This is a genomic window from Corynebacterium sp. HMSC05D08 (genome assembly GCF_001807215.1).
GTDB classification, from domain to species: domain Bacteria; phylum Actinomycetota; class Actinomycetes; order Mycobacteriales; family Mycobacteriaceae; genus Corynebacterium; species Corynebacterium striatum.
In genome coordinates this window covers 1-55,640 of record NZ_KV788335.1, presented here as the reverse complement: position 1 = coordinate 55,640, position 55,640 = coordinate 1, and the positions used below count along the sequence as shown (strand labels likewise).

Genomic DNA, 55,640 nt, shown 5'->3' with positions numbered 1-55,640 from the left:
AGCGGCTACGGTGTCAGTCGCTGGGTGGTATCCCACGGCGTAGATGGGTTGGGAAGCAGTGAAGACGGTGCGTGGTTCGGACAATGAATCGGCGCTGACGTCGACTGCCTTTAAGTCGTTGCCCTCGCCGTAGTAAAGCACCGAATGCTGGGAATCGAAGGTCACGATGTTGCGGTTGGTCGTGGCTGCGCGGCGGGAAGCGAGCTCTTTAAGCTCCGAGTTGAGGAGCGCAAAACCGTGTCCGTTGGGCATGGAGACGATGATGTTCTGGCCGGCTTCAAAAAGCTGGTGAACGCCATCGTCGTACTTTGCCTTCGAGTCCCATTGCGCGGTAGACAGCGTTGGCCCAGACGTATTGAGCGGAGCGGCCTCACCGGCATAGCTCAAGGAGACTGGGTCGAGGCCTTCGCCGTCAGTGTAGAACTTGCTGAACATGGTGTTTCCCTCGGGGGTTAGCGTCGATGCAATATTCGACCAATCGACGCGGCCGTTGGCTTCTCGCAGCGTTGCCGATTGAGGTTGGAGCTTCGCAATTTTTACCGGCTTTTCAGGGGCGTAGGTAGTGCCGGAGAGGTATTGGCGTGAGCTGACCGTCGCTTCGAGATACGACTCTTCCGGAGCGAGCACGACCTTGGGATCCTCGAAGTGGAGATCGAGGTCGCAGTGGCCTTCGAGCGGGTTCGATGCGTTTTTGCAGTACTTTCGGTAGACCACCGTGCCGTTGAATTGCGCTTCGGTTCGCTTCGCTGCCTTATCGACAGTGAGGTCGGTGAGTTCGAATTCGAAAGCGTTGCCTTTGCGCGTGGCGCCATCTTTGACCAAGGTGGCACCGCCGGTGTAGTTGTTGAAGCTGGCGCGGATTCCCCAGGTCAGGTGGCCGTCCGTGGCGGGGATAGCCAGAGCAGGTGGCGCAAGCGGAATAAGAGAAGCTGTCACTAATGCGGCGAGAAATGTGCCACGGCGAGAAGTCATTGATCCTCCTTGGGAGAGAACGAAGATGAAAACTTAAAGTGTCAGTGGGAAGAGCCGAAAATGGATCTCACTGGCGTGAATAAATTAAGCACACCTAACGTAGGTAAAGCTAACCTTAGTGTGCGGTGGGGGTGGCGCAAAGGGGTACCTTTACGGAAAATGCATAAGTTCCATTTGGTGGAGGGGCTGTGGGTGCCGCTGTTTGTGCCGGTTGGAGCGACTAACCTAGGTCGAGCACTGCCCGCAGCTCTGCAAAGGCTGCGGGCACAACTGTATGGGTGACGGTGCGGCCGGTGCGTTCTTTCGTGAGCAGTCCGGCCTCGGTGAGTTTCTTTAGGTGATGGGATACGGTGGGCTGGCTGAGCCTGCTAGATTTGGTGAGGTCATTGACACTGACTGGTCCGCAGCCTTCCGTCGCCAGCTGGGAAAGCAGGCTTAGGCGGGCGGGGTCGCCCAATATTTTGAATAGCTGGGCGTACTTCTGCGCTTCTTCGGCAGTTAGCGGATTCGCGCCCAGTGCGCAGCATTCTTGGTTGGGGGAGGGCATGCACCCATTATATATTGACGGCTGTCGATAGAACGGCTTATGTTCATATCGATAGGAATCGATATGAAAGGTAAGCTGTGACCACTCAAGCCGCGGAGAAAATGTCCGTGAAACTGTCAATTCTTGACCGCTTCCTGCCGTTGTGGATCTTGCTCGCGATGGGGTTCGGTCTTCTGTTAGGCAATGCCGCGCCGGGGCTTTCCGACGCCCTCGATAGCGTCAAGGTAGGCAGCATCTCCATTCCCATCGCGCTTGGCCTCCTCGTCATGATGTACCCGCCGCTGGCCAAGGTTCGCTATGACAAGGCTGCTGAAATCGCGGCCGACAAGCGCTTGATGACGGTCTCGCTCATTCTCAACTGGCTGGTGGGCCCGCTGGTGATGTTCACCCTGGCGTGGCTGTTCCTGCCTAACGACGCCGAGCTGCGCACCGGCCTCGTCATCGTCGGCCTTGCCCGCTGTATCGCCATGGTCTTGGTGTGGACTGATCTGTCCTGTGCCGACCGCGAAGCCACCGCAGTGCTGGTGGCCATCAACTCCGTGTTCCAGGTTTTCATGTTTGGTGTCATGGGCTGGTTTTATCTCCACATTCTTCCTTCCTGGCTGGGCCTTGAAACCACCTCCGCCGAGTTCAGCTTTTGGGCAATTGTGACCTCAGTTCTGTTATTTCTCGGTATCCCCCTGCTGGCAGGCGTGCTAAGCCGCATCCTGGGGGAGAAGTTCAAGGGGCGTCAGTGGTACAACGACGTCTTCATCCCACGCATCTCGCCGCTGGCTCTCATCGGCTTGCTCTACACCATCGTCCTGCTCTTTGCCCTGCAAGGAAAGCAGATCTCCTCTGAACCATGGTCCGTGGTGAAGGTGGCAATTCCACTCTTCCTCTACTTCGTGGTGATGTTTAGCGTGGCGCTGGTGACGGCCAAGCTAAGCGGCATGAACTACGCGCAGGCGGCTGCCGTGTCCTTCACTGCCGCCGGCAACAACTTCGAGCTGGCCATCGCCGTCTGCATTGGCACTTTTGGCGCGGCTTCCGGCCAAGCCCTCGCTGGTACGGTGGGTCCCTTGGTAGAGGTCCCCGTCCTCGTGGCCTTGGTCTACGTGATGCTGTGGATTGGTCCCAAGTTCTTTGCTGGCGACGCCACGCTCCCGCAGCGCCGCGGCTAGTCTCGCCGTAAACTGAGCAACCATGCGCTATCTCTACTTCGCATTGGCGGCCTTGGGCTGCATCGCTGCCCTCATCTTGCGTGCCATGACCGGCCAGCCGTGGGCGCCCCTCGTGGCCCTCGTTGCTGCAGCCGTGTTCCTCGTTCTGGGGCTTATGCAATCGGCTAAGCCAGCCGCTGCGGTCTCTGTGGAAGACCTTGACGAATCCCAGTGTGAGGAGCTTCGCCGCCTGCTTGACAACGGTCAGTTTGGCACGGCGGTCAAGCAAGTTCAGCTGTGGTTTAAAGGGGTGGGATACGAGCACGCCGAGGAAATCGTGCGACAGCTCACTTAAACCCCCTAGCGCAAGACGATGCGCCATTGCTTTAGTACTATGTCACCCATGACTGAACGTACACTCATTCTCATCAAGCCGGACGGCGTTAAGAACGGCCACATCGGCGAGATCATTGCCCGCATCGAGCGCAAGGGCCTCAAGCTGGTTGCTATGGATCTGCGCGTTGCAGACGAGGCTACCGCTAAGAAGCACTACGCAGAGCACGAGGACAAGCCATTCTTCGGCGAGCTCGTTGACTTCATCACCTCCGCACCGCTCGTTGCCGGCGTTGTCGAGGGCGAGCGCGCCATCGAGGCGTGGCGTCAGCTGGCCGGCGGCACCGACCCAGTTTCCAAGGCCACCCCGGGGACCATCCGCGGTGACTTCGCTCTGACCGTTGGCGAGAACGTCGTCCACGGTTCCGACTCCCCAGAGTCCGCAGAGCGCGAGATCTCCATCTGGTTCCCGAACCTGTAAAGCATCTAGCTTTTTAGCCCGCACTCGCTTGGCGAGTGCGGGCTTTCCTCGTGCTTGGCGTCCCCTCTCTTTCGCTTTCTCTTTCGCTGATGCCGTATTTGCACCGCGTTGGCGCAATTTGCCAAATATGCCGCCAAAACCACCCCATTTCAGCGCACTATTTGGCAAAATGCGCGGCCCAAGCCTTAGCGGCCCCAGCCCCCAACTAACGCGTCCGCGCCTCATGCATGCTCCGCACACCCAACTCGGTCAGCGTGACATCCCACGTGCGAGTGTTATCGGAATGGCGCACACCGCGCAGCTTCACCACACCGACCTTTTCCAGCTCTCGTAGGCGCTCTTCCAACTCTGGCGTGGCACCCAACAGTTTGCTAAGGCGTGCCGCGGTCACCATGTTTCCCTCCACCGCACCTGCGGCCACAAGACACGAAATGATGTCTGCATGCTTTGTCACTGCATCGAGCGTGGTGACAGTGATTCCCTCAAGCGAAGTGGACTCCAAAGTCTTGCGGATCCTCCTGCGCCCCACGCGGTAGGGGCCATTCAGACTTGCCCACGCGCCTAGGGAGAAGGCCGGGACCAAGTAGATTGCCTTCACGACGCTCAAAAGGATAGGGGAGACGGTCACATCTGGGAGGAGTCCAAGGTCGTCCATGCCCCACAGGACGGGAGGCAGTGCAATGGGAAGAAACGGCCCGATGTACGCAAGCGAAGAGTAGTCGCCCGACTTGAATTCTTCGGGCGCGGCCTGAATGAGCTTCGGCTTTTTGCGAACAACGTTTATGCCCGCGGCAACCGTCAAGACGATGCAAATACCTACCAACACATACTGGCCGGGGTAATGCGGAAGATCGGAACTTGAGAGCGCAAAGGCCAGCGACAGGGGAACGCTCGTGATGAACAAATCTTTGATTGATGGTTCATTAAGCGCTCGTGCCTGCGCCACTGTGTGCGGTGTGTCCACAGGTTTGGCGACTTCCGCAGTGGCGTCTGCGCCTTCCTCAGGCCCCCCAGTGCGCTCATCGATTTCCGCCATGGTCAACAGGATAGATCACAAGAGCGTTCGGCAAAGCACAGACGAGAGCAAAGTTGTGCCAGAATGGACGGAAGAAAACTAAATAAAGCACCATACATTCCGGCTCCCTCGTGCGGCGGCGGTAACGAGTAGACGTTTGAAACAACAGTTACAGAAATCTTGTTGCCTGCGCCCGGGGATTGTGCCGCTGATTTTGTCAGGAGAACGTCACCGCATGGCGACTAAAAAGACTGAAACCAAGAAGAACGAAAACGCAAAAACTACAACTGAAAACCCGCTTTCCGCGGCGGCAGCATTTGCCCAAAAAGTAGACAGGGACAGCTTCGCCGCGAAGACCCGCCTCCACACCGTGGCCAAACAAATCGGTTTGAGCTCCAAAGAGCTCGCTGCCGAGTACGCAGAGCTCGGGCTCAAGAAGGTCGCTCAGTCCTCGCTGACCCCAGAAGAGATTGGTCAAGTCTTCGACGCCATCATCGCCAAGGCCGCTCCGGCCAAGGGCACTGACGCTGCTGCAGAAGCACCAGCTAAGAAGACCACGAAGCGCGCGGTCAAGAAATCCACCAAGAAGGCTGCTCAGGAGCAGACGGAAGACCCCACTGCTGACGAGAAGCTGCGCAACCGCGTTCGCAAGAATGTCGAGAACGAGATCTCCCAGATCGAGGAGAAAGTCGAGGCAGAGCTTGTCGACGCCGCCGAAGAGCAGCGTGAGGAGCACCAGGACCGTGAGACACGCCAGGACCGTGAGGTTCAGCAGGACACGGGCACTGTCGACGTCGAGAAGCTGCATGAAGCTCTCGTAGAGGCCGGCGATGACTTCGACGAGGACGACTACGCCCCAGTCATCACTCCGATGCCGGACGACGAGCCGGAAGTCTACGACTTCGCGCCGATTTTCATGGCGCCGAAGCTTGAGAAGCCAGCGCCGCGTGCGCAGCGCGAGGACCGCGAAGACGACGACTCTCACAAGGAAGAATCCCGCGGTGGCGGACGCCGTCGTGGCAGCCGTGGCACCTCCCGCGGTCGCGGCGGCAGTGATTCACGCCAAGACGCCCGAAACAACACCGATGAACCAGAGCTCATCGAAGAGCCAAAGGCAATCAAGGGCTCTACCCGGATTGAGGCGCAGCGTCGCCGTCGCGCAGAGCTGCGCGAGAAGGGGCGCGTGCGTCAGCACATCGTCTCCCAGGCAGAGTTCCTCGCACGTCGCGAGTCTGTTGAGCGCACTATGGTCGTCCGCGACAAGGAGCGCACCGACGGCGCCGGCATCATCACCCAGGTGGGCGTCCTCGAGGATGACCTCCTCGTCGAGCACTTCGTCACCACCGAGGCGCAAACTTCGCTCATTGGCAACATCTACCTGGGCCGCGTACAAAACGTCCTGCCTTCCATGGAGGCTGCCTTCATCGACATCGGACAGGGACGCAACGGCGTCCTCTACGCCGGTGAGGTGGACTGGCGTGCCGCGGGCCTTGGCGGACGCGGACGCAAGATCGAAAACGCACTCAAGTCCGGTGACCAAGTCCTGGTTCAGGTGGCTAAGGATCCAATCGGCCACAAGGGCGCACGTCTGACCACCCAGATTTCTCTGGCAGGTCGCTACCTGGTCTACGTTCCAGGTGGCCGCAGCGCAGGCATCTCCCGCAAGCTGCCTGTCCCTGAGCGCAAGCGCCTCAAGGGCATCCTCGAGCGCGTTATCCCGGGTGACGGCGGCGCCATCATCCGTACCGCTGCGGAGAACGTGTCAGAGGAAGCAATCGCAACTGACGTGAACCGTCTCCACGACCTGTGGGAGGACATCACCAAGCGCGCCGATCATGAGAAGTCCACCAAGGGCGCCAAGCCGGTCACCCTTTACGAAGAGCCGGACCTGCTGGTCAAGGTCGTCCGTGACCTCTTCAACGAGGACTTCACCAAGCTCATCGTTGATGGTCGCCGTTCCTACAACACCGTCAGCGCTTACGTTGATTCCATGGCCCACGACTTGGCCGACCGCGTGGAGAAGTACGACGCCCGCGAGCACGGTGGCGAGGACGCCTTCGTGACCTACCGTATTGACGAGCAGCTGCACAAGGCGCTCAGCCGTAAGGTGTGGCTGCCGTCTGGCGGCACGCTTGTCATCGACCGCACGGAGGCGATGACCGTCATCGACGTCAACACCGGCAAGTTCACCGGTTCGGGTGGCAACCTCGAAGAGACTGTCACCCGCAACAACCTGGAGGCAGCCGAGGAAATTGTGCGCCAGATGCGCCTGCGTGACTTGGGCGGCATGATCGTCGTCGACTTCATCGACATGGTCCTGCCTGAAAACCAGGAGCTGGTCCTGCGCCGCCTCAAGGAGGCTCTTGGCCGTGACCGCACGCGCCACCAGGTCTCGGAGGTCACTTCCTTGGGCCTGGTACAGATGACCCGTAAGCGCCTGGGCACTGGCCTCATCGAGACCTTTTCCACTGAGTGCGAGGCGTGCCACGGACGCGGAATCATCATCCACGAGTACCCAGTGGATGAAGAGCAGGAAAATGACGCCCACGAACACAAGGGTCGTCGTCCGCGTCGCGAGCGCCGCAAGCCAGAACACGATCCGCAGCAGCACCCAGCTGCCGTGGCCATGCACCGCCACGAGGAAGCCGAGGACGCCCGCGCGGCAGCTTCCAACGACGCTGAGTCTCATGTGGAACAGAAGACCTCCATCGAGGATCTCGTCGCCGGCATTATTGTCAACGATGACAAAGACGAAAAGCGCGAGCACAACGATTCTCAGGAGAACAACCGCAAGCAGCGCCGCGGCCGCCGCTCCCGCCGTTCTAACCGCCAAGAGGGCCACACATACAAGGAGCAACAGGGCTCCGCGGATGACATCGCCCGCATCGGCTATGCAGCTGCCGATAATGCAGCTGAGCTTGACGACGTCGCCGAGTTCAACTCCTACGTCGCCGACGAGGAACCTCAGGTAGAAGCACAGGTTGAAAATCAAGAAAAGGAGCAGCGCGAAAACGAGGGCGCAAAGCGCTCTCGCGGCCGTGGCCGCCGTCGCAGTGCCCGTACCAACGCGTCCCGGAAATCCGAGCCGCAGAAGTCCGAGCCGCGGAAGTCTGAGCAGACCTACGAGGAAGCCGTAGCTGAGTTCGAGGCCTCCCCGCGTCGTAAGCGTCGCACCCGTGGCAACTCGCGTTCGGATCACCGCCCGCAGCCGCAGGACTTTCTATCGCCGGCTAAGCACCACTCCGAGGAAGCGAAGCCGGAGCAGAGGGCAGAGGATAAACCAAAGGCGGCAGCTAGGCGTGCGCGTGGTCGCCGCAGGGCAGTTCGCCACACCACAGTTAAGGCTCCACAGGCTGCAGTCGAGCAGGTGAAAACAGAGGAAACGCCGGCAGAGGAAACTAAGGTAATCCGCCGTGGTCGCAAGCGCGCTGTGCGTAAGGTCGTCGCCCGGAAGGCACCCCAGAATGGGGCAGGGGAGACGTCGGAAAGCGCAGCTCAGCCCAAGGAAAAGGCAAAGGTCGCCAAGAAAGCAGACAAGAAGCCAGAGGCGGCCGAAACCCCGAAGGTGGGAACACGCGGGCGACGCCGCGTAGCACGGCGCAGCGCAAAGTAGGTCAACGCCACGCGGGGCAGAAAATACGCGGTTTGTATTTTCTGCCCGTGGCGGGGTAGTCTTTGACAGTCGCTGTTTAGACCACGAATGCGCCTCGGCGGGTCGGGTCGCGGATTTCACGCGGGCTCCTGCAGGTGAGCGGCAGGTATAAACGCAATAAGTAATTGTCCATTCAGAAGTGGCTCACCCTGCTGCTTCTGAGCCGAGTTTAGATAAGGGGTAACCCTCTATGTACGCGATCGTCAAGACCGGCGGAAAGCAGTACAAGGTTGCTGAAGGTGACCTCGTCAAGGTCGAGAAGATCGAGGGTGAGCCGGGTGCGTCCGTAGCTCTCACCCCGGTTCTGCTCGTCGATGGCGCCACCGTTAAGGCAAAGGCTGCTGACCTCGAGAAGGTCTCCGTCTCCGCTGAGATCGTCGAGCAGGGCAAGGGCCCGAAGATCGACATCTTGAAGTACAAGAACAAGACTGGTTACAAGAAGCGTCAGGGCCACCGTCAGCCGCTGACCGTTCTGAAGATCACCGGTATCAAGTAAGCCTTAACCGGCTATTACATCCCTGAAGGAGGGAAAATCACATGGCACACAAGAAGGGTGCTTCCAGCTCCAGCAACGGTCGCGATTCCGAGTCCAAGCGTCTCGGTGTCAAGCGCTTCGGTGGTCAGCAGGTTAAGGCCGGCGAGATCATCGTGCGTCAGCGCGGCACCAAGTTCCACCCAGGTGAGAACGTTGGTCGCGGTGGCGACGATACCCTGTTCGCACTCGAGGCAGGCGCTGTTGAGTTCGCTATCAAGCGCAACCGCCGCATCGTGAACATCGTTCCGGCTGAGCAGGCTGCAGTTGAGGCTTCTGCCTAAATAAATAACGCCAAGAAGGTCTGATTCCGATTGAGGTGTCAGGCCTTCTTTTCGTTTTTCTTGATCCCAGGTGATCGAAGACCGCATCGGCTGATCTAGGCTTTGGACGGTGTCTTTAAGCGAGTCTAGAACCGACTGGGCATCATGACGCCCAGGTAAATGACCTAGGACGCTAAACCGTGTTGTGCGTTCTACCAGTGTGATAACAGCTGACTTGTTGTCCTTTCCCAAAATGAGATCCCCTTCCCAGTGGCCAGGTACAGCCCGGTCATTAGCTTCTGCTGGGCGCTGGTCAATGGAGCAGAACTCATCAACAAAGCGTCTGCGGGGTGACTGCTCGCGCACGCTAGTGCGCGTACGGCGTTTAGTACGCCCACTGGGCAGTGAGAGTCCTAGGTCTTTAAGTCGGCCTTTTGGCTCAAGATAGAAAGCTTCATAGATTGTTTCGGCACTCACACGCATGTCCTCATCATCAGGAAAGTCAAGCCGGATTCGGCCTTAGTCCGCAAAAACGCCTTTCCAACACAGCATAACCCCAGGCCACAGCGTTAGGGGCCAGCAAACACGGGATTTGTTGTGAAAGTCGGGTGCTCACGCCGAGCCCAGCCGTCCTGACTGCGGCTCGGTCTTTTATGCCCCGGGTTGCTTGAAACCCCTGGCATAAATCCACCTACGGGTGAAAAGTCATGGTCTGTGAGCGAGATGTTTGCTCCTGGGGTATCAGGGATAAAAATCGCGTTATCTTTCGCCGTTTCGCGTTTTGACAGCGGCCGGCAATTATCAATAAAATACGGCTAGCACTGCTGTCTCGCGGCAGTCTCATCCTTTTACTCTTCCAAGGAGATTCCTATGTTCAAGCGTTCACTCGCGTCCTTCGCTGCCGTCGCCGTCGCCTCTGGTGCGGTTGTTGCGCCGGCGAATGCCATGACTCTCACGGTCAATGATGATAAGACCTGCACCATTAAGGTCACTGAAGAAGAAGCTGGCTTGATAGGCTTGACTCCGCCGGCAAAGATCGACAAGGACTACGCTGCTCATCTTAAAGCGACCCTCCTAGACAAACAGCTGCCTGCCCTTAGCGCGGAAATAGAGAAGGATAAACAGGAACTGGATAAGCCCGGACTTGACGAGGCGAAGAAGGCGGCCTTGAAGAGCGCGCTGGAGGAGAAACAGAAGAGGTTCACCGCCAACAATAACTTGAAGAAGGCGCTGGAGGCATGCATCGACGGGAAGAGCTACGACTCGAATCCGTCCGATGACTCGAATCAGCCTGGTGGCTCGGATAAGCCCGGTGACTCGAAGCACCCTGATGGCTCGAATAAGCCCGGTGGCGAACACGGTCTGTCTTCGATCGACGGAGCAGGAATCGCCGCCATCGTCGCGGTTCTCGGCATCCTGGCCGCCGCGCTGTCGTTCATTAAGCCGCTGCTCCCGGCTCAGCTGCGGGCTCTCCTGCCATAAGTAGGTACCCACTCCGGGCTCAGTAGCCACCCCCGCCGCGGTCTCAAAAGAGATTGTGCGCGGGGATTCGTGCTTTCCTGGTAAGCATAGGGCATGCTCGTGGCGATCTTAAGGCGTGTTTTCCCAGTACATGGGACATAAATGCATCTCGCAAGTCGGTAGAGGTCTAAGAAAGTGAGACAATCGGGCGACATTTCTTCTTATGAGGGCGTGCCGTACGGAGCTGCGCCGGCAAGTAACACCCGCCATAGAAAGACTGATGACTTTTACCTGACTTTCACAATTTGGTTTAGTCCGCGAGTTTCGGCGCGGTCAAGCCACTTGTGAGGTATATGTGCTTTGGCCTGGCTAAAGCCGCCATCACAACCGTCAAGTGGACACGGATAGCGTGTGGCGTACGGTGGAGGATTGGTCGCGCCTGCAAGTCGGTTTTCGCCATCCGGAGGGCGTTTTCGAGGTGGTAGAGCTTGTGGTAAAAGCTAATGACATCTCGACTAGACAGCTGTTCTTAGGGCAGCTGGTTACGTCGCCTTTCCGGCCTGCTAGCGACAAGGCCTTGCCGTAGGCTTTCTCGTTGATAGTAAGCTTCGCCCCGGTTTTGGACACGAATCGTGGAAGACGAGTTGGTTTGGTTCCGTTGACGGCGGCTTTGGCTTTTTCTTTTTGCTTACCGGGTTAATACGCGCCGTACTTGTAGCGCTTGGGGCTGAACCCCACACACAAACCATCAGACATCCTCCAAGCTCACCACCGACTCTGAGGCCGGAACCGTGATCTCGAGTGGCTGGAACAAGGTCCTGCCTGTTGCCGAGGTATCCGATCCCTCCGCCAGCGGCTCTATTGCGCGCCTGCGCATTCCAGCGATCAATGTGGACCTACCGGTGCGGCATACGACGTCGCCAAGCGTGCTTTACGACGGCGCGGGCCACATGTTTGGTTCCTCCCTCCCTGTCGGCGTCGCCGGGCTAGGAAGCAGGCGGCTGCCGATGGTAGTATGAGCAGCTCAGATTAAGAAAAACAGCTACTTATTTTTAAGGGCGAGGAAACCAACTTCATGGCACGTTTTATTGACCGCGTCGTACTTCACCTGCAGGCCGGCGACGGAGGCCACGGCTGCTCTTCGGTGCACCGTGAAAAGTTTAAGCCGCTGGGCGGTCCAGACGGCGGCAATGGCGGCCACGGAGGAGACATCCTGCTGGAGGTTTCCACGCAGGTTCACACCCTGATGGACTTCCACTACCGTCCGCACCTGAAGTCCGGCCGCGGTAACAACGGTGCTGGTGACTGGCGCAATGGCGCCCGCGGCGAGGATCTCATCCTCGAGGTCCCGGCCGGCACCGTGGTCTACTCCGAGGACGGCGAGATGCTGGCGGACCTTACGGTTCCTGGCACCCGCTTCGTCGCTGCGGAAGGCGGTTTCGGTGGCCTTGGCAACGCAGCCCTAGCCTCTGCTGCCCGCAAGGCACCAGGCTTTGCGTTGCAGGGCGAGCCCGGCGAGGCCCGCGATCTGGTGTTGGAGCTTAAATCCATGGCAGATGTCGGCCTCGTCGGTTTCCCATCGGCCGGCAAGTCTTCCCTAATTTCCGTGCTTTCTGCGGCCAAGCCAAAGATTGGTGATTATCCGTTTACCACTCTGCAGCCGAACCTCGGCGTGGTGGACATGGGCTTTGAGTCCTTCACCATGGCCGATGTTCCAGGTCTTATCCCCGGCGCTGCTGACGGCAAAGGCCTCGGATTGGACTTCCTGCGCCACATCGAGCGCACCGCGGTGCTCGCTCACGTCGTTGACGTTGCCACCTTGGAGCCGGGCCGCGACCCGCTTTCCGATATTGAGGCGCTCGAGGAGGAGCTCGCAAAGTACCAAGAACTGCTGGACCAGGACACCGGCTTGGGCGATCTGCGGCAGCGTCCACGCATCATTATCTTGAACAAGGCGGATATTCGGGAGGCGGAGGAACTAGCAGAGTTCGTCAAGCCAGAGCTGGAGGAGAAGTACGGCTGGCCCGTCTTCATCATTTCTGCGGTGGCACGCAAGGGCCTCGATCCGCTCAAGTACAAGCTGCTTGAAATGGTCAAGGAGCACCGCCGCACCCAGCCGAAGGTTAAGGCGGATAAGAACCACACCATCATTCGCCCACGTGGCGAGCGTAAGTCCGGCTCCCACGCTGACTTCACCGTGCGTCCTGATCCCGAGCTTGCTGGCGCCTTCGTGGTGGAGGGTGACAAGATCGAGCGCTGGATTGTGCAAACCGACTTCGAAAATGATGAAGCCATCGGCTACCTCGCTGACCGCTTGGCCAAGGCCGGCGTGGAAGATGAGCTGTTTAAGCAGGGCGCTGTTGAGGGCTGCCCGGTGACCATCGGCGGCATCACCTTCGAATGGGAGCCGATGACCGGCGGCCGTGCCACGGATGCCGGCCGCGGCTTCGACGGTCGCCTCGGCGGCACCGAGCGTGTTTCCGCTGCTGAGCGTAAGCGCGCTTCGCAGGCTCGCCGTGGTCTCATCGACGAGTATGACTTTGGCGATGACGAGAAGGTCACCCGCGAGCAGGCGAACCGCGATCGTTGGCAGGGCTAGGACCAAAGGTCTGTATGCTGGGATGGCATGACCTCTGACACATCAGATCGCTGTTCCATCCCCACTCTCAACGAGTCCTTCCCGGAGTATCCGCTGCCGCTAGAGCCCTCGCAGGGCAAGATTGCGCAGCCGGATTTCCCGGAATTAGGCGAACCCGCTGCATATCAATCCGAGCTGCGCAGCGAGCTAGCTCGGGCCAAGCGCATCGTGGTCAAGATTGGCTCCTCGTCTCTGACCAAGGACGATTTCACAACCTCTACCGAGAAGATCGACCGCATCGTCGACGCCATCTGTGCGCGCATGCAGGTCTCTGATGTCATCCTGGTTTCCTCGGGCGCGGTTGCCGCTGGCATTCGCCCGCTGGGGCTCAAGCGTCGCCCGCAGGATCTTGCTACCAAGCAGGCGGCTGCCGCGGTGGGGCAGGTGCACCTGGCTTATGAGTGGGGCGTTTCCTTCGCCCGCTATGGCCGCTCCATCGGGCAGGTACTTTTGACCGCCTCCGATACTGGGCAGCGTGATCGCGCGCGCAACGCGCAGCGCACCATCGACCGCCTACGCCAGCTCGGCATCGTGCCCATCGTTAATGAGAACGACACCGTCGCTACCTCGGAGATGCACTTCGGTGATAACGATCGCCTCTCTGCATTGGTGGCGAACTTGGTCGGTGCCGACGCACTGTTCCTCCTGTCTGACGTGGATGGCTTGTACGACAAGAACCCCTCTGAGCCCGGGGCCAAGTTCATCGAGGAGGTTCGCACGGGCAAGGACTTGAAGGGCGTCGTCGCTGGTGATGGCGGCCGCGTGGGCACCGGCGGCATGGCCACCAAGGTCGCCGCGGCGCGCATCGCCACGCGCGGAGGCATCCCTGTTCTGCTGACTGCGGCTGACAACATCGGGCGCGCGCTTGCCGACGCCTCCGTGGGCACCGTGTTCCACACCCGCCCCGAGCGCCATCTTTCGGCCTGGAAGTTCTGGGCTCTCTACTGTGCCGATACCGGCGGTGCTGTGCGCCTTGACGAGGGTGCGGTAGAAGCCGTGACCAGGGGAGGAAACTCCCTGCTGGCAGTTGGCGTCACCGAGGTCATCGGCGAGTTTAACGCCGGGGAAATCATCGACATCCTGGGACCCAAGGGCGAAAACATCGGCCGTGGCGAGGTGGGCTTTGACTCGAAGATTTTGCGCTCGGTCATCGGCCGCCACACCGAGGAGCTGCCCGAGGAGCTGCGCCGCCCCGTTGTGCACGCCGACTACCTTTCCAATTACGCGTCCCGAATCTAGACACTAGAAGCCAAAGAAACCCTAGGAGAAGACCATGAAATACGCTATGTTGCCGGAACAATGGGAAGAATCCATCGAGACCTTGCGGGGAGCTGGCCATGAGCTCGCGGAGCTTTCCGATGCCGACTTCCTCATCTACAACGGCGACGGCTCGGACTTCCCGTTGCGACTGCCGGAGAACATCAAGTTCGTGCAGATTCCTTCTGCAGGCGTAGACCATCTGCTCGATGTCATGAAGGAGACCGACGTTATCTGGTCCAACGCCGCTGGTGTATTCGATAACACCGTGGCGGAATCCACCATCGCGCTGCTGCTCGCGCAGCTGCATGCCCATCGCTATGTCAACGACACCTTCTCCAGCTACGAGGAGGTGCAGGATCACAAGACCTACCTGCACGAGGACAAGACTGTGGCGATCATCGGCGCCGGCGGTATCGGCAAGCGGCTCATCACGATGCTCTCTGGCTTTGGCCCGCGCATCATTGCCGTAAACCGGTCCGGCAACGCGGTTCCAGGCGCGGATGAGACCTATCCCATCTCCGAGGTGGACAAGGTTTGGCCTGAGGCCGACTACTTTGTGCTCATCGCGCCGCTTACCCCGCAGACCCACCACATGGTCAACAAAAACGTGTTTGCCCAGATGCCGAATCACGCGGTGGTGGTCAACGTGGGCCGTGGCCCGCTCATCAGTACCGAGGATCTTTTGGCAGCGCTGGACTCTGGCGAGATTGCCGGCGCAGCGCTCGATGTCACTGAGCCGGAGCCGCTCCCGGATGATCACCCGCTGTGGAAGGACCCGCGGGTGGTCATTGCACCGCACATTGCCAATACCCGTAACTCGGTGCGTCGCCACTTGGGAGCACACACCGCAAAGGTGGCCGCGGCCTTTGAGGCTGGCGAGGAAATTCCTACCCGTGTGGATCCGAACGCTGGATATTAAAGTTTAAAAGCATGAACAAAGACATTCGTGTGGGAGACGCCGAACGCCACAATGCGCTATGCCTCCTCAGCACCCACTTCGCTAACGGTCTCATCGACATTAACGAGTTCGAAGACCGCACAGGAAAGGCGGCTGTTGCGCGTACCCGCGGCGAGATCGCTTCCCTCTTTGAGGACCTTCCTGACAATCCAATTGCAGAGGCCGTCCCGTTCAAGGAATCGGAAGCGCAGGCCGAGCTCGACCGGCTGCAGCGACGCAGAGGGTTAGTCCAACGAATCAATGCTGTTCTTTGGTCAGTGACGATGATCCTCTTCTTCCTGGGTCTTTTCGTCTTCAATTGGGACTATTTCTGGCTTGTCTTCCCGATTGCAGCTTTCGCCTCGTGGGGTGTCAGGGCTGCGGTCAAGCTCTCCGAGGACGACAAAAAACTTTATGAGGAATTGAAAAAGAAGGATGACAAAGACCGGGCCGAGCGCCTGCGTCTGGCAGCCGAGCGCCGCAAGGAGCTGGGGCAGTAGTCCGCGGGGTCCGCGGGGGAGGCTGCGCGCTTGGGCTATACGAACGTATACATTTATGGAAAACCATTCTTTAGATGATTAACCTCTGGTACATTAAGAATCACCTCGAAAGTTGCTTAAGTATCACCTCTAGAGTTAGGAGAATCGCATGACAAAAGTTAGCGTCAGAACAAAGCTAACGGCGTTAAGTTTGGCACTAGCGATTCCGTTTGCAGGAACAGGGATCGCCAATGCAGAACCGACCCCTTCCGCAGATTCAATCCAGTCTCCCCCAACGCACGGGGAAGAGACACCAGAAACAACCGTCACCCACCTAGAAAATGGAGAGGTAATCTTCCATGAGAATGGAAGAGAAATTCGAGGCTCCTTCAATGCCGAGACTGGCCAATCGACGCTCACTGATGAAACAGGCGAAACCCGCGTAATCCAGGTACTCCCACCCGCAGCAAAAGAAGGTGAAATCTCTGTACGGAGTGGAGGAATCGGAGGATTCGCCTGCACCATGCTGCTATGGGCAGTCGATCTGGTTCATTCAGGAGGATGGACCTACGCAACAAAGATCGTCTCCAGGGCTGGACTCCACGGCAAGGCTCTTGCTTTGGCAATGTGGGGACTTGGCTCAAGCGGCTTTCTAGCTGCCGTGTCCTCGAAGTGTTAGAAAATTATTCTCTTCGAAAAATCATCACAGCAAGTGGAAGGTTAAGGAATGAATAAGAGAACCCCAACGGCACGACGCCTTGCTTGGGCACTTGCAGTCGCCAGTGCAATAGTTTTTATATTTGGCGTTATCAGGGTTTTTTCTATGGAGATTATAGAATGGAGAATTTATCCTGAATTCTTCATAACAACCACACTTGCTGTCTTTTCGATAATGTTTTTCCGATACGATAGTTGAGTTCAGTAGCACAGATAACTAACGTCGCTATCTAAAAAATAAACGCAAGCTACCTCTGCAGTTTGTCCAACTTTTGCTCGTTTAGCGTTTATATGCTACTCAACTCGCTACAAGCTTCAGTATTTCACCTCAAGAATACACCCACATTGAGGGCCCACTGAAGAAGTAAAGGCTCAATCATATTAAAGGTAGCTATACAAAGTCGTACGGCCAACGCCGAGCTGTTTGGCCAATTTCGTTTTCGGTATGCCCTCACCGATCCACTTTTTCGCCTGCTCGACCTGCTCCGCTGTGAGCACCTTTGCTCGCCTTTTATAAACGCCGCGTTCTTTTTCTGGTGCAATGCCTTCAGCCTGGCGCTCGCGGCTGATGGAACGCTCAGATTCCGTCACGGATCCCAGGAGCCCGAGCATAAGCTTGGCCACCGGCATCGAATCCTTCGAGTAAGCCTGCCCTCTCTTTGAGAAACTTCACCGAAACACCACGTGCAGTGATGTCATCAACGATGGAAGGCAAATCAGACAGCGAGCGGGCGAGGCGATCCATGGATGTCACAATCAACTGATCGCCCTTGCGAACATGCCGCAGAGCTTTTTCGAGTCCTGGACGTTGGCGCGTCGAACCGGTCATCCGGTCTGCATAAAGAGAGGAGACCCCCTCTTTACGTAACAGCTCGGTCTGCCGCTCCAGGTTTTGATCCTTAGAACTCACACGGGCATAACCAACTTTCTCGCCAGTTATTGCCTCGGGCTGTTCGGCAAGGTTTAGAGGAAGCGACACATTTGGTCGTTTATCCATAAACTCATCCTAACGAACTGGCATTCTCATGGATCATAGACTGTTCGCTTGGGGTGTACCGCGTAATACAGGGGGTGGAACTACTTGGAACGTAGTGCGGGTGGCTGCGCGCTTGAGCTATAGCCACACGTGACATCCGGCGCGGATAACCATGCTGTAGGGGATGAGTTTCTTTAGAGGATTTTATTCAACTTTAAAGTGACCTAAATAAAACTCGGGGGGGACCATTTTCCGGGTCTACGTGAGTGGTTGTATTCTCGCACGTGTTCAATTTAGCTAAGCCTAAGTTAGCTTGGCTATTGTTCGTGAGTAAAGGACTTTCTTTCATGACCCATTTCAACGTACCCAAGTATTCCGTCCGCATTGCGGCAGCCACCCTGGCTATGCTCGCCTCCGCGACTGCGTTGAGCGCGTGCAGCAACAGCGAAGACACCTCCGCGTCCACCGGCTCTACCGGCGCCGCGGGGGACACTGCTGTGACCATCACTGACGTCGCTGGCCGCGAGGTCACCTTCGACAAGCAGCCAGAGCGCATCGTCCTGGGCGAAGGCCGCGGGCTCTTCGCCACCTCGATCCTCAACCGTGAAGACCCACTCGCCAACATTGTGGCAGTGGGCAAGGATCTCCACCAGGCTGCGCCCAGCTTCGAATCCAAGTTCGCCGAAACCAATGCGGCGTACAAGGATCTGCCGACTATCGGCAACATCGCCAAGGGCGACGTAACCGTCGAAAACCTGCTCGCGCAAAAGCCGGACGTCGTGGTCATGACCCTCGACCACAAGAAGGCTGCGGAGAAGTCCGGCTTCCTGGACAAGATGGATCAGGCCGGTCTGAAGTACGTCTTCACCGACTTCCGTCAGAAGCCATTGGAAAACACCCCGAAGTCCATGGAAGTCTTCGGCCAGCTCCTCGGCCAGGAGGACAAGGCCGCAGAGTTCAACAAGTTCTATACCGGCAAGGTAGATGACATCAAGTCCCGCGCAGAAAAGGCTGGCAACAAGCCGCGCACCCTGGTCTGGCGCGCAGCGGGCCTGAAGGATTGCTGCTCCACGGTCAAGGACTCTAACCTAGGTGACCTGGTTAATGCCGCCGGCGGTGAGAACCTGGGCGATAGCCTGCTGGACACCGAGTCTGGAGACCTTACCGCAGAAAAGGTGCTTGCTGAGCAGCCAGAGCACATCATCGCCACCGGCGGCGCATGGGCCAAGGACCCGGAAAAGCCGGAGGTCCTGCCGCACGTGGAGATGGGTTACGCGGCCAAGGAAGAAAAGGCGCAGGAGACCCTCGAAGGCCTGCTCAAGACCCCGGGCTTTGATCAGCTTGAGGCCCCAAAGGAAGGCAACTTCCACGCTGTCTACCACCAGTTCTACGATTCGCCTTTCAACGTCTTCGCCCTGGAGCAGTTTGCCGTGTGGATGCACCCAGAAACCTTCAAGGACTTAGACCCAGAAAAAGACTTCGCTGACTTCCACGACAAGTGGCTGCCCATCGACTACAGCGGCGTTTTCTTCACCACCAAAGACGCACACAAGCACTAGAAAATGGCACTTTTGACCTCTTCTGATCGTTCGCAGACTGACCAGAAAACCGAAACCAACCAGGTAATCGCCGAGTACCGAAGCAATAACTTACGCAAGGTACTCACCATCGGTGGACTGGTGCTTGCTGCCTTCGTGGCCTTCGTTGTCGCCACGGTGGTCGGCCCGATTCACCTTTCCCCGATGGAGATGTTGCGTGGCATTTTCTTACCGGGCCAGGTGGATGAAACCACCCGCACGGTCCTGTGGAACCTGCGTCTACCGGCGTCGGTTATGGCCGTGCTCATCGGCGCCGCACTGGCGCTATCCGGCGCGCACATGCAGACCATTCTGGATAACCCTTTGGCCGAGCCTTTCACCTTGGGTATTTCCGCCGCCGCGGCTTTCGGTGGCGCTGCCTCAATCGTGTTGGGCTGGACCGTGCTGGGAAATCCGCAGTTCAATCTCGCGGCCGTCGCTTGGCTCTCGGCTCTAGTGGCCGTGGCCATCGTCGCAGGTGCGGCGGTGTGGCGCGGCGCTAGTGCGGAGTCAATGATTCTGCTTGGCATCGCCCTGGTATTCCTCTTCCAGGCGCTGCTTTCGCTGATGCAATACAGCGCCTCGACTGAGGCCCTGCAGCAGATCGTCTTTTGGACCATGGGCTCACTGCAGCGCGCGAACTGGGTGTCCAACCTGATCATCTCCGCCACCTTGCTCATCGCTGTGCCCTTCACCGCCTTCAACGCGTGGAAGCTCACGGCGCTGCGCCTGGGCGATGAGCGCGCGGCAGCGCTGGGCATCAACGTGCAGCGGCTGCGCGTTTCCACCCTCGTGGTGGCATCCTTGCTGGCCGCAAGTGCCGTTGCTTTCGCCGGGATCATTGGCTTCATCGGTTTGGTTGGCCCACATGTGGCACGCCTTTTGGTGGGCGAGGATCAGCGATTCTTCGCTCCGGCCTCCATGGCAGCGGGCGCGATGCTGCTGGCGGGTGCCCACGCGGTATCCATCACCATCATCCCCGGCGTTGCCGTGCCCATCGGCATCATCACCGCTCTTGTTGGCGTTCCTTTCTTCGTGCTGCTCATCTTCACCAAGAGGAGGATCAAGTGCTGAAAGTAGAACAAGCATGCGTGAACTTTGGTAAACGGGAGGTTCTAAAGGGCGTTGACCTCCCAGAACCAGGCCCCGGCACCATCGTCGGCCTTATCGGTCCGAATGCCGCGGGCAAGTCCACCTTGGTCAAAACCATCGCTGGCATCCAAAAACTAACTTCGGGTACGTGCGATACCGGTGATGCCACCGTGGGCTACGTGCCGCAGGACCTTTTGACCAGCGCTTCCCTGACCGCCTTTGAATCGGTGGTCATCTCCGCTAAGCGCGGTTCGGCCAACGTCTTGGAATCGGCGGTGCAGGCACTCGAAAAGCTCGGCATCGTGCATCTCGCGCACCGCTACGTCCACCAGCTCTCGGGCGGCCAGCGCCAGCTCGTTGCCGTGGCGCAGATGCTGGCCCGCGAGCCGGAACTGATGCTGTTGGATGAGCCGACCTCCGCGCTCGACCTGCGCCACCAGGTGCATCTGCTGGATACCTTGCGCAAGGAGGTCTCCCGCGGGGCGGTGGCGTTGGTAGCTATCCATGATCTCAACCTGGCCGCGCGCTATTGCGATGAGCTCGTGGTTCTCCATGGCGGCCGCGTGCATGCCCATGGCACGCCCGCAGAGGTGCTGAACACCGAGCTGTTGGGTGAGGTCTATGGCATCCGCGCTCGAGTCATCGATGACGAAGGCGTGCCCATGGTCTGTCCTGTCGAGGCTAACTTCAGTAAGCTTGAGCCTCATGAGCCAACTCACTCGCGATGAAGAACGAGACCAAGTACTAAAACTGGCACGTCAGGCGAAGAAAGTTGCGCCGCAGTTCGCGCAGCTTTCTACCCCGCGCAAGAATGAGATTCTTCTGCGTGCCGCTGAAAACCTGGTGGCCCGCACCCCTGAGATCCTCGAGGCCAATGAGCGCGACGTCGCCGCTGGCCGCGCGGCCGGGATGAATGATTCTTTAATCGACAGGCTCTCGCTTGACGCCACGCGCGTCGAAGGTATCGCCGGCGGCCTGCGCCAGGTCGCCGCCCTGCAGGACCCAGTAGGGGAGGTACTGCGGGGCCACACCATGGATAACGGCATCCAGATGAAGCAGGTGCGCGTGCCGCTCGGCGTTATGGGCATGGTCTATGAGGCCCGCCCGAACGTCACGGTGGATGCCTTTGGCCTTGCGCTCAAGTCTGGCAACGTGCCGCTGCTGCGCGGATCTAAGTCCGCACGCAACTCCAACGAGCAGCTCGTGGAGATCCTCCAGGACACCCTGGCGCACTTCGACCTTCCGCGCGAGGGCGTGCAACTCCTGCCGTGCGAGAGCCACGATTCGGTGCAGGATCTCATCATGGCGCGCGGGCTTGTCGACGTCGTGATTCCCCGTGGTTCTGCTCGCCTCATCAATGCGGTGGTGGAGGGCGCTACCGTCCCTGCCATTGAGACCGGCACCGGCAATTGCCACTTCTACATCGATGCCAGCGCTGACCTCGACAAGGCCATCGCCATGGTTATCAACGGCAAGACCCGCCGCCCTTCGGTTTGTAACTCCACCGAGTGCGTGCTGCTCGACGCCGCGCTTGCCGACGTCGCGAAACTCCGCGTCATCACCTCCCTTCAGGAGGCGGGCGTGGTCATCCATGGCGAGGTCGCCGAGCTCCAGCAATTCGGCGTGGCCAACGCCGTGGAAGCAACCGACGAGGAATGGCGCGAGGAGTTCTTAAGCAACGATATCTGCGCCAAGGTCGTGGAAGGTGTCGATGGCGCCATCGCGCACATCGCCGAGTACACCACCGGCCACACCGAGGGTATCGCCGCCGAGGACGCCGATGTTCTGCTTAAGTTCGCCAATGAGGTCGATGCTGCCGCCGTCATGCTCAATGCCTCCACCGCCTTTACCGACGGCGAGGTTTATGGCATGGGCGCGGAGATCGGTATCTCCACCCAGAAGCTGCATGCTCGCGGTCCGATGGCGTTGCCGGAGCTGACCTCCACAAAGTGGATCCTGCAGGGAAGCGGTCAAACTCGACCTTAAAATATGTCTCTATCTCTTTTTCACCCAGGCGCCCACGCCCGCGGATGGGCAGAAGGTGCACGTATAATCTCCACTCATGACTAGTCCACAGCGCATTGGAATCATGGGCGGCACCTTCGACCCCATCCACAATGGCCACCTCGTGGCCGCCAGTGAGGTGGCCTACCGCTTCCAGCTGGACCAAGTAGTCTTCGTGCCCACCGGCCAGCCGTGGCAGAAGGCGGGGCGCGACGTCACCGCAGCCGAGCATCGCTACCTGATGACCATGGTGGCAACCGCCTCGAATCCGCGCTTTACCGTCTCCCGCGTCGACATCGACCGCAAGGGGCCCACCTACACCATCGATACCCTGCGTGACCTGCGCGAGCTTTTCCCCGATGCCGAGCTCTATTTCATCACCGGCGCCGATTCCCTGGCCTCGATCATGAGCTGGCGCGATTGGGAGGTCATGCTAGAGATGGCCAACTTCGTCGGCGTCACCCGCCCCGGCTACGAACTCAGCAAGGATATGCTGCCGCTAGAATCCCAAACCGGGATCGAACTCATCGAAATTCCCGCCATGGCCATTTCTTCCACCGATTGCCGCGAGCGCGCCAGGGAAGGCGAGCCGGTGTGGTACCTCGTGCCGGATGGGGTTGTGCAATACATCGCTAAGAACAATCTTTATGGCCCTAATCCTGATAAGCCTTTATAGAATTTGGGAAAAAAGAATTCACGGAAATAGCCAAACGCACCTCTCACGTGCGAAACTGGCAGAACTAAAAAGTATTCGAAGATATTTGAAGGAAAGCACATGTCCGTTACTGATGTAGCCCGCAAGATGGCTGAAACCGCGGCGCACGCTGCTGACGAGAAGCTGGCCACGAACATCGTGGCCATCGACGTCTCTGACGTGCTTGCTATCACCGAGATCTTCGTGCTGGCATCCGCCGAGACCGAGCGCCAGGTGGCCTCCATCGTGGAGGAAATCGAGGACGAGCTGACCAAGCTTGGCCATGAGCCAAAGCGCCGCGAAGGCAACCGCGAAAACCGCTGGGTACTGCTGGATTACGGTCACATCGTCATCCACGTCCAGCGCAACGACCAGCGCGAATTCTACGGCCTGGACCGCCTGTATCACGACTGCCCGATCATCGAGATCGACGGCATCGAGACCCCAGAGCGCCCAGGCGAGTGGTCCAACGAGGTAAACCTGCGCGAAGTCGAGTCCATTGATGAGATCCCGCTGGCTCAGCCGGAGCCGGAAGAGGACGAGGAGTACTAAACCTTGACTCGCCGTCTTATTCTGATCCGTCACGGTCAGACCACCTATAACGCCACTGGCCGCATGCAGGGCCACCTGGACACCGAGCTGTCCGAGGTGGGCTATGAGCAGGCCAAGGGCGCGGCGGCGATGCTCAGAGACAAAAACATCTCGGCCATCGTGTGCTCGGATCTCATCCGTGCCCGCGAGACCGCGCGCGTCATCGGCGAGGAGCTCGGGCTTGAGCCTTCCATCGACGCCCGCCTGCGCGAGACCAACCTGGGCGACTGGCAGGGGATGAGTTCCGTCGAGGTCGACGAGGAGTTCCCTGGCGCACGCGCCATCTGGCGCCACGATCCCACCTGGGCGCCGCCGCAGGGCGAGTCGAGGGTGGACGTCGCCAAGCGTGCCCGCCCCGTCATCGACGAGCTCATGCGCACCCATGACTGGAGCCCGGGCCCCGTGCTCGTGGTCGGACATGGAGGCGCGATTTCCGCGTTGACCTGCAACCTTCTGGGCCTCGAGCACAAGCAATACGGCATCCTGTCAGGACTTAAAAACACCCACTGGTCCCAGCTGGCAGCCCGCCCGGACTTCAATCCGGGCAATCCCACTTCCTCCCTGGAGTTCACCCCGGACAACGTCGATGGCGCCAAGTGGTACTTCGACGGCTGGAACATGGGCGCGCACGTGGTCGGCGGAGCGGGGGCGGACGTCTAGTGTCCGTTCGCATTGTCACTGACTCTGCTGCTGGTCTGTCCCAAGAAGTCGTGGAGCAACTCCAGATCCAGGTCCTTGATCTGCACGTCATGGATACCGAGGGCGAGCAATCTACCTCGGGCCTGACCTCCTTGGAGCTGGCTGCCGCCTATGGCCGGCAGATGGAACGCGCCAACGACGCCGGCGTGGTGGCCATTCACCTGTCCAAGGAACTGTCCTCCACGTGGTCGGCCGCGGTCACCGCGTCCGGCGTGTTCCCGGATACCGTCAAAGTGATCGACTCGGGCTCCGCCGGCATGGTCATGGGCGCGGCGGCAATGGCTGCTGCCAAGCTTGCCCAGGAAGGCGCCTCGCTGGAGGAATGCCACGCCGCGGCCGTTGACACCGTCAAGCGCGGCAAAACCTGGGTCTACCTCAACTCCACGGAGGACTTGCGCCGTTCGGGTCGTCTTTCTGCCACCACCGCCATGTTGTCAACAGCACTCCTGGCTACCAAGCCGATCATGTCCATCGTGGGCGGCAAGCTGGAGTTGGTGGGCAAGACGCGTACGCAGACCAAGGCCTTCACCAAGCTCGTGGACCTCATTGCCTCCCGCGCGGACGGCGACCCAGTATTTGTGGCTTTGCAGCACAACGACGCCGAAGAACCTGCTGAGCGTCTGCTTGAGCTGCTCGAAATGGCTTTGCCGGAGGGCTCGTCCTTCATGCTGGAAGAGCTGACGGACGTCCTCGCGGTCCACGCTGGCTCTGGCGCCATCGGCGTCTCCGTGGTCTTTAGTAAGGAGACCCCAGACAAGCCGCATTCCTTCTTCGCGCCACGAAAGCCTGCGGAGAAGTAACCTATTTGTTGACGCGCTCAACAAGTTATCCACAGCTTTGACAATTGACCCTCGACCTTCGGGCGCCGCCTTCGTAGCGTCGAGGGCATGCCCCACATCAGCGATCGCCTTCGCGAGCTCTCCCGTCCCACAGGGGAGGAGGACCTCCTCACCGTCAGCTATCCACGCCCGCGCATTTCCGTGCCGCCGTGGATTGCGTGCACCATCGCTGTCCTGGTGGCCGCGGGAATTTTGGTGTGGCTGGGGATTTCCTCGCGCGCGGAGCCCTATGCCGCGACCAGCCCCACCTCCTCGACTCCTGCGCCAAGCTCCCTCGTGGTCTCCGTGGTGGGGGAGGTGGACAACCCGGGCCTGGTCACGGTGGCACCTGACGCGCGCATTGCCGACGCCCTCGACCACGCCCGGCCCAAGCCCGGCATCGATCTCCTCAACCTCAACTTGGCCAAACGGCTGACCGACGGCGAGCAAATAGTCGTCGGCATGCCTGCGCCCGTGCCAGGACCCGCTGGCGAACCTGGCCAAGGTCTGCTGAGCCTCAACGCGGCCACGAAAGAACAGCTCATGGACTTAAAAGGCGTGGGCGAGGTGACCGCGGAGGCCATCATCGCGCACCGCGAGGAAATCGGTGGCTTCAGCTCAGTGGAGCAGCTCATGGACATCAGCGGCATCGGCCCGGCCAAGTTCGAGGGCCTCAAGGACCAGGTCCAGCTATGAAGCAGCTGCGCCTGTTGCCGGCCGCATGTGCGGTGTGGGCGGCCACGCTGCTGGCCTTGCACGGCAACTGGTGCATTGTGGTGCCAGTCTTCGCCCTCGTGTTGTGGCGGTGGCAACGGGGCCAGGCAATCTTGTGCGCTGCTTTGAGTGCGCTTGCGATTGTGGTCACCAAGGTGCGGCTGGCGCGCGCAGTGCCGCTTGGCGACGTCCTCACCGGCACCGTCATCTCCGATCCCTCCGAGACCCGCGGCGGCTGGTTGCTGCGTTTGCGCGTGCCGGGCTACCCCTTCCAGGTTCCGGTATTCGCGGATGAGCCTGCTCCCAGTGGGGCAGAGGTCACCGTCTCCCATGGGCGGCTGACGAGCTTGACGCCGCCGGACTCGTTGGCCGCGCACGTGGCGGAGAACTTCCGCGAGCTCGTGGTCACCACAGTGGGCCCTTCCTCGCAGGGACTGCTGCCCGGCATGGTGTTGGGCGATACCACCCTGCAGGATGCCGCGGAGAAGCAGCTCTACATTGATACCGGCTTGTCTCACCTAAGCGCGGTCTCCGGCTCCAACGTGGCGATTGTCTGTAGTGCTGCGGCCCTGTTGGTGAAGGGGCCACGGCTGCGTGTGGCGGCGTCGTTAGCCGCGCTCGTGGTGTTTGTGCTCCTCGTCGGGTTTGAGCCTTCTGTCCAACGTGCCGCCGTGATGGGCCTGGTGGGGTTGCTCGCGGTGCTCAACTCTTCCCGGATGGAGCCGATGCATGGCCTGAGCCTGGCGATAATCGTGTTGCTTTTCATCGACAGCGAGCTGTGTTCTAGCTTTGGCTTTGCGCTCTCCGTGGCCGCGACTGCGGGAATCGTGGTGGTCTCGCCCTTGCTCTACCGGCACCTCGCGGTGATCGGCTGGCCCGACATCTTTATCCGTGCCCTTGCCGTAGCCATCGCCGCGGACCTCGTGACAATGCCGATTGTGGCGTTGATGGCGGGGGAAGTCTCCGTGGTCTCGGTCCTGGCCAACGTCCTAGTCGCCCCCGCCACGGCGCCGGTGACCATCCTCGGGCTTATAGCCGCCATCTTCGCCCAGCTAGGGCCGCTCTCCGTCTTGGGTGCGGGCCTGCTCGCCGTGGCGGAACCCTTTACTTGGTGGATCAACACTATCGCTCACGGCTGCACCGGGCTTGCTCTCAACACCGTGGCCGCCAGCCCGTTCCTCGTGCTGCTGGCCTATGGCTGGGTGGTGGCCGGCATTATTTATCGCCGCCCGCTGCTGACCCTTTTGTGCGTGATTGCGGTCCTCGTCCCGCGGCACCTGGAGACACCACAGAAACCTGTGCACGTGGTTGCCACGGAGGAGGATGTTTATCCGATCCCGCCGGGCACCTGCTCCATCGTGGTTACCGAAGACTCCCCGCCGGACTATCCCACCCGCACTCCTGAAGGCATCCCGGTGTTCTACCGCTAGAATTGCACCCATGCAGCAAGTCCACCTCATCCTTGGCGACGACGAATTCCTCACTGAACGCGCCCGACTTTCCATCCAGAAAGCGGCCGGGGAGGGCGTCGAGGTGGTGCGCCTGAAAGCCTCTGAGGTCTCCGAAGGCGAGATCGCCATGGCCACCAGCCCGTCACTGTTTGGTGACAACCGCGTCATCGTCATCAGCGACGTGGAAAAGGTGGGCAAGGAACTGACCCAGGTCCTGCTCACTGCGGTCGCTGATCCTGGACCGGGCATGACCTTGGTGCTCATCTACACCGTCACCGCAAAGACACTGAAGGGCAAGAAGAAACCACCGGAGATCGTGGCCAAGCTGCGAAAGGTGGGCGAGGTGCACGAGGTCTTCTCGCTGTATCCCAACGAGCTGGGCTCTTGGGCCACCCGCGAGTTCGCCTCCCACGGCGTACGGCCGACCCCTGACGTGGTGCAGGCTGTCCTCGACGGCGTGGGCTCTGACCTGCGCGAGCTGGCCTCGGCCATCTCCCAGCTGGTCTTTGACACCAACGGCAACGTCACTCGTGAGGCCGTGCACAACTACTACGTGGGCATCGCTGAGGTGGCCAACTGGGACATTGCCGACGCCGCCGTGGCCGGCCGCGTCGAGGCGGCCGTGTCTACCTGCCGCCGCGCGCTCCAGCTTGGCGCCTCCCCGGTGGCTATTGCCGCGGCTCTCGCCAATAAGGTCGGCGCCATCGCCCGCCTTTACTCAGCCCGCGGCGACCAATACTCCCTGGCCAAAGACACCGGGCTGGCCCCTTACGTGGTGAAGATGACCCAGCCGGTAGCGCGCCGCTGGTCTGAGGACAACGTCAACAAGGCGGTCATCCTCATGGCGGAGCTCGACGCCGCAGTCAAGGGCCAAGGCGGCGATGAGGACTTTGCCATTGAGGCAGCCGTGCGCCGGGTCGCTGAACTCGCGCGATAGACTTGCTTTTCATGGAAGACATCACCCAAGACGTCCAGGAATTCGCCTCAAAGCTTTTTGACTTCGCCCGCCACGGCGACGCCGCCCTCCTCGAGTACATCAAGCAGGGCGTCAACGCCGATATGGTTAACCAGGACGGCCAGTCCTTCGTTATGCTCGCTGCCTACAACGGCCACGCCGAGCTCGTGCGCGAACTCGCCGCTCTTGGCGCTGACGTTAACCTTCTCAACGACCGCAATCAGTCCCCGCTGGCTGGTGCCATCTTCAAGAAGGAAGACGCCGTGGTCGACGCACTTCTGGCCGCCGGCGCTGACCCGCAGGCTGGCACCCCGAATGCCGTGGACTCCGCCCGCATGTTTGGGCGCGAAGACCTGATTGAGCGCTTTTCATGAGTTGGTCCGCATTTGCGGCACTGATGTTCATGAACCTTCTGGGCGCGTTGGCTCCTGGGCCTGACATCGTATTGGTTACCCGCTACGCCACGCGCTCGCGCAAGCACGCCATCGCTGCCGCGACCGGAATCCAGTTGGGAGTGCTCTTTTGGTACACGATCACCGTGTTTGGCGCCGCCGCAGTTCTCACCGCGTTCCCGGGGATTCTGCGGGCCATTCAGGGAATCGGTGGTGCCTTCCTGATTTTCATGGGCGTGCGTTCAATCAAGGGCGGTCTGGAACTGCTCCACAATCCGCCCGCTGATATTGAGGAGGCCGCCCTGCGCTTGGGCAGCCTTGGGCAGGTCTTCCGCACCGGCTTGGCCACGAACCTTTCCAACCCAAAGATCGTGCTCTACCTCGCGGCGATGATTGCCCCGCTTCTGCCACCGCATCCGCCGCTGTGGCTCGCGGTGGCACTCATCCTGGGCCTATCGCTTTCAGCCTATCTCACCTTCGTGCTGCTCAGCACGGTTATTTCTACGTCCGCGATTCGCCGCCGCATACTGGCCGCTGGCCCCTGGATTGACATCGCATCCGGCGCGTTCTTCATCATCGCCGGATGCGTTCTCATCAGTGCTTCCGTGGGGATAGCGCCGCAGCTACACGCTTAAGCTGCTCCGGGTAGTCGTTGTACGGGGTCACCGCTTCAACAAAGACCAGCTTGTCCTTGTTCGCGGTGGCCACGGCCACGGATTCTTCGAGCTCCGCGCCAGTAGTGGCCCGCAGCGTAAGCCCAAAGTCGCCAGCCCCAAAGAAATCTAGCGTCTTGGACCAATCCCACGCCGGGATGTCGTTGTAGTACTCGTCCTCGCCGTTGATTGCGCGTTCAACGGTGTAGCCATTGTTGTTCACCAAGAAGATGGCCGCGGGAACCTTTTCGCGCACCATCTGTCCGATTTCCTGGATGGTCAGTTGCGCGGAACCATCACCGATGAGCAGCACTGGACGACGCCCCGGCTGCGCCAGCGCCGCACCAAGTGTTGCGGGCAGCGTGTAACCGATGGAGCCCCACATCGGCTGGCCGATGAACACCGTATCGGTGGGGAAGTGGTGCGCCGAGAGTCCAAAGAAGGAGGTGCCCTGCTCCGCGATGACCACGTTGCCCGGCTCCAGCGCGCGTGAGACCACCGCCCAGAGTTGTGCCTGTGACAACGGATCGTCGGTGATTTCTACCTTCTCTGCAGGGTTGGTCTTGCCCACCGGCATGAACTCTGGCGATACCTCGGCTGTGACTTGGTCCAGAATCTCGATGGCCCGGCCCATGCTCAGCGGCGTGTAGGCATTGCCCTGGATGTAGGCCGTATCGCGGCGAATATCGACCTGGTTATCTTGGGAAATCGCAACGGAGAAACCCGCGGTGATGTTATCGGTAAAGTCCACGCCCACGGTCACCAAGGCAGTGGCCTCCTCGACGGTTTTGCGGGTATCGCCGTGCGACGCCGCACCAGAGTAGATTCCCGCGAAGTTCGAGGTCTCCTCATCGATGAGGGACTTGCCCCAGCTCAACGTTGCTACAGGAACACCGGATCGATCCAGATAGCCCTGGAGTGTGGACTGGCAGCCAAAGCGATGCACGAGGACGTCGGCAAGCACTGCGAGAGTACGCCCTTTGAGGAAGCCCTTCAGGTCCCGCTCAAACTCCTGCGCGGCGGCTTCCGAGTCGAGCTGCTCGATGAGCGGCAGCGGAGCCTTCGGCGGCATGCAGGGGGTGCTGGCGACGTCCGCCGCCAGATGCAGCGCGCCGGGCTTGCGCTGGAACAATACCTGGACAATGAGGTTATCGATCTGCGCCTGCGCGGTCATTGCGTTGAGATCCTCGGCCACGCAGGTCAGCTCGCGGTCAACGCGGAAGAAGCGGGCGAAGTCGCCGTCGCCCATGGAGTGGTGGATCTTGGCCACGGAGGCTTGCAGCTCCTTGCGCGGCGAACCAACAATGTGGATGACCGGCACGTTCTCCGCGTAGGACCCCGCGATGGCGTTGGCGGCGGAGAGCTCGCCCACGCCGAAGGTAGTGAGGAATGCGCCGATGCCGCGCAGGCGGGCGTATCCATCGGCCGCATATCCGGCGTTGAGCTCGTTGGAGTTGCCCACCCAACGAATCTTCTCGTGGGCCACAACGTGGTCGAGGAACTTGAGATTGAAATCGCCGGGAACACCGAAAAGTTCCGTGATGCCGACTTCCGCCAAGCGGTCGAGAAGGTAATCGCCAATTGTGTACATACGTACAACATATCCCAATAGATGAGACAGCGAAGGCTATACCAGCATCAATTGTTCTGGTGCGATGAGCTCCCAAATCCATTGCGACCACGCCGCGACTGTCGACGCCCTCCTCGGTAGCGTCGACCCCGTAAGCCCCAGGTCTGCTTCCTCCATGAGCGCCTGAGCTTCGGCCTTGGTGAGTGCGCGCTGCTGCTCCACGACTTCCCGAATGACGGCGTTGAACACCTGCCGCCGCGCGAGGGCATCCACCAGCACCAGATTGCGCTCGTCGCGCGAACCCGTCAGCGGGGTGCCTTCAACCACTCCGTCGTTTACCTCCATCAGGCCCAGGTAACGCCCGGCGTTCACGTAATAGTCCGCTTGGCGTGGCGTGAAGCCGAAGCGTTGCGGAATCTCTGCTTTGGCCACGGGCAGCATCTCCAGCAAGCTGACCACGCGCGCGAAAGAATCGGCTTGCGGGAACGGGATGCGCGGCTCGGGCTCGGGTTGTGTGCGGTGCGCAACGGCGCGCAGCGCAGAGCTTGTGACCTCCGAACCGCCAAGCACGTAGCGGGCGGAATCCTCCAGCTTTATACTGCGGAAGTCTGCCGGATTAGGAAAAGAATAACGGTACAAATGGAATACTCCGTTGGAATAGACCACGTACAGCGGCACCACTTCCTTGGCGAGTGCCTGGGAGAAGCGCCGGTACGGAAAATACAGCTGGCGGATGTTGAAGTCGGGCGAGATATGGTTCTTGGCCTCAACCAAGATGAGCCGCTCCGCGGATTCGAAGCCGCCGTCGATCTCCATCTGCGCACGGTCGACGTCCAGCTCCAAGTTCAGGTCAGCCAGGCGAATAGGCAGCTGCAGTGTGGACATGCGGCCCGTCACGGTGGGGTAGAGCTGCCCACCACCCACGAAGTCCGTGAGGATTCCGGACAGTGCCGCCGCATTGAGCATCACCGCCTCCGAGGTCAGGTTCTTAAAATCCAGCGACTCAATGCCGCTCGGAATGGGCAGCGACTTTAGTGGTGCGGCGTGCTCGGGAAACTTCTCATAGACATCGAAGCGGCCAATCAGGTACGCATCTCGGCGCACCGGCATGATGGATAAGCCGTGTTCCCGGAAGAACCAGGGCCGCGCCGCGGAGAAGTCGTGCTTGGCCATAAGCCGCGGCTCACGGCTGGACAGCGCCTTGATGCGCGCTGCTTCTACCACCACGAATCCGGTGCGCTCAAGCTGCTCGCGAACGGTGGGATCGCGGAAAACCTTGAGCCAGCCGACGTCGTTCAGCCCCAGCGTCTGTCCATCCGGAACCTCGAACTCCGCGCACAAGCTAGCCAGCTGCTCATCCATAGTTGCGCACCAGAACCTCGTCTACCTTGCCGCGCTTGCTCGCCACCGAATTGATGGAGCGGGTGGCCCCGACGATGTTTATCTCGTACTCGGAGTAGATCTCCTGAATGAAGTCCGTGGCCGAGTTCGAAAGCAGGAACTTCACGCCGGCGGCGTCGAGCTTATCGCAGACCCCCTTGAGACGCAGCTGATCCTCGCGGCCGAAGCCCCCGGACTGATACCCCGTGAAGTTGCTGGTGGGATTGACCGGATCATAGGGCGGATCGAAGTAGACAAAGTCGCCTTCCTTGGCGTCTTTCAAGATGGCCGCGTAGTCACCGGTATTGAAGGAAACCTTGTTGCTGTTCAAGTACTCGGAGACCGCACGTAGCGTTTCCTCATCACAAATGGCGGGGTTGGTGTAGCGGCCGAATGGCGAGTTGAACTGGCCGGCGTTGTTGACGCGGTACAGGCCGTTGTAGCAGGTCTTGTTGAGATAGACCGTTCGTGCGGCGCGCTCCGTGCGCGTCATGTGTGCAAAGGAGGAGTCACGGTCTTTGCTGCGCATCTCGTAGAAGAAGTCTTCCTCGTTGGGATAGGTCTGCAGCAGCTCGATGAGACCTGCGACATCGTCTCGGACCGTCTCGTAGACGTTGATGAGCTCCGTGTTGAGATCGTTGACCGTGGCCTTGTGCGGGGTCAGCGAAAACAGCACTGCGCCACCGCCAAGGAAAGGCTCAAAATATCCGTCGAATCCTTCTGCTGGGAGGGCAGCGTGGATCTCGGGCAGTAGCTGGCGTTTTCCACCGACCCACTTGAGCAAAGGCTTCACATTTTTCATAACGTTTGCCATAGTAGCGGGCCGCCCGGACATGGCCGACTATGTGTTCGAATAGATCGAAAAAAGGGACCCCACAAGGAGGTCCCTTCAATCAAAAGCGGTGTGTATTACGCCATCTTGTTGAAAGCGTTAGCCATACCGGACTTCTTGTTGGCAGCCGTGTTGCGGTGGAAGACACCCTTGGACACGGACTTGTCCAGAGCGCGGGAAGCGACGCGGAGCTGCTTCTCAGCTGCTTCCTTGTCACCAGCGGTGACAAGCTCGCGGAACTTGCGGATCTCGGTACGAACTGCGGAACGAACAGCCTTGTTACGCTGACGTGCCTTCTCGTTGGTGATGATGCGCTTCTTCTTGGACTTGATGTTTGCCATCTTTAATACCTCTTGGAAATCGAATGATTACATTGGGAAACCAACCCGCCGGACATGTCCCGCATGGCGCTCGGCGTTGATGTTCGATGAGCGGACCCAAGGTCCTGACCGCCCCGACCAACGCGCCCGGAAAGTAAGTAACTTCCAAAACCTAGCAGGAGCAGGAAGAAAAACCCAAATCAGACCCTGGACTTAGGACCAGTGGTAACGCGAGCGAAGGCGGTTGGCAATGCGCTCAAAACGGCGCTCCGGGAAGAGCGTGCCCTGGCGGCGGCATTCTTCCTCAGAAATCTCGAGGATTCTGTCGAGACGAACCCAACACTGGCGGCCTGATTCGTCCCATTCACCAGTGCCGATGTCGAGCCATTCCTCTTCGTGAGCATGGTTTGGGTTGGTGGAGATGAGCAGCCCCAGCACGGTGGTGCGGGTGCGGGAGACGATGAGGAGTGCGCGTTCGCGCGGCGGGGATTGCTTGCCGTCGGAGGGCGCCCAGACCCAGACGACCTCGCCAGAATCTGCTTGGCCGTCCATGTCGGGGGAGAAGCACACAGAGCGCGGATGGGAGTTGGTGCATTCGACGCGGATGCGGGCGGCTTTGCGGGGTTCGCGGTATTCGGCGGCGTTATTCATACCGAGACGCTCGGAGATGCGGGCTAGTCCGACGTCGACAGGCTCGCGTTCACCAATTCCGAGTGCCACCCGCAAGCGGGTGAGTGGGTTGCCGCTAGTCATGTCGTCTATTCTAAACCCATGTCTAAAAACTTTGCGGCCACTACGTTTACGAATCCAACCCAGATTCGAAACTTCTGCATTATCGCCCACATCGACCACGGCAAGTCGACGCTGGCTGACCGCATCCTGCAGTTTTCGCAGGTCGTTGACGCGCGTGACATGCGCGATCAGTACCTCGACAACATGGATATCGAGCGCGAGCGCGGCATTACCATTAAAGCACAGAACGTGCGTCTGCCGTGGATTCCGCGCACCGGAAAGCACGCGGGCGAAGAGATCGTCATGCAGATGATTGATACCCCGGGCCACGTGGACTTTACCTACGAGGTCTCCCGCGCGCTGGAGGCATGTGAGGGCGCAATTTTGCTTGTCGACGCCGCCCAAGGCATCGAGGCCCAAACCCTCGCCAACCTGTACCTGGCGATGGAAAATGACCTGGAGATCATCCCGGTCCTCAACAAGATTGACTTGCCGGCTGCGGACCCTGAGAAGTACGCGCTGGAGATTGCCCACATCATCGGCTGCGAGCCAGAAGAGGTTCTGCGCGTGTCCGGCAAGACTGGCGAAGGCGTGGAGGACCTGCTGGACAAGGTAGCTGAGCTGGTGCCGCCGCCTTCCACGGAGGCGCCTGATGACGCCCCTGCCCGCGCCATGATCTTCGACTCCGTCTACGACACCTACCGTGGCGTTGTCACCTACATCCGCATGATGGACGGCAAGCTCACCCCACGCCAGAAGGTCACCATGATGTCTACTGGCGCGAACCACGAGCTGCTCGAGGTGGGCATCGTGTCCCCGACGATGCAGAAGTGCGCCGGCCTGGGCCCGGGCGAGGTGGGCTACCTCATCACGGGCGTTAAGAACGTGCGCGAGACTAAGGTGGGCGACACCATTACCTGGGCGTCGAATGGTGCAACCGAGCCGCTTAAGGGCTATGCGGACCCGAAGCCAATGGTCTACTCCGGCTTGTTCCCGATTTCCCAAGCGGACTTCCCCGACTTGCGCGATGCGCTGGAGAAGCTGCAGCTTAACGACGCCTCCCTGACCTTTGAGCCAGAGACCTCCGTTGCTCTGGGCTTCGGCTTCCGCTGCGGTTTCCTGGGCCTGCTCCACATGGAAATCACCCGTGACCGCTTGGAGCGCGAGTTTGGCTTGGACCTGATTTCCACCGCGCCTTCCGTTACCTACCGCGTGGTTGCAGAAGACGGAACCGAGTCCCTCGTCCACAACCCTTCCGACTGGCCGGGCGGCAAGCTGCGCGAGGTCTACGAGCCAATCGTGAAGATGACCATCATCGTTCCTGAGCAGTTCGTGGGCTCCACCATGGAACTGTGTCAGTCCAAGCGCGGCCAGATGGGCGGCATGGACTACCTTTCTGAGGACCGCGTGGAGCTGCGCTACACGATGCCGTTGGGTGAAATCATCTTCGACTTCTTTGACATGCTGAAGTCCCGCACTAAGGGCTATGCTTCGCTGAACTATGAAGAGGCTGGGGAACAGCTATCTGATCTGGTCAAGGTGGATATTCTGCTCAACGGTGATCCGGTCGACGCCTTCTCTGCCATCGTTCACCGCGATTCGGCGCAGTGGTACGGCAACAAGATGACGAAGAAGCTTAAAGAGCTCATTCCGCGCCAGCAGTTCGAGGTCCCGGTCCAGGCAGCCATTGGCTCCAAGATCATTGCGCGTGAGAATATCCGCGCTATGCGCAAGGACGTCCTGGCGAAGTGCTACGGCGGCGATATCTCTCGTAAGCGTAAGCTGCTGGAAAAGCAGAAGGCTGGTAAGAAGCGCATGAAGTCCATCGGTTCGGTATCTGTTCCGCAGGAAGCATTCGTCGCAGCATTGTCGACCGATGGCGAGGGCTAAGGCCTAAGCCCAACAAAAAGACCCCAGGCTTGCCCCTGGGGTCTTTGCCATGGGTGGGGGAACTGGGCGTCGTCAAGCATGCTCTTTTTGGCTGAAACTTCCGGCGGGGGTAGGCGGGGGTAGTAGCTTTGTCGAACTGGCAAAAGCACCAATAGCGCCGTTTCTATTTTCGAAAATTCTTGCGGGCGTCCGGGGCGTTTTGTAGTTTGGGTGGCAAGCGGCTCGGAGGGGGAGTTGCGCAGCGAAAGCTGTTCTCAAAACTACGTTTAAGGAAAACTCGATGGACGGACCCTACTTCGCTCCACTAAATCCAAAGTGTGAGGTTGGGCGGTCATTTGTGGAAAGTAATCGCCTGACTTGGCGTGCCTTTAATGCAATTTTGCCGCAGCCTGACGAAGATGCTGAACTAGCGTTCGCAGATGTTTCGCGCAAGCTTGGCCTGACCTCCTACAAAGCGGAACATCTGTTCTACGGCTTCAAAAAGATCTCGTATCTGCCTAAACTACGTCACCTCAACAAACTGGACTGGTTCTTGGACTATGACCGGATCTTGGCCATCGGCAAGGCGCTGCAAGGTGTCGAGGAACGCATCTATCCGTTCGTGGATGATGCTCTCGAAGAGCTCTTCACCCCGCGCCGTCCGAATCAGCGCCTGCCCGAGGCCTCCCGTATTCGGAAGGTGATTTCTGAGGTTCTCGCCCTGCACTATTGCGTTGAAGGCGAAGATGAAGAAGATCGCGACCGCTACCGCATGGAGCGGTATGCCGGTCGTGGTGAAATCACCGCCAACCTTGATGCAGTTACCGCAGAAACCATTGACCGTCTAGTCCGTAAGCGCGCGGAGAAAGAGGGCATCTCCTTTGCCCGTGCGTTGGCGGCCACCATCCTTGATCCGATCGAGCAAAAGATCGTTATCAACGTTTTCCAGCAGGCTGATACCTCACTAGCCTTCGCTCCCGGATATGGGTATATCGACCCACCAGAGGGCGCCTCGACTCGAGAAATCGCGCCAGGTGAAACCGAGGGATACCGCCCTACTGAAGCAATTCGAGCGTTTGTTGAGGCGCGCGATGGAACGTGCCGAGGTCCAGGTTGTGACATGCCGGCTCACCTTACGCAGCTCGACCACCGAATTCCCTACGCGGATGGCGGAAAAACCTCGAGCGATAATTTGGTTTGCCTTTGCCAACGCTGCCACAACATCAAGACGGATGGTAGGGCGTTCTATGTCATGGACCCCGACACCGGAGTAGTTCTATGGTGCTGGGCAGACGGCACCTGGGAGAGCACCGTTCCGAAGGGGCTTCTCGTTCCCAACAATGCGAACTGGCGCCAGAGCGTGGCTGAACGAATGGGCGCCTGGGAAGCGAGAGGAGGGTTGCTTTCCTTCGATGACGCTACTGCAACGCCGGCTTAATTCCGTCCCATGTACGCTGCAGTTGCTGACCGAACATGGTCCACCCGTGGATTACTTTGTCCAGGTAGTCCGTGGTGTGCTCGATGCCTGCCTCCAAAAGGGAACCCGCAATCTGGTTAGTGATTGGATAGGTAGAGTAATCTGCCACCTCTTGGTCGGTGACCTCGCAGACCCTTCGGATGGGATGTGACGTCGTGCCGCGGCCTGGCTCCTCAGTGGGAGTCCGCCTGTTCGGACCTCCAGATGTCAGTTTGTGGTGCAGTTCATTGCAACTGGGTTCCATGTAGTGTCGATGGTCAAACCCGGGAAGGATTGATTCATGGAACCCATCAAGAAGAAGGCACCTCGCCAAGGCCAGCAGCTTCCACCGCTGCCAGTTACCGCTGCCAAGATTGGTGAGCGTCTTGCCAGTGAGGTGTTCTTAGAAGAAGGTCAAAAGCTCCTACCGCAGCTGCAGGAATTCCGGCGGGATATGCACCAGCACCCGGAAATTGGGCTCGAGCTTCCGCGGACGCAAAAGAAGGTCCTCGAGGCGCTCAAAGGCCTGCCGTTGGAGATCCAGGTCGGCCAGGATTTAAGCTCCGTGGTCGCGGTCCTTCGCGGCGGCAAGCGCGGCCCACGGCCGGTTTCGGTGCTGCTGCGCGCAGACATGGACGCGTTGCCGGTCCGTGAGCAGACGGGCGATCCTTTTGCTTCCACCAACGGCTTGATGCACGCGTGCGGCCACGACCTTCACACCGCGGGGCTCATCGGTGCAGTGAAGTTGCTGTGCGCGCAGAAGGAGCACTTGCTTGGCGACGTCACCTTCATGTTCCAGCCCGGCGAAGAAGGCCCCGGTGGTGCGCTCCCGATGATCGAAGAGGGCGTCCTCGATGCAGCGGGGCGTCGTCCGATTGCTGCTTATGGCCTGCATGTCGGTCCGCAGGATCGTGGCACTTTCCACCATATCTCCGGGCCCATGATGGCGTCATCGTCGAATCTGAAGATCACTGTCTATGGCAAGGGTGGCCATGGGTCGCGGCCGCACGATGCCATCGATCCCGTCGCAGCGCTGGGGGAGATTCAGATGGCCTTGCAGGTTGCACTGACTCGCCGCTTCGACGCTAACGAGCCGATCGTCATCACGGTGACTAATCTGCGCGCTGGCGACGGCGCCATTAATGTCATTCCTGATCACGCCATGCTCGGCGCCACAGTGCGCGTGCTGCGCGATGAAAAGATTGAGCAAGTGCGCCAGATGGTTGTGGAAGTGGCCAGTTCTGTCGCGGCGTCGCATAGATGCACCGCGAAGGTGGATTTCGAGGTTTTGTATTCCGCAACCAAAACCAACCCGCGCGAGAATCAATTCGCCGCGGCGCTGTGGGGTGGCATGTTCGGGGCGGAAAATGTCATTCCGATGGAAACGCCCATGATGGCCTCAGAGGACTTCGGAGACGTACTGGCGCAGGTACCTGGCACCTTCATGTGGTTTGGCACTGTCAATCCGGATACCCCGGAGCACCTGCGCGAGTGGAATCATTCGCCGCTGGTGAGGTTCGATGATTCGGTGCTCGGTGACCAAGCCGCAGCACTCGCCGCCGTCGCCTTTGAGCGCTTGGCTGCAGAAGACGCGCATCCTTCGCCGGCAACAAGAGTGATGCGCTCTGCGGTAGAGGGCCTTGAGTAGTACAAGATTGTCGAGATAACAATGCAGGTCAATGCGCTGAGCAGGGTTTGGCCCCACCCCACATTCTCAGCGTTAACGTCCATAGAGCCCAAGGCGCCAGCAGCAAAGAAGACAAAGTGATTGCTTGCGGCTTTTCTTATTTTGCTGCGCTATCTCAGCTGGTGGCGAAGGGGCTGGACAATAATGAAATCGCGGAGCAGCTTTATGTCTCTGTGGTCACGGTAAAGACGCACATTAAGCACATCTTGGAAAAGATTGGCGGCACGAACCGCGTTCACGTCGCGATTGCGGTGCTGGAGCAGCGCTAGCTTTCCTTGTCTTCGCCGGTGTAGCCGTCAGCCCAGGTGTCGGTCTCGAAGTCGTAGTCAACGTTCTCGCCGTCCTCGTCCGTGCGCTGATACCACTCGGTGTAGCGCTGCGCGGAGGAGTCGAAGTCGGAGCCCGCACCGCGGCCCTCCTCAGCATGCTCAATGGAAAGCTCGAAGTCGTCGCCGTGCTCCTCGATGCCGCGGACAACCGCGTTCTCCACAGCGGCACGGGCGTACTTGCGGCGAATGAACATCGGATCAGAACGCAGGTCCTTGATGAAGGCGACCATCATCACCAGCAGCACCACGCAGAAAGGAAGCGCGGAAAGAATAGTTAGGTTCTGCAGGCCGGAAAGCACGTCCTCGCCGCCGGTAAGCAGCATGACGATGGCGATGCCCATCATGCACAGACCCCAGAAGACCACCACTAGTTTGTTGGGCACAGGATCTCCCTTGGAGGACATTGTTCCCATGATGACGGAGGCAGAATCCGCGGAGGTGATGAAGAAGATGGCCAGCACGGCGAGCAGGATGAACGGGGTTACCTGGCTCAGTGGCAGGTTGTCGAACATGGTGAATAGCACCTGCTCGCCGGAGGCGGTTCCGTCGAAGCCTGGAACCTTTTCGCGGCTGAATTGAATCGAGGTTCCGCCGAAGACGGTAAAGGCCATGATGAGGATAAGCGTTGGCGCGAAGACGGTCACGGCGGTGAACTCACGGAGAGTACGTCCACGGGAGATGCGGGCAACGAACATGCCCACGAACGGCGTCCATGCAATCCACCATGCCCAGTAGAAGGCGGTCCAGTAGGACTGAAACTCGAAGGTTTCATCGCCCCAGGACAGGCCTTTGGCCATCATCGGCAGCAGCTGGTCGATGTAGGTGACGATGCCCGAGGGGATGAGGTTGAGCAGCAGCAAGGTTGGGCCGGCGAGGAAGACGAAGACCACGAGGCCCAGCGTGAGCGAGATATTGATGTTGGACAGGTAGCGCACGCCGCGGGAGACGCCGGAGACTGCGGAGATGATAAAACCACAGCCAAGTATCGCGATGATGACGATGAGCGCGGTATTGGTCAGCGGTCCGGCATCGCGAATGATGGACACTCCCTGGCCGATCTGAATCGCGGACACCCCGAGGGTGGCGGCCGTGCCGAAGAGGGTGGCGATGAGCGCGAGGACGTCGATTAGCTTGCCCAGTGGCCCATCAGTATCGCGGGAGCTGAACAGCGGCTTGAAGATTGAAGATATCAACGGGACGCGGCCGCGGCGGTAAGAGGAATAGGCAATTGCACCGCCTACCAATGCATAAGCGGCCCACGGGGAAAGACCCCAGTGGTAGTGTGCCTGGGCCATGGACTGGTGCAGAGCCTCAACCGTGTTGCCGTCAACGGTGTGCGGCGGCGGGGTGAGGTAGTGCGAAAGCGGCTCCGACGGGCCGTAGAAGAAGATACCCACACCGATGCCGGCGCCGAACATCATGGCCACCCAACTGAACCAGCCGAACTCGGGCTCTTCGTCATCGGTGCCGAGCTTGATGCGGCCGAGGCGGGACAGGCCCACGTAGGCCATGGTGACGATGGCCATCATCATGGTGATGTTGAGCAGCCAGCCGGTGTTGGTGATTGCCCACGAGAATGCGCTTGACGACGCCGCGGAGACCGACTCCGGGGATAAGATGCCCCAGATGATGAAGCTGACGACGGCGATTGCCGTCACGGAGAACAAGGCCTTATCAAGCCCGAACGTGTTGCGCTGGTTCTCAACGCCGATGCCTGGGACGAGACCGGGGTGCATGTCGTGGGGATAGAGGCCCACGGTGCGGGTTTCTGTGTTCGTATCTGTGTTCGTAGATGCAGGGGTACTCGGCGAATCGTTGATGGGAGAAGGCAAACTTTCCTAACTTGGCGGCACCTCAATGGGCCTGCCTTTTAGACATTGGCCCTCCATTGTTCAGGAGAAAAGGTGCAAGTGCCAACTTATCCGCTAGTATCAGGGAATCAGAGTTTCTAATGGATTGGATTGCCACGAATGCAACTGCCAAATTTTGATGATTCTTCGTACAACGTTGCAGACGCCGAGTTGCTATCGGCTTTTGAGGTCTTCGAGCGCATCGAAGAGCATGTGCTCGATAAATCTCTACTTTTCGAAGTCTATTCGCGCTAGGGATACCAGCGCGTTGATGTCACCCGGAACCTCGTCCGGGTGAATTGAGCAGTAATCCAAGATGAAATAGCCCGCATGCTGCAGGGCAAGGTGGCGCTGCCAGAACTCACCCACGTGTTGCGGGTGGTTGACTGCAATGGACTGGATGGAGCGGCGCTCAGAAAGCAGCTCGTACTGCAGGTCGCGGCGAGCAGCCAGGGACTCGTCGGGGGTCGAGAAAAGTAGTGCGCCCAGCAGGCTGGTGATTGCTTCCTGGCAGCGGACCTGCAGACGGTAGTGGTTGGTCAGCTGGGCACGCGGCTTCCAGAGCCAGAGCACCAGCAAGGAAAAGACCACCGACAGAGCGATCTCACAGATGCGGGAGAAAGCCGTGAACGCCAAGTGATCGGCCGTATGACCCATGAGCAGCGCCAGCGGCGTGGAGAAGATGACGCAGATGGCATAGTTCTTGACCACGAAGATCTCCGCGCAGAATTGGCAGGCAGCGAGCGCGAGCAGCAGCGTCCAGCTTTCTAAACCGAAGGACGCAATGAGGTAGAACACGCACACACCGAGCAGCGAGCCTACCATTCGCTGTAATCCGCGGATGGTGCCGGGCACGTGGTCCGGGCCCCACTGCAGAAGAAGCAGCACGGAAACTGCGCCCCAGTCCGGGCGGTCGAGGCCCAGTGCAAGGCCCACGAGCGTGGTGGCGATGGCCGCAAGCAGAATCTTCTCAACCGTCACCACCGCATGCGAGTTGCCCACCGACGCGCGGTAGATGCGGTAGCGCATCGTCGGCTTGGTGTGCGGGATGGCGGTGCGGTTTGGGTCGACGTAGGTCGGGGAGTCAGAAAGCTGATCCGAGTTGGCAGAGAGATCCAGTGACTGGTTGTGCTGCACGATGCGGTTCTGCGCGGCAAGGGCACGCTCCACGAGGTGGCCTTGTGCTGCTTGGATGACGCGGCCGCCGCGGACGATACCGGCGTCGGAAAGCGCTTGCCACGTATTCGCCAGCGCAGTCTGTGCCTGATGGTGGCGTGCCAAGACGTCGGTTGTGGAGTTCTCAAAGGCGGCAGTGGCCTTCTCTAGGGTCGCGACAGTGCGGGTCTCCGGACCGTGCGGGGAGTGGAAGCGAGGCAGCATGCCCAGGCAGTACGCAGCGATGACACCCGCAATGGACCAGGCAGCGACCTCAAAGGGGGTGATGTCGGTGCGCGCGAGCATGGTGGAGCCGCCGCCGACCATCACCACGAAGAAGGAACCCGGCGGCGGCAGGCGTAGCGCATTCTGCAGGAAGGCGCCGAGCGCGCCAATGGAAATAGCAAAGGCCGCAGACAGCAAAAGCCACCAGTGTCCGTGGCCCGGGGCGAAGACGAGCTCACCCACCAGCGAACCAACGGTAGCGGCCAAGGTAAGGAGCACACCCGCAGTGAGAATCACCCAACGGCGGGTGCGATAGGGGTGCCCCTCGCCGTAAATGACGGACATCGCGCCCGCGGTGACCAACAGCACGGCGTCGGGGTGGCCGGTGAGGATGGCGAGCGCGCCGGGAATGGCGATGGCGAGAGCAGCACGCATCGCGCCCGGCCAGCGAGTCACCGAAGAGTTGTAGGCGGTGAAAAGCTGTAGCGGGCGCGGGCGTTGCGGTAGGGGATGCTCAATCAATTCGCTCATATCGTGGCATACGTTACCCCTGCGCAGCCTCTAGAAGCGACTTGGTATACGGGTGCTGTGGGGCGGACCATACTCCGCGTTCGACCAGCTCACCATGGTAGATGACAGTCAGGCTGGAACACACTTGCTTGACCACACCCAGATCATGCGAGATGAACACCAGCGTCAGGCCGTAGCTTTCAACGAGCCTCTCAAGCAGCTCGAGGACCTGGGTGCGCACGGAGACGTCGAGGGCGGAGACCGCTTCGTCGGCGAGGAGGATATCCGGGTTGCCGATGACCGCGCGGGCAATCGAGATGCGCTGGCGCTGGCCGCCGGAGAACTCGTGGGGGAAGCGGTCCAAGGCATCCTCGTCGATGCCGACCTCCGCCAAGACTTTCGCAATCTCGGCACGCGTGACCGGTGTGGGTGAGCCCTCAGCCACAATCTTCCAGATCGGCATGCGCGGATTGAGGGAACCTTGCGGGTCCTGGAATACCATCTGCACGCGGCCTTCCACCTGCACGGACCCGGAGGTCGGCTGCTCAAGGCCGGTGATGAGCTTGAGCAACGTCGTCTTACCGGAGCCGGAGCTGCCGACGACGCCGATGCGCTCGCCCTTGCGTACTTCGAGGGAGACGTCGGAAAGCGCAGTAGTGGAGCCGTAAGCCTTGGTGACGTGGTCGAGGGAAATGACAACCTCGCCGAGCTTCGGCTCAGTGGCGGCCGGCTTGGACTGGGAGGCCGCGATGAGGTGCTTGGTGTACGGGTGCTGGGGGTTGTCCAGCGTCGCGCCGGATTCGACGATCTGGCCGTCCTGCATGACCAACGTCTCAGGGCACATGCGGCGGATGACGCGTAGGTCATGGCTGATGAACAGCAGCGCGGTGTTGTGGCGCTGGGTCAGTTCCATGATGAGGTCCAGGATGCTGTCTTGCGTGGTGGCATCGAGGGCCGTGGTGGGCTCGTCGCAGATGAGCAGCTTGGGGTTGCGGGCCATGGCCATGGCAATCATTACGCGCTGGCGCTGGCCGCCAGACAGCTCGTGCGGGAAGCGCGAGGCAAGGGCCGGATCGAGGCCCACCTCGTTGAGCGCCTCAGCAGACGCGCCGGCGTAGCGCAGCTGCTTGCTTACGCGCATGAGCGGGTCGAGCGCGCTCATCGGTTCCTGGAAGACCATCGCCATGTCGGCGCCGCGCAGCTTGCGCACCTGGCGGTCACGCAGGCCCACGAGCTCGCGTCCGCCAAGCTCGATGGAACCCTCAGCGTGGAGGTTCTTTGGCAGTAAGCCCATGATGGCCAGCGCGGTCAGGGACTTGCCGGAGCCGGACTCACCGATGATGCCCAGGCGTTGGCCGGGTTCAATGCTAAAGCTGAGCGGGCCAACGATGGTCTCCTTGCCGGTGCGGATGCACAGGTCTTGTACTGAAAGCATGGGGTGGTTCATCGCTGGCCTCCTTTCAGGCGGGGATCGAGGATGTCGCGCAGGGCGTCGCCAAGCAGGTTAAAGCCCAACACCGTGGCGGCGATGGCAAGGCCCGGCCAGAAGGCCTGCATGGGATGGCTGGCCAGCAGGGACTGGGAATCTTGCAGCATGCGGCCCCAAGACGCGGTGGGCGGGGTGGTGCCGAGGCCCAGGTAGGAAAGGCCGGCCTCGGCGAGGATCGCGAGTGCGAAGTAGACGGAGGACTGCACGATGATAAGCGGGGCGATGTTAGGCAGGATATGGCGCACCGCGATGGTGGGCGCTGAAACCTTGGAAACGCGCGCCGAGGCGATGAAGTCCTGCGTGACCACCTGTAGGGTGCCCGAGCGTGCCACCCGGGCAAAGGAAGGGATTCCCGCGATGCCGATGGCGATCAAGGCTGAAATCGTCGACGGACCCCATACCGCGCCGGCGATGATGGCTAGCAGCAAGGCTGGGAAAGCCAGCAGCAGATCGGAGCCGCGCATGATGAGGGAGTCGAGGATGCTATTGCGGCGCATGCCCGCCACCACACCGAGCGGAACGCCGACGAGCGCAGCTATGCCGACGGCGATGACGCCCACGAAGAGCGTGATGCGTGCGCCGACCATCAGACGCGAGGCGATGTCGCGACCAAAGCGATCGGTGCCGAGGAGATGCTCAGCGGAGCTGCCCGCCAGCAAATCGGGCGAGGCGATGTTCGGCGCATAAGGCGTCCAGAAAAGGGAGACCGCCGCGAGGAGGGCGGTGATACCGACGAGAACGAAACCCAACTTCTTCATCGCTTCTCCTTCAAACGCGGATCGATTACGCGGTAGGCCAAGTCGGTGGCCAAGTTGATAGCCAACGTGAAAAAGACCAACAGCATAACCAGGGTCTGCACGGTGGTGAGATCGCGGTTGGACACGGCGTCGAGAAGCATGCTGCCCAGGCCCGGAATGACGAAGACGGACTCGATGACCACCGCGCCCACAATCAGGGTGGTCAGCTGCAGGCCCGTGACCGTGAGCACCGGCAGGGCCGCATTTCGCAGGCCGTGGCGGCGCAGCGCCTCCGCATGGGATAGACCCAGCGCGCGGGCGGTGCGGATGTAATCCTGGTCCATCACGTCCACGATGGAGGAGCGCACGTAGCGGGTGAGCATCGCGCCCTGCACCAAGGCCAGGGAGATCACCGGCATGATGAGCCGGGCGATAAAGCCACCGAAGTTCTGGTCCGGTGGAATCCAGCCGTTGGCGGGCAGCCAGCCCAGACGCACGGCGAAGAAGGCCACCATGATGATGCCCACGAGGAAGCTCGGGACGGCGATGCCGATCTGAGTCAGTGCCGAGACGAACGTGTTGCCCGTGCGCGCCAGCCACATGCCCATGGGCACAGCACCGGCTAGCGCTAGCACGATGGCCAAGCCCACCAGGATGAGGGAGACCTGGGCGCGGTCCAGCACCAGCGGAGTGATGTCCTGCTGTGAGGACAGCGAGGTGCCGAAGCTGCCGCTGAGCAGCCCACCCACCCACTCGAAGTACTGGGTGATAAGCGGGCGATCAAGGCCGAGGGTCTGGGTGAGCTCGGCGACGGCGTCTTCAGTGGCGTTCACGCCCAGCGCCACGCGCGCCGGGTTGCCGGGCACTGCGCGCATGAGCAGGAAGATAGCAACGGAGGCCGCAAACAAGGTCAGGACGAACTTGGCCAGTGCCTTGAGGTAGGTCATGCCTGCTCCTTCAAGTTGCGCAGCTCGATGGCGTCGGTGATTTGATTGGGGTCAAGGCCTTCAATCCCGTCGCGATAGAGCACGATGTTGGGCATGTTCATCAAAGTCAGTGCACCGGCGTCAGCCATGATCTGGTCCACTGCCTCGCCCATGAGCTTGGGGTACTGCTCCTCGGGGGCGGCGTCGGCAGCCGCGAGCAGGTCGCGGGCCTTCTGCGAGTCGTAGCCCAGGTAGTAGTCTGGGTTGCCAAAGAGCGTGGGGATGTCGCGCGGCTCCACGTGGGAGACCAACGACATCTGGTAATCCTTGGCGCCCATGACCTGGCCCAGCCACACGGCGGGGAACTCGGCGGACTCGAGGGTGACGTCGAAACCGATCTCGGTTAGCTGGGAGTAGAGCAGCTCTGAGACGCGCTGGGCATAAGGCAGGGTCGGCGCGGTGATGGTGACGGGGGCTCCCACGGCACCGGCCTCGGCGAGGAGCTTTTTCGCGCGCTCGGGGTCGAATCGGTAGTAGTCCTTATCGCTAGACCAAGGGTCTGTCGGTGGGACCGGTGCACCGCCGGTGTCCTGGGCCATGCCGCCCCACAGGACCTGGTTGGCGGCATCGCGATCCACGCCGTAGGCCACGGCCTGGCGCACGCGAGGGTCGTCGAAAGGCGCGGCGTTGTTGTTCATGGACAGCAAGACCTCGCCGTTGGTGGTGCCTACCGTGGTGCGGATGTCGGAGCCCAAGTCATCGCGGAGCTCCGGGTTCTGCATTGCCCACACCACGTCGACGCCGCCGGACTTCAGCGAGTTCACGGAGGAGACAGCGTCAGGGAAGTACTGAATGGTCACGTCTTCCTGCGGGACCTTCCCCCAGTAGTCACGGTTGGGGGTCAGGGAGATGAACTCGCCTGGGGTAAAGCCTGCGAGCGTGAACGGGCCCGTGCCCACCGGGGTGGTGGCAAGGTCCGTGGCGGTGGGGGTCATCATCGCGCCGATGGCGGTGCCCATGGACCACAGCCAGCCGTTGGAATGCTTGGACAGTTTCACCTTGAGGGTGTGCTCGTCGATTGCGGTGGCGGAGTCAACTACCGCCATCTGCTTGGCGATGCCGTTGGTCCAGTTCTCTTTCACGTTGTTGATGGAGTATGCGGCGGTCTCAGCGGTGAAGGCGTCACCGTTGCTGAACTTGATGCCTTTGCGCAAGTGGAAGGTGTAGGTGGTGCCTTCGGTGTCCCAGTTCTCGGCAAGTCCGGGGACTATCTCATCGCCCTCAATACGTACGAGGGTCTCGTATACGTTGCTCATGAGTGCGGCGGGAATGGCCGCGCCGCCTACATTGGTGAAATCGAGAGAGGTGGCGGCGCCGGTTGTGGCGATAGTCAGCGAATCACTGGTGGTTTCTTTGACCGCGGTGTGGCCAGCTGAGCAGGCGCTTAGCGACGCCCCGAGAACTAGCGCGCAGGCCATGCGCGCTAGGTGTACTTTCTGCATGAAAGCAGGTTAATCGGTGGGGGTGGGTTGCGCGAAATCTAATCAGTCAGCATGACCTCGAGTGGCGACGTTGTGCCGCGAACATTAGTGATACCGAGCTGCATGCGGTCTGCGAGGAAGAGGTTCTCTGCGTATTCCACCGGACGGCCGGTGCGGTCAGACAGCTCGAGCTGGACGCGCCATAGGGGTGCACCGGGCTCGCAGGCAAGAGCCTGCGCGTCCTCGTCAGAGGCATAAACGAGAGTGAGAAGCCGGTGGGCATTGTCGTAATCGACACCCTTTTCAAAAAGGTGGCTGTGGATGGAACCGGAGTCTGCATCGAAATCGAGGATGTATTTGCCCACGTCAAGGGGGAAGTACATGCGCTCGATGGCGAATGGGGTGCCGAGGGTGGTGCGGATGCGATGGACGAAGACGATCTGCTCATCCTCCGGGAGGCGCAGGTACCTTGCAGCATCCTTGGGGGCAGGGCGACGGGCGGTCCACAGAGTCTTTTGTCCTGCATCAAGGCCGCGGCTTTCGAGCCAGTGGGAAATGGAAAGGATGGAAGCAAAGTCTTCCGAGTTGAATCGGCCCAGAACTACTGAGCGGCGTCCGCGTCCGGAGCTGACTAATCCCTCTGCACGCAGAGTTGCGATTGCTTGGCGCACTGGACCGCGGGAGGAATCAAACTTCGAGCACAGCTCTGCTTCGCTCGGGAGAAATTCTCCCGCCTTGATCTCTTCTTCCTTGATGAGGGCCCGAAGGTAATCTGCGATCTTTTTGTGCTGCTGCACCTCGCGCACTGCCATGCGTCCTCCTTCGTTACTGAACAATGGAAATGCTAATCAAGTTAAATCTAAGGTTTTAATCACATGGAAGTTATGTGTTTTCCCTATTTTGAAAGTAGTCCAGCTGCCGTACAGGTGGTGGTGGAGAAGTCCTAGTGCAGGATTTTTAGTGCAGATCCCAAGCCTTCGCCAGAAGATCCATGTTGTGGAGCACGTTGTCGTGCGTGGTGGACTGCAGAGAAATCATGAGCTCGTCCGCCTGAGCCTTTTCCTGGAAGCCCTCGAGGTACTCACGGACTTCATCGGTGGTGCCCACTGCGCTGTACTGCAGCATGTCGAGAATTTGCTGGCCTTGGTAGGAGCTGACGATCTGCTCGACCTGCTGGTCGGTGAGGTGCTTGCCGCGGCCGGCAAATGCCTTGACGCGGTTGAAGCAGACCTTCTCGTATTCGGCGTCGGCCGCCTCCTTGGTGTCGGCGGCTAGGACGTTAACGCCGGCAATGACATAAGGCTCGCTGAGTGCCTCAGAAGGCTGGAAGTTGGTGCGGTAGTACGCCGTGGCGGACTCCAGGTGGGTCGGCGCGAAGTGGGAAGCGAAGGCATAAGGCAGGCCATATTTCGCTGCTAGGGATGCGCCGAACATAGAAGAGCCCAGAATGTAGAGCGGCACGTGGGTGTTTACTCCGGGGATGGCCTGGACGCCTGGGACGACGGACTTGCCGGAGAAGTAACCTTGCAGCTCGCGGACGTCTTCCGGGAAGCGCTCAGCGGCGTGGGCATCGCGGCGCAGGGCGCGGCCGAGGGTGTGCATGTCGGTGCCGGGCGCACGGCCGAGGCCCAAGTCGATGCGATTGGGGTAGAGCTCAGCTAGCGTGCCGAACTGCTCGGCGATGACATAAGGGGAGTGGTTGGGCAGCATGACGCCACCTGCTCCCAGGCGGATGGTGTTGGTCTTAGCGCCGATGTGGGAAATGAGCACCGCCGGGGATGACGAAGTGATGTTCGGCATGTTGTGGTGCTCGGTGTACCAGATGCGGGAGTAGCCCAGCTTTTCGGCTTCTTGGGCTAGCTCCACGGACCTGGCCATGGACTGTGAGGCGGTCTCGCCCTCGTAAATGGTGCAAAAGTCGAGGATTGATAGCTTGGCGTGTTCCGTCACTGAAATAGGTCCTTAGTTGGCATTGATGTGCGAGTTCGTTCTCGTCTTCCAACGCTACGCCAGCACCATTTATTTCTCTCTAATTCTTTCGCTGAGCGAAGTCGATGGCAACGCCGATGAGCGCCGCAACGGCGGTTGGAACGAACCAGCCCAAGTCGACGGACTGGCCTGGGGAGGCGTTCAGTAGCGGCTCGGCAGCAGCCAGCCAGCCCTGGTTTGCCAGCACCGTCAGCGCAGACCAGACCACGGAGGTCCACAGTGCAAGCAGGAAGGCCCAGCGGAAGGCCACGGCGTTCTTGACCACCGGCTGGATAAGGGTCAAAGCGATGAGTGTGATAGCTGGTGGGTAGAGGAAGATGATGAATGGAACCGCGATAGAAAGCACTGTCTCGAGGCCCTGGAATGCGAAGGCGATAGAAAGCAGGGTGAAGACTACGGCCCAGAAGTGGTAGGTGGTCTTAGGGACCAGCTGAGCAAAGAACTCAGAGGTTGCAGTAATCAAGCCCACGGCGGTGGTCATGCAGGCGAGGATGACAATCGCGGAGAATACCGCCTGGCCCACGCCGCCCATGGTGGAGTTCGCGGCGTCGGCAAGCAGTGTTGCGCCGGACTCATAAGACTGTCCATCCTGGATGGTCTGGCCGATCCAGCCCAGGCCCAGGTAGATACAGGCGAGGAGGCCACCGGCGATGACGGCCGCGGTGATGGTGCCGCTGATGACCTGCTTGCCGGCTTTGAAACCCTTGGACTGTAGGGAGGAGACAATGACGATGGAGAACGCCAAACCTGCGATGGCATCCATGGTGTTGTAACCCTCAAACAGGCCGGTGACCATTGGTGCGGAGGTGTAATCTTCGGTGGGGGCGGCCGGGACGCGTTCAGCGCCGAACGTGGCCAAAGTGATGAGCACAAGCAGCAGGATGACCAGTGCAGGGGTCAGGAACTTGCCCAGGGTGTCGATGATGCTGTTGGGCTTCCAGGACAAAGCAAGGGCGATAAGGAAGAAGATGATGTTGTAGGTGACGTTGGCGCCGAAGCCTTCCCAGCCAAACAGCGGGGTGATGGCGGTCTCCATGGAAACCGCACCGGTGCGCGGCAAAGCGTAGAAAGCACCGATGGCAAGGTATGCCATGGCGGAAAAGACAACGCCGAAGAACTTGCCGCCGTAGTTGCCGATATCGCGCACGGACTGGCCGGAGATGGACACTGCCACCACGGCTAGGACTGGCAACAAGACGCCTGCGGCGAGGAATCCCAGAATGGCAGGCCAGAAGTTGGTGCCGGAAGCGACGCCCACCATCGGCGGGAAAATCAGGTTTCCAGCGCCGAAGAACATGGAAAAGAGCATGAGCGAAGCCACGATGATGGTCATCGTGGGCTTCGTGTTGGAGCCAGTAACCGGGCTCGCGGCGGTATCTGTTTTTGTTGTCATTATCTTCCTCGTTTGTCTCAATCCTTGGGATGAGTTTCTCACACGACGTTAATCGGTGATGGGAAGTAAAGGCAAATTTCTAATTATCGCTCGAAAGCATTCTCGAGGCGGTTGAGTGCTTCCTCGAGGATCTCGCGGGACGTGGCGAAGTTCAGACGCGCGTGATGCGAGCCTCCAGTGCCGAAGGTTTCGCCCTCGTTGAAGGCCACCTTGGCATGCTCACGCAGCCACTTCGCCGGCTGTGGATTGTCCCCGATGGCGGTCTCGCGGAAGTCGAGCCACAGCAGGTAGGTGGCGTCCGGCTGGCTGGACTTGAGCCCTGGCACGCGCTTCGGTAGTTCTTCAACGAGCCAGTCACGGGTCTCGCGCAGGTACTCCAGCTCTTCATCCAGGAACTCCTGATCGCGGTAGGCGGCCTCGGCCGCCAAGACTCCGAGGGTGCCGGTTCCGTCCTTGGCCACACCGGTCAGGGAGTTCCACGTTGCGACGTCGTCGGCGTTGGAGAAGATGATCTGCGCGCACTTGAGGCCCGCGGTGTTCCATGCCTTGGACGTGGCGGTCACGGTAAGAGCGCGGCGTGCACCGGCCTCGCCTAGGGAGGCAACCGGAATGTGCTTGCCATTGAAGACTAGGGGAGCATGGATCTCGTCGGAGAGAATGCGTGCGTCGTACTTCTCAGCCAAGGCGACGAGTGCGGTCAGGTACTCCTCGTCGAACACGATGCCCAGCGGGTTGTACGGGTTCGAAAGAAGAATGGACCCGGCACCTGCCTGGAATGCGCGCTCAATATCGTCGAGCTCCAGGGAGGTCTCAATCTTCTCTCGGCCGGCGGTCTCCGGCAGCTCCAGCAGCGGCGGGTAGGAAGGGACCGGCACTACGACGGCAGAGCCCGGGCGGGTGAAGTACTGCAGACCCACTAGGAGGCCGCGGACGACATCGCCGATCCAGAAGATCTGCTTCGGGTTAGGGCGCCAGCCGTAGCGGGAACCGTAGAAGTCAGCCAGCGCCTCGTTGAGGCCAGAGGTTTTGGGGGCTGGGGTGTAGCCGAATGTCTGTTTCTTCAGGGCCTTTTCCAAGACCTGCTTGACCGCAGGGGCGGTGTCAAAGTCGGATTCGGCGATCCACAGTGGGAGGACGTCTTCGCCGTACACCGTCCACTTGCGGGTACCGCGGGCTTTCAACTCTTCAAGGCTTGGAAACTGCATGCTCCCAACCCTAGCGTGCAGGCTGAAAAAGGGGCTGGGAAATTTATTCTTGGCCGCTATCCTCGTAGTCCTCCTCGTCATGGCCTGGCTCCACGAAGCCGTACTTCTTCAGGCGTTCGCGGTCGGCGCGGGAGTTGGACTGGGTAAGGCGCAGCAGCTCCGCGTAGATGCCGCCGGACTGAGCGAGCTCGGCGGGGGAGCCAATCTCGTCGATGCGGCCGTGATCGAGGGTGATGATGGTATCGACGTCCGCGATGGTGGACAGGCGGTGGGCGATGATGAGCGTGGTGCGGTCCTTCATCAGCTCATCCAGTCCTGCCTGCACGGCGCGCTCGGCCTTGGTATCCAGCGCGGAGGTGGCCTCGTCGAGGACCAGGATAGGGGCGTCCTTGAGCATCGCGCGCGCCACCGCCACGCGCTGCTTCTGGCCGCCGGAAAGCTTGAGACCGCGTTCGCCGATGACGGTGTCGTAGCCTTGGGGGAAGGCCTGGATGAAATCGTGGGCATTGGCACGCTTGGCGACGTCGATTACTTCCTGGTCAGTGGCACCCGGCTTGCCGTAGGCGATGTTGTCACGAATAGAGCCCGAGAACAGGTAGGACTCCTGGAAGACCACGCCCACCGAGGCGCGCAGGCGCGCTGCGGTGAGCTCGTCGACGGCGTGGCCCAATACGCTGAGCTGCCCCTCGGATGGCTGGTACAGGCCCAGCAGCAGGTTGACCAGAGTGGACTTGCCGCCGCCCGACTCGCCCACGAGCGCCACCTTGTGGCCTTCCTCCGCAGAGAAGGAGATGTGGTCCACCACCGGTTTGTCCTCCTCATAAGCAAAGGAGACGTCGTTGAAGGCAAAGATTGGCTCGCCCGGGGTGGGCTCCAGCGGGGCAACCGGGGTGAGGTCGAGCGCCGGGGCGTCGGAAGCCGTGGTGGCGTCGATGAGGCCTTGGTTGGCGGTGGGCTCGAACTCTTCCTCCATGACCTTGAAATAGTCCTTGGAGCCGGCGATGGCGCGCTGTGCGGTATCAACGATCCAGCTCATCATGAACACCGGCTGCTTGGCTAGGTTGACCAGCTGCAGGATCATGACCATGTCACCGATGCTGAAGTGACCTTCCAGCGTGCGCCAGAAAACGATGCCGTAAATGCCCAGGAAGATAAGGGCCATGGCCACGCCGCGGACGGTGTCCATGGAGTGCCACCAGCGCGACTGCGGCTTGGTGGTGTCCACGATGCGGCGGTAGAGCTTGCCAAAGTAGTCGAGTTCGCGGACCTCGGCCACGAAGGACTTGGTGACCTTGACCTGGCCGATGACCTCAGCGAAGCGGCCATTGGCTTCGTCGATGTCGGCGTTCTTTTTGCCCTCGTACTTCTGCCAGCGCGTGGAGGTCAGCGCAGTCAGCCACATGTAGATGGGGAAGAGGGCGGCGAGCAGGATCGCTAGCGGCCAGTAGTAGAAACCCATGATGACGAGGACGGCGATGGCCTCGATGAGCATGGTGAAGAAGTTATTGGAGAAGGACTGCACGAACTGCGTGATATTGGAAATCGAGCGGTCCAAACGCGCAATTAGGGTGCCGGTGACCTGGTTGTCGTAGTAGCCCTGGGGCACGGAGAGCAGCTTGGCAAAGTAGCGCGTGGACAGGATCTGGCGTAGGCGGGCGACCATGACGTCGCCGATGTAACCGCCGACGTTCCTGACGAGATTGCCAATCGCGTCCGCGGCAAACAGGGCGATGACCAGCCATATGACGGTACGCAGGGCGTCGCCAGCCGGCGTCCCACTGCCCAGCGAGTCAACGATGGTGTCGGTGGCTTCGCGAACCAGGAACGGCGAGACAAGCGACAACACAGCAGTGATGGTGGCGGTGAAGAGGACACCTACGTAGAAGGGCCACAGTGCGGAGGCACTGCGAGTGATGCACAGAATGGAATTCACGGGGTTTAGCTCAATTCGGTAGGAGGCAAGGCCGCACGGCCTAACTTTCAAGCAAACGGACAGTATGCCACTCCAAGCAGATAGCGGCATAGTCAGTGCCAAGAAAAGGCATAGCTGTGCTTTGTTTGTAGAGCCGTGATCGCGGGGAATGGAGCTGTCTGCGTTAAGGTATTGAGGAAAGTTTGTTTTGTCCCACAGCAAAGAGGAATTCGTGGTGAAAAGGTCTCTGAAAATGATTGCCGGCTTGGCTGCAATCAGCACCATCACTTCGGGCTGCGCCATTCTGCAGCCAGAGGATACTGGTTTGGGCGAAAACATCGTGGTTTCCAGCTCTGAAGAGCCTCCGTACGAGCCCAAAGACGTAGACAACAAGGAAATTACCTCGGATCTCGGCGCCAAAGTTAAGGACGATGGGCTCAACGTCGAGTGGGAGCTGCAAGGCGTCTATTCCGACTCCGTGCGGGGATCTGTGGTGACCATCAAGCTGCACAACCTCAATGACCAGGCCCTACCTGTTGATGCTTTCGAGGATCCCGTCCTTGAGCGCGCTGACGGCAATGGTGGCTGGTCCAAGATTGAGCTGCTGCCTTACAACGCCGCGACCAACCCCGATGTTGCCGCCCCTGGGCTGGACCTTCCGCTGGGCGCCGGTGCTTCCACCAACTTGCAGTACCGCTTCAACGTGGCCCCGGGCAACCTGTGGAACGCCCGCTTTACCATCGGAAACGTTACTTACGTGGGAGACCTTAACCTATGACAGAACTCGTAGTCCTCGCCGGTTCCGACGGACTACCAGCCGGAACAGCTGATAAAGCGGCCGTTCACACCACGGATACCCCGCTCCACTTCGCGTTTTCTGCGTGGGTACTGCGTGAAGGCAAGGTTCTGGTCACTCGCCGTGCGTTGAGCAAGAAGACGTGGCCGGGCGTGTGGACTAACGCTTTCTGCGGTCACCCTGCCCCAGGCGAGGAGAACGCCGCTGCAGTCATCCGCCGTGCCCACTTTGAGCTTGGCCTTGCGATCTCCGAGGTCCGCGAAGTGCTGCCGGACTTTTCCTACCGCGCGGTGGATTCCTCTGGCATCGTCGAACACGAGATTTGCCCGGTCTTCCTCGTGGAGCTCGCGCCCGGAGTAGAGCCGCAGCCTAACCCAGATGAGGTCGACTCCTACGAGTGGGTCGAACCCGCCGAGCTCATCCGCGCCGCCGAGGCCACCCCGTTTGCCTTCAGCCCGTGGATGGTTGAGGAGCTGGCGGAGGCGCCGCTGCGCCAGGTGCTGGCTTAGTCGAAAGGAATATAAGGGATAATCCGGCTGTCCTTAGAAGCGGACCTATCCCGACTATTTCGGCTTCGACTGTTGTGGGCTGATCTTTGATCCGGGGCTGGTGTAAACGCAGACGCCCCGCTTTCCGAGCTCTTATGGAATCTAGGTCCTCCATAGCAGCGACAGCATAAGCTGCGTAGTTTGGGACTTTCGCTCATCTTGCCTATTTCTGTGATGTCTATGGAGTTTTTGGTCACGGAGTCT

At 60.1% G+C, this 55,640-nt stretch carries 55 protein-coding genes and 1 pseudogene (1 of these 56 running past the window's edge); 33 read left to right on the top strand and 23 right to left on the bottom strand.

Going from position 1 to position 55,640, the window contains the following annotated elements; genetic code table 11:
- Both HMPREF3148_RS07190 and HMPREF3148_RS07185 read right to left on the bottom strand, forming a co-directional pair.
- Nucleotides 1-972, bottom strand: partial view of an HtaA domain-containing protein gene (locus HMPREF3148_RS07190; RefSeq protein ID WP_070508929.1) — the beginning only. The gene continues 996 nt to the left of window position 1, outside the view; only the first 972 of its 1,968 coding nucleotides appear in the window; its start codon is at nt 970-972; its stop codon lies beyond the left edge, outside the window.
- A gap of 220 nt (nt 973-1,192) precedes the next feature.
- On the bottom strand, nt 1,193-1,519 hold the full coding sequence (locus HMPREF3148_RS07185) for an ArsR/SmtB family transcription factor (protein ID WP_049151633.1): 327 nt from the start codon (nt 1,517-1,519) through the stop codon (nt 1,193-1,195).
- A gap of 101 nt (nt 1,520-1,620) precedes the next feature.
- On the opposite strand from HMPREF3148_RS07185, the gene arsB reads away from it, so the two are divergent.
- From arsB to ndk, 3 genes are read left to right on the top strand one after another with little or no spacing between them, the layout of a single operon-like run.
- Nucleotides 1,621-2,682 (top strand): ACR3 family arsenite efflux transporter, encoded by a 1,062-nt coding sequence (gene arsB, locus HMPREF3148_RS07180; protein WP_049146675.1) that lies wholly within the window; start codon nt 1,621-1,623, stop codon nt 2,680-2,682.
- 22 nt (nt 2,683-2,704) lie between these two features.
- Complete coding sequence (locus HMPREF3148_RS07175) at nt 2,705-3,016, top strand: hypothetical protein (protein ID WP_049151634.1); 312 nt, start codon at nt 2,705-2,707, stop codon at nt 3,014-3,016.
- Nucleotides 3,017-3,064: 48 nt separating this feature from the next.
- Nucleotides 3,065-3,475 carry a nucleoside-diphosphate kinase gene (gene ndk, locus HMPREF3148_RS07170; protein ID WP_034657564.1) on the top strand — a complete coding sequence of 137 codons (411 nt, stop codon included), beginning with the start codon at nt 3,065-3,067 and terminating at the stop codon, nt 3,473-3,475.
- 205 nt (nt 3,476-3,680) lie between these two features.
- On the opposite strand, the gene HMPREF3148_RS07165 is transcribed toward ndk, so the two are convergent.
- Nucleotides 3,681-4,511, bottom strand: a complete 831-nt coding sequence (locus HMPREF3148_RS07165; RefSeq protein ID WP_083287728.1) for a hypothetical protein — start codon at nt 4,509-4,511, stop codon at nt 3,681-3,683.
- A 214-nt stretch (nt 4,512-4,725) separates the two neighbouring features.
- Between HMPREF3148_RS07165 and HMPREF3148_RS07160 the strand changes: the two genes are divergently transcribed.
- The 3 genes from HMPREF3148_RS07160 (at nt 4,726) to rpmA (ending at nt 8,958) form a co-directional block, all read left to right on the top strand.
- Nucleotides 4,726-8,103 carry an Rne/Rng family ribonuclease gene (locus HMPREF3148_RS07160; RefSeq protein WP_070508927.1) on the top strand — a complete coding sequence of 1,126 codons (3,378 nt, stop codon included), beginning with the start codon at nt 4,726-4,728 and terminating at the stop codon, nt 8,101-8,103.
- Nucleotides 8,104-8,332: 229 nt separating this feature from the next.
- Nucleotides 8,333-8,638 carry a 50S ribosomal protein L21 gene (gene rplU / locus HMPREF3148_RS07155; RefSeq protein WP_005531748.1) on the top strand — a complete coding sequence of 102 codons (306 nt, stop codon included), beginning with the start codon at nt 8,333-8,335 and terminating at the stop codon, nt 8,636-8,638.
- A gap of 41 nt (nt 8,639-8,679) precedes the next feature.
- On the top strand, nt 8,680-8,958 hold the full coding sequence (gene rpmA / locus HMPREF3148_RS07150; RefSeq protein WP_005531747.1) for a 50S ribosomal protein L27: 279 nt from the start codon (nt 8,680-8,682) through the stop codon (nt 8,956-8,958).
- Nucleotides 8,959-9,024: 66 nt separating this feature from the next.
- Here the strand turns inward: rpmA and HMPREF3148_RS13235 are convergent.
- Nucleotides 9,025-9,420, bottom strand: a pseudogene (locus tag HMPREF3148_RS13235) (IS30 family transposase); the annotation flags it as partial.
- A gap of 387 nt (nt 9,421-9,807) precedes the next feature.
- Between HMPREF3148_RS13235 and HMPREF3148_RS07145 the strand changes: the two are divergent.
- From HMPREF3148_RS07145 to HMPREF3148_RS13535, 7 genes are all read left to right on the top strand, one after another.
- On the top strand, nt 9,808-10,419 hold the full coding sequence (locus HMPREF3148_RS07145) for a hypothetical protein (RefSeq protein WP_049146650.1): 612 nt from the start codon (nt 9,808-9,810) through the stop codon (nt 10,417-10,419).
- 770 nt (nt 10,420-11,189) lie between these two features.
- Nucleotides 11,190-11,417: a sortase family protein gene (locus HMPREF3148_RS14185; protein WP_080970498.1), complete on the top strand. Its 228-nt coding sequence runs from the start codon at nt 11,190-11,192 to the stop codon at nt 11,415-11,417.
- 56 nt (nt 11,418-11,473) lie between these two features.
- Nucleotides 11,474-12,997 (top strand): GTPase ObgE, encoded by a 1,524-nt coding sequence (gene obgE / locus HMPREF3148_RS07140; protein WP_005528303.1) that lies wholly within the window; start codon nt 11,474-11,476, stop codon nt 12,995-12,997.
- A 27-nt stretch (nt 12,998-13,024) separates the two neighbouring features.
- A complete protein-coding gene (gene proB / locus HMPREF3148_RS07135) occupies nt 13,025-14,275 on the top strand; it encodes a glutamate 5-kinase (RefSeq protein ID WP_236592621.1) in 1,251 nt (416 codons plus the stop codon).
- Nucleotides 14,276-14,309: 34 nt separating this feature from the next.
- A complete protein-coding gene (locus HMPREF3148_RS07130; RefSeq protein WP_049146647.1) occupies nt 14,310-15,215 on the top strand; it encodes a D-isomer specific 2-hydroxyacid dehydrogenase family protein in 906 nt (301 codons plus the stop codon).
- Nucleotides 15,216-15,226: 11 nt separating this feature from the next.
- Entirely contained in the window at nt 15,227-15,733 is a 507-nt protein-coding gene (locus HMPREF3148_RS07125) for a DUF1707 SHOCT-like domain-containing protein (RefSeq protein ID WP_049063162.1), read from the top strand.
- Nucleotides 15,734-15,881: 148 nt separating this feature from the next.
- The gene (locus HMPREF3148_RS13535) at nt 15,882-16,391 is read left to right on the top strand and encodes a hypothetical protein (RefSeq protein WP_141741074.1); all 510 of its coding nucleotides are present in this window, start codon (nt 15,882-15,884) and stop codon (nt 16,389-16,391) included.
- Nucleotides 16,392-16,810: 419 nt separating this feature from the next.
- Here HMPREF3148_RS13535 and HMPREF3148_RS14040 read toward each other — a convergent pair whose 3' ends face one another.
- On the bottom strand, nt 16,811-17,020 hold the full coding sequence (locus tag HMPREF3148_RS14040) for a helix-turn-helix domain-containing protein (protein WP_236081519.1): 210 nt from the start codon (nt 17,018-17,020) through the stop codon (nt 16,811-16,813).
- Entirely contained in the window at nt 17,007-17,426 is a 420-nt protein-coding gene (locus HMPREF3148_RS13220) for a recombinase family protein (protein WP_083287726.1), read from the bottom strand. Before HMPREF3148_RS13220 ends, HMPREF3148_RS14040 begins: the two co-directional genes overlap by 14 nt.
- Nucleotides 17,427-17,752: 326 nt before the next feature.
- Between HMPREF3148_RS13220 and HMPREF3148_RS07115 the strand changes: the two genes are divergently transcribed.
- From HMPREF3148_RS07115 to HMPREF3148_RS07055, 13 genes are all read left to right on the top strand, one after another.
- Nucleotides 17,753-18,964, top strand: a complete 1,212-nt coding sequence (locus HMPREF3148_RS07115; protein ID WP_049063160.1) for an ABC transporter substrate-binding protein — start codon at nt 17,753-17,755, stop codon at nt 18,962-18,964.
- Nucleotides 18,965-18,967: 3 nt separating this feature from the next.
- Entirely contained in the window at nt 18,968-20,056 is a 1,089-nt protein-coding gene (locus HMPREF3148_RS07110; RefSeq protein WP_049063159.1) for a FecCD family ABC transporter permease, read from the top strand.
- Nucleotides 20,050-20,802, top strand: coding sequence for an ABC transporter ATP-binding protein (locus HMPREF3148_RS07105; RefSeq protein WP_005528314.1), 753 nt, complete (start codon nt 20,050-20,052; stop codon nt 20,800-20,802). Before HMPREF3148_RS07110 ends, HMPREF3148_RS07105 begins: the two co-directional genes overlap by 7 nt.
- Nucleotides 20,780-22,060 carry a glutamate-5-semialdehyde dehydrogenase gene (locus tag HMPREF3148_RS07100; protein ID WP_049063157.1) on the top strand — a complete coding sequence of 427 codons (1,281 nt, stop codon included), beginning with the start codon at nt 20,780-20,782 and terminating at the stop codon, nt 22,058-22,060. Before HMPREF3148_RS07105 ends, HMPREF3148_RS07100 begins: the two co-directional genes overlap by 23 nt.
- Before the next feature lie 76 nt (nt 22,061-22,136).
- A complete protein-coding gene (nadD, locus tag HMPREF3148_RS07095) occupies nt 22,137-22,754 on the top strand; it encodes a nicotinate-nucleotide adenylyltransferase (RefSeq protein WP_005528316.1) in 618 nt (205 codons plus the stop codon).
- 99 nt (nt 22,755-22,853) lie between these two features.
- On the top strand, nt 22,854-23,324 hold the full coding sequence (gene rsfS / locus HMPREF3148_RS07090) for a ribosome silencing factor (RefSeq protein WP_005528318.1): 471 nt from the start codon (nt 22,854-22,856) through the stop codon (nt 23,322-23,324).
- Nucleotides 23,325-23,327: 3 nt separating this feature from the next.
- Entirely contained in the window at nt 23,328-24,023 is a 696-nt protein-coding gene (locus tag HMPREF3148_RS07085) for a histidine phosphatase family protein (RefSeq protein ID WP_049063156.1), read from the top strand.
- Nucleotides 24,023-24,862 carry a DegV family protein gene (locus HMPREF3148_RS07080; protein ID WP_049063155.1) on the top strand — a complete coding sequence of 280 codons (840 nt, stop codon included), beginning with the start codon at nt 24,023-24,025 and terminating at the stop codon, nt 24,860-24,862. The genes HMPREF3148_RS07085 and HMPREF3148_RS07080 overlap by 1 nt, the downstream gene beginning before the upstream one ends.
- A gap of 87 nt (nt 24,863-24,949) precedes the next feature.
- A complete protein-coding gene (locus HMPREF3148_RS07075) occupies nt 24,950-25,576 on the top strand; it encodes a ComEA family DNA-binding protein (RefSeq protein WP_005528321.1) in 627 nt (208 codons plus the stop codon).
- Nucleotides 25,573-27,024, top strand: coding sequence for a ComEC/Rec2 family competence protein (locus HMPREF3148_RS07070; protein ID WP_049147750.1), 1,452 nt, complete (start codon nt 25,573-25,575; stop codon nt 27,022-27,024). The genes HMPREF3148_RS07075 and HMPREF3148_RS07070 overlap by 4 nt, the downstream gene beginning before the upstream one ends.
- 10 nt (nt 27,025-27,034) lie before the next feature.
- The gene (gene holA, locus HMPREF3148_RS07065) at nt 27,035-27,982 is read left to right on the top strand and encodes a DNA polymerase III subunit delta (RefSeq protein WP_172953403.1); all 948 of its coding nucleotides are present in this window, start codon (nt 27,035-27,037) and stop codon (nt 27,980-27,982) included.
- 11 nt (nt 27,983-27,993) lie between these two features.
- Nucleotides 27,994-28,374 carry an ankyrin repeat domain-containing protein gene (locus HMPREF3148_RS07060; protein WP_049063153.1) on the top strand — a complete coding sequence of 127 codons (381 nt, stop codon included), beginning with the start codon at nt 27,994-27,996 and terminating at the stop codon, nt 28,372-28,374.
- A complete protein-coding gene (locus HMPREF3148_RS07055) occupies nt 28,371-29,027 on the top strand; it encodes a LysE family translocator (protein WP_049151645.1) in 657 nt (218 codons plus the stop codon). Before HMPREF3148_RS07060 ends, HMPREF3148_RS07055 begins: the two co-directional genes overlap by 4 nt.
- Here HMPREF3148_RS07055 and HMPREF3148_RS07050 read toward each other — a convergent pair.
- The 5 genes from HMPREF3148_RS07050 to HMPREF3148_RS07030 form a co-directional block, all read right to left on the bottom strand.
- On the bottom strand, nt 28,987-30,636 hold the full coding sequence (locus HMPREF3148_RS07050; RefSeq protein ID WP_049151646.1) for an alpha-keto acid decarboxylase family protein: 1,650 nt from the start codon (nt 30,634-30,636) through the stop codon (nt 28,987-28,989). The genes HMPREF3148_RS07055 and HMPREF3148_RS07050 overlap by 41 nt on opposite strands.
- A 36-nt stretch (nt 30,637-30,672) precedes the next feature.
- Nucleotides 30,673-31,977 (bottom strand): type II restriction enzyme, encoded by a 1,305-nt coding sequence (locus HMPREF3148_RS07045; RefSeq protein ID WP_049151647.1) that lies wholly within the window; start codon nt 31,975-31,977, stop codon nt 30,673-30,675.
- Entirely contained in the window at nt 31,970-32,797 is an 828-nt protein-coding gene (locus HMPREF3148_RS07040) for a DNA adenine methylase (protein WP_049147742.1), read from the bottom strand. The genes HMPREF3148_RS07045 and HMPREF3148_RS07040 overlap by 8 nt, the downstream gene beginning before the upstream one ends.
- 107 nt (nt 32,798-32,904) lie before the next feature.
- Nucleotides 32,905-33,168 (bottom strand): 30S ribosomal protein S20, encoded by a 264-nt coding sequence (rpsT, locus tag HMPREF3148_RS07035; RefSeq protein WP_005528335.1) that lies wholly within the window; start codon nt 33,166-33,168, stop codon nt 32,905-32,907.
- A gap of 192 nt (nt 33,169-33,360) precedes the next feature.
- The gene (locus tag HMPREF3148_RS07030; protein WP_005528336.1) at nt 33,361-33,900 is read right to left on the bottom strand and encodes a type II toxin-antitoxin system PemK/MazF family toxin; all 540 of its coding nucleotides are present in this window, start codon (nt 33,898-33,900) and stop codon (nt 33,361-33,363) included.
- A gap of 18 nt (nt 33,901-33,918) precedes the next feature.
- Here HMPREF3148_RS07030 and lepA point away from each other — a divergent pair, with 18 nt between their 5' ends.
- Nucleotides 33,919-35,769 carry a translation elongation factor 4 gene (gene lepA, locus HMPREF3148_RS07025; RefSeq protein ID WP_005528339.1) on the top strand — a complete coding sequence of 617 codons (1,851 nt, stop codon included), beginning with the start codon at nt 33,919-33,921 and terminating at the stop codon, nt 35,767-35,769.
- Nucleotides 35,770-36,106: 337 nt separating this feature from the next.
- On the top strand, nt 36,107-37,186 hold the full coding sequence (locus HMPREF3148_RS07020; protein WP_161798075.1) for an HNH endonuclease signature motif containing protein: 1,080 nt from the start codon (nt 36,107-36,109) through the stop codon (nt 37,184-37,186).
- Here the strand turns inward: HMPREF3148_RS07020 and HMPREF3148_RS13530 are convergent.
- Nucleotides 37,167-37,334 (bottom strand): hypothetical protein, encoded by a 168-nt coding sequence (locus HMPREF3148_RS13530; RefSeq protein WP_174775818.1) that lies wholly within the window; start codon nt 37,332-37,334, stop codon nt 37,167-37,169. The two genes, HMPREF3148_RS07020 and HMPREF3148_RS13530, sit on opposite strands and share 20 nt — an antisense overlap.
- Nucleotides 37,335-37,505: 171 nt before the next feature.
- Here HMPREF3148_RS13530 and HMPREF3148_RS07015 point away from each other — a divergent pair, with 171 nt between their 5' ends.
- Both HMPREF3148_RS07015 and HMPREF3148_RS07010 read left to right on the top strand, forming a co-directional pair.
- Nucleotides 37,506-38,852: a M20 metallopeptidase family protein gene (locus tag HMPREF3148_RS07015; protein ID WP_005528344.1), complete on the top strand. Its 1,347-nt coding sequence runs from the start codon at nt 37,506-37,508 to the stop codon at nt 38,850-38,852.
- Nucleotides 38,853-38,968: 116 nt separating this feature from the next.
- Complete coding sequence (locus HMPREF3148_RS07010; RefSeq protein WP_053084995.1) at nt 38,969-39,160, top strand: response regulator transcription factor; 192 nt, start codon at nt 38,969-38,971, stop codon at nt 39,158-39,160.
- Here HMPREF3148_RS07010 and HMPREF3148_RS07005 read toward each other — a convergent pair.
- A complete protein-coding gene (locus HMPREF3148_RS07005; RefSeq protein WP_129721104.1) occupies nt 39,157-40,956 on the bottom strand; it encodes a BCCT family transporter in 1,800 nt (599 codons plus the stop codon). The genes HMPREF3148_RS07010 and HMPREF3148_RS07005 overlap by 4 nt on opposite strands.
- A 234-nt stretch (nt 40,957-41,190) precedes the next feature.
- Here HMPREF3148_RS07005 and HMPREF3148_RS14145 point away from each other — a divergent pair, with 234 nt between their 5' ends.
- Nucleotides 41,191-41,325: a hypothetical protein gene (locus HMPREF3148_RS14145; protein ID WP_005528348.1), complete on the top strand. Its 135-nt coding sequence runs from the start codon at nt 41,191-41,193 to the stop codon at nt 41,323-41,325.
- On the opposite strand, the gene HMPREF3148_RS07000 is transcribed toward HMPREF3148_RS14145, so the two are convergent.
- The 10 genes from HMPREF3148_RS07000 to HMPREF3148_RS06955 form a co-directional block, all read right to left on the bottom strand.
- Entirely contained in the window at nt 41,299-42,981 is a 1,683-nt protein-coding gene (locus HMPREF3148_RS07000; protein ID WP_049151650.1) for an FUSC family protein, read from the bottom strand. The two genes, HMPREF3148_RS14145 and HMPREF3148_RS07000, sit on opposite strands and share 27 nt — an antisense overlap.
- A gap of 13 nt (nt 42,982-42,994) precedes the next feature.
- On the bottom strand, nt 42,995-44,407 hold the full coding sequence (locus HMPREF3148_RS06995; protein WP_080986277.1) for an ATP-binding cassette domain-containing protein: 1,413 nt from the start codon (nt 44,405-44,407) through the stop codon (nt 42,995-42,997).
- On the bottom strand, nt 44,404-45,207 hold the full coding sequence (locus tag HMPREF3148_RS06990) for an ABC transporter permease (RefSeq protein WP_049063141.1): 804 nt from the start codon (nt 45,205-45,207) through the stop codon (nt 44,404-44,406). The genes HMPREF3148_RS06995 and HMPREF3148_RS06990 overlap by 4 nt, the downstream gene beginning before the upstream one ends.
- Complete coding sequence (locus tag HMPREF3148_RS06985; protein WP_049063140.1) at nt 45,204-46,133, bottom strand: ABC transporter permease; 930 nt, start codon at nt 46,131-46,133, stop codon at nt 45,204-45,206. Before HMPREF3148_RS06985 ends, HMPREF3148_RS06990 begins: the two co-directional genes overlap by 4 nt.
- A complete protein-coding gene (locus HMPREF3148_RS06980; RefSeq protein ID WP_070508925.1) occupies nt 46,130-47,614 on the bottom strand; it encodes an ABC transporter substrate-binding protein in 1,485 nt (494 codons plus the stop codon). The genes HMPREF3148_RS06985 and HMPREF3148_RS06980 overlap by 4 nt, the downstream gene beginning before the upstream one ends.
- Before the next feature lie 38 nt (nt 47,615-47,652).
- The gene (locus HMPREF3148_RS06975; protein WP_070508924.1) at nt 47,653-48,405 is read right to left on the bottom strand and encodes a GntR family transcriptional regulator; all 753 of its coding nucleotides are present in this window, start codon (nt 48,403-48,405) and stop codon (nt 47,653-47,655) included.
- A 145-nt stretch (nt 48,406-48,550) separates the two neighbouring features.
- Nucleotides 48,551-49,543, bottom strand: a complete 993-nt coding sequence (locus HMPREF3148_RS06970) for an LLM class flavin-dependent oxidoreductase (RefSeq protein ID WP_070508923.1) — start codon at nt 49,541-49,543, stop codon at nt 48,551-48,553.
- Between the two features lie 79 nt (nt 49,544-49,622).
- Nucleotides 49,623-50,975, bottom strand: coding sequence for a branched-chain amino acid transport system II carrier protein (gene brnQ / locus HMPREF3148_RS06965; RefSeq protein ID WP_246818805.1), 1,353 nt, complete (start codon nt 50,973-50,975; stop codon nt 49,623-49,625).
- A gap of 83 nt (nt 50,976-51,058) precedes the next feature.
- Entirely contained in the window at nt 51,059-52,180 is a 1,122-nt protein-coding gene (locus HMPREF3148_RS06960) for a MalY/PatB family protein (protein ID WP_046646226.1), read from the bottom strand.
- Between the two features lie 43 nt (nt 52,181-52,223).
- Complete coding sequence (locus tag HMPREF3148_RS06955; RefSeq protein ID WP_049063137.1) at nt 52,224-54,113, bottom strand: ABC transporter ATP-binding protein; 1,890 nt, start codon at nt 54,111-54,113, stop codon at nt 52,224-52,226.
- Nucleotides 54,114-54,345: 232 nt separating this feature from the next.
- On the opposite strand from HMPREF3148_RS06955, the gene HMPREF3148_RS06950 reads away from it, so the two are divergent.
- Entirely contained in the window at nt 54,346-54,870 is a 525-nt protein-coding gene (locus tag HMPREF3148_RS06950; protein ID WP_049063136.1) for a hypothetical protein, read from the top strand.
- Entirely contained in the window at nt 54,867-55,397 is a 531-nt protein-coding gene (gene idi / locus HMPREF3148_RS06945) for an isopentenyl-diphosphate Delta-isomerase (RefSeq protein WP_049063135.1), read from the top strand. Before HMPREF3148_RS06950 ends, idi begins: the two co-directional genes overlap by 4 nt.
- The last annotated feature ends 243 nt before the right edge of the window (nt 55,398-55,640 follow it).

Excerpts from the sequence above, each read along its gene's own strand:
- HMPREF3148_RS07165 (WP_083287728.1), bottom strand. The coding sequence starts at position 4,511 with ATGGCGGAAATCGATGAGCGCACTGGGGGGCCTGAGGAAGGCGCAGAC.
- HMPREF3148_RS07055 (WP_049151645.1), top strand. The coding sequence starts at position 28,371 with ATGAGTTGGTCCGCATTTGCGGCACTGATGTTCATGAACCTTCTGGGC.
- HMPREF3148_RS07030 (WP_005528336.1), bottom strand. The coding sequence starts at position 33,900 with ATGACTAGCGGCAACCCACTCACCCGCTTGCGGGTGGCACTCGGAATT.
- HMPREF3148_RS07175 (WP_049151634.1), top strand. The coding sequence starts at position 2,705 with ATGCGCTATCTCTACTTCGCATTGGCGGCCTTGGGCTGCATCGCTGCC.
- HMPREF3148_RS07110 (WP_049063159.1), top strand. The coding sequence starts at position 18,968 with ATGGCACTTTTGACCTCTTCTGATCGTTCGCAGACTGACCAGAAAACC.
- HMPREF3148_RS06950 (WP_049063136.1), top strand. The coding sequence starts at position 54,346 with ATGATTGCCGGCTTGGCTGCAATCAGCACCATCACTTCGGGCTGCGCC.
- arsB (WP_049146675.1), top strand. The coding sequence starts at position 1,621 with ATGTCCGTGAAACTGTCAATTCTTGACCGCTTCCTGCCGTTGTGGATC.
- rsfS (WP_005528318.1), top strand. The coding sequence starts at position 22,854 with ATGTCCGTTACTGATGTAGCCCGCAAGATGGCTGAAACCGCGGCGCAC.
- brnQ (WP_246818805.1), bottom strand. The coding sequence starts at position 50,975 with ATGACAACAAAAACAGATACCGCCGCGAGCCCGGTTACTGGCTCCAAC.
- HMPREF3148_RS07070 (WP_049147750.1), top strand. The coding sequence starts at position 25,573 with ATGAAGCAGCTGCGCCTGTTGCCGGCCGCATGTGCGGTGTGGGCGGCC.
- HMPREF3148_RS07045 (WP_049151647.1), bottom strand. The coding sequence starts at position 31,977 with ATGGATGAGCAGCTGGCTAGCTTGTGCGCGGAGTTCGAGGTTCCGGAT.
- lepA (WP_005528339.1), top strand. The coding sequence starts at position 33,919 with ATGTCTAAAAACTTTGCGGCCACTACGTTTACGAATCCAACCCAGATT.
- HMPREF3148_RS07000 (WP_049151650.1), bottom strand. The coding sequence starts at position 42,981 with ATGAGCGAATTGATTGAGCATCCCCTACCGCAACGCCCGCGCCCGCTA.
- rplU (WP_005531748.1), top strand. The coding sequence starts at position 8,333 with ATGTACGCGATCGTCAAGACCGGCGGAAAGCAGTACAAGGTTGCTGAA.
- HMPREF3148_RS07005 (WP_129721104.1), bottom strand. The coding sequence starts at position 40,956 with ATGCACCCCGGTCTCGTCCCAGGCATCGGCGTTGAGAACCAGCGCAAC.
- HMPREF3148_RS07185 (WP_049151633.1), bottom strand. The coding sequence starts at position 1,519 with ATGCCCTCCCCCAACCAAGAATGCTGCGCACTGGGCGCGAATCCGCTA.
- HMPREF3148_RS14145 (WP_005528348.1), top strand. The coding sequence starts at position 41,191 with ATGCAACTGCCAAATTTTGATGATTCTTCGTACAACGTTGCAGACGCC.
- HMPREF3148_RS06985 (WP_049063140.1), bottom strand. The coding sequence starts at position 46,133 with ATGACCTACCTCAAGGCACTGGCCAAGTTCGTCCTGACCTTGTTTGCG.
- proB (WP_236592621.1), top strand. The coding sequence starts at position 13,025 with ATGACCTCTGACACATCAGATCGCTGTTCCATCCCCACTCTCAACGAG.
- rpsT (WP_005528335.1), bottom strand. The coding sequence starts at position 33,168 with ATGGCAAACATCAAGTCCAAGAAGAAGCGCATCATCACCAACGAGAAG.
- idi (WP_049063135.1), top strand. The coding sequence starts at position 54,867 with ATGACAGAACTCGTAGTCCTCGCCGGTTCCGACGGACTACCAGCCGGA.
- holA (WP_172953403.1), top strand. The coding sequence starts at position 27,035 with ATGCAGCAAGTCCACCTCATCCTTGGCGACGACGAATTCCTCACTGAA.
- HMPREF3148_RS06990 (WP_049063141.1), bottom strand. The coding sequence starts at position 45,207 with ATGAAGAAGTTGGGTTTCGTTCTCGTCGGTATCACCGCCCTCCTCGCG.
- HMPREF3148_RS07060 (WP_049063153.1), top strand. The coding sequence starts at position 27,994 with ATGGAAGACATCACCCAAGACGTCCAGGAATTCGCCTCAAAGCTTTTT.
- HMPREF3148_RS07125 (WP_049063162.1), top strand. The coding sequence starts at position 15,227 with ATGAACAAAGACATTCGTGTGGGAGACGCCGAACGCCACAATGCGCTA.
- HMPREF3148_RS13535 (WP_141741074.1), top strand. The coding sequence starts at position 15,882 with ATGACAAAAGTTAGCGTCAGAACAAAGCTAACGGCGTTAAGTTTGGCA.
- HMPREF3148_RS07130 (WP_049146647.1), top strand. The coding sequence starts at position 14,310 with ATGAAATACGCTATGTTGCCGGAACAATGGGAAGAATCCATCGAGACC.
- HMPREF3148_RS13220 (WP_083287726.1), bottom strand. The coding sequence starts at position 17,426 with ATGGATAAACGACCAAATGTGTCGCTTCCTCTAAACCTTGCCGAACAG.
- HMPREF3148_RS06975 (WP_070508924.1), bottom strand. The coding sequence starts at position 48,405 with ATGGCAGTGCGCGAGGTGCAGCAGCACAAAAAGATCGCAGATTACCTT.
- HMPREF3148_RS06980 (WP_070508925.1), bottom strand. The coding sequence starts at position 47,614 with ATGCAGAAAGTACACCTAGCGCGCATGGCCTGCGCGCTAGTTCTCGGG.
- HMPREF3148_RS07075 (WP_005528321.1), top strand. The coding sequence starts at position 24,950 with ATGCCCCACATCAGCGATCGCCTTCGCGAGCTCTCCCGTCCCACAGGG.
- HMPREF3148_RS07115 (WP_049063160.1), top strand. The coding sequence starts at position 17,753 with ATGACCCATTTCAACGTACCCAAGTATTCCGTCCGCATTGCGGCAGCC.
- HMPREF3148_RS07145 (WP_049146650.1), top strand. The coding sequence starts at position 9,808 with ATGTTCAAGCGTTCACTCGCGTCCTTCGCTGCCGTCGCCGTCGCCTCT.
- HMPREF3148_RS07040 (WP_049147742.1), bottom strand. The coding sequence starts at position 32,797 with ATGAAAAATGTGAAGCCTTTGCTCAAGTGGGTCGGTGGAAAACGCCAG.
- HMPREF3148_RS06995 (WP_080986277.1), bottom strand. The coding sequence starts at position 44,407 with ATGAACCACCCCATGCTTTCAGTACAAGACCTGTGCATCCGCACCGGC.
- HMPREF3148_RS07100 (WP_049063157.1), top strand. The coding sequence starts at position 20,780 with ATGAGCCAACTCACTCGCGATGAAGAACGAGACCAAGTACTAAAACTG.
- HMPREF3148_RS07015 (WP_005528344.1), top strand. The coding sequence starts at position 37,506 with ATGGAACCCATCAAGAAGAAGGCACCTCGCCAAGGCCAGCAGCTTCCA.
- nadD (WP_005528316.1), top strand. The coding sequence starts at position 22,137 with ATGACTAGTCCACAGCGCATTGGAATCATGGGCGGCACCTTCGACCCC.
- HMPREF3148_RS06960 (WP_046646226.1), bottom strand. The coding sequence starts at position 52,180 with ATGCAGTTTCCAAGCCTTGAAGAGTTGAAAGCCCGCGGTACCCGCAAG.
- ndk (WP_034657564.1), top strand. The coding sequence starts at position 3,065 with ATGACTGAACGTACACTCATTCTCATCAAGCCGGACGGCGTTAAGAAC.
- HMPREF3148_RS07160 (WP_070508927.1), top strand. The coding sequence starts at position 4,726 with ATGGCGACTAAAAAGACTGAAACCAAGAAGAACGAAAACGCAAAAACT.
- rpmA (WP_005531747.1), top strand. The coding sequence starts at position 8,680 with ATGGCACACAAGAAGGGTGCTTCCAGCTCCAGCAACGGTCGCGATTCC.
- obgE (WP_005528303.1), top strand. The coding sequence starts at position 11,474 with ATGGCACGTTTTATTGACCGCGTCGTACTTCACCTGCAGGCCGGCGAC.
- HMPREF3148_RS07050 (WP_049151646.1), bottom strand. The coding sequence starts at position 30,636 with ATGTACACAATTGGCGATTACCTTCTCGACCGCTTGGCGGAAGTCGGC.